Annotated in this window: 48 protein-coding genes and 1 pseudogene (1 of these 49 running past the window's edge); 19 read left to right on the top strand and 30 right to left on the bottom strand. The window is 72.8% G+C overall.

The window, feature by feature from the left end:
- The 8 genes from ACFQRF_RS26180 to ACFQRF_RS26145 all read right to left on the bottom strand — a co-directional run.
- Positions 1-1267, bottom strand: partial view of a type IV secretory system conjugative DNA transfer family protein gene (locus ACFQRF_RS26180; protein ID WP_379873948.1) — the 5' portion only. It extends 575 nt beyond the left edge of the window; the window shows 1267 of its 1842 coding nt (coding positions 1-1267); it begins with the start codon at positions 1265-1267; its stop codon lies beyond the left edge, outside the window.
- Positions 1268-1273: 6 nt separating this feature from the next.
- On the bottom strand, positions 1274-2935 hold the full coding sequence (locus ACFQRF_RS26175) for a hypothetical protein (protein WP_379873946.1): 1662 nt from the start codon (positions 2933-2935) through the stop codon (positions 1274-1276).
- A gap of 10 nt (positions 2936-2945) precedes the next feature.
- Positions 2946-4412 carry an SCO6880 family protein gene (locus tag ACFQRF_RS26170; protein ID WP_379873945.1) on the bottom strand — a complete coding sequence of 489 codons (1467 nt, stop codon included), beginning with the start codon at positions 4410-4412 and terminating at the stop codon, positions 2946-2948.
- Positions 4413-4440: 28 nt separating this feature from the next.
- Entirely contained in the window at positions 4441-6486 is a 2046-nt protein-coding gene (locus tag ACFQRF_RS26165) for a hypothetical protein (protein WP_379873943.1), read from the bottom strand.
- 110 nt (positions 6487-6596) lie between these two features.
- Positions 6597-6992: a hypothetical protein gene (locus ACFQRF_RS26160; protein ID WP_379873942.1), complete on the bottom strand. Its 396-nt coding sequence runs from the start codon at positions 6990-6992 to the stop codon at positions 6597-6599.
- A 78-nt stretch (positions 6993-7070) separates the two neighbouring features.
- Positions 7071-7427, bottom strand: a complete 357-nt coding sequence (locus ACFQRF_RS26155; RefSeq protein ID WP_379873940.1) for a hypothetical protein — start codon at positions 7425-7427, stop codon at positions 7071-7073.
- 58 nt (positions 7428-7485) lie between these two features.
- The gene (locus ACFQRF_RS26150; RefSeq protein WP_379873938.1) at positions 7486-7851 is read right to left on the bottom strand and encodes a hypothetical protein; all 366 of its coding nucleotides are present in this window, start codon (positions 7849-7851) and stop codon (positions 7486-7488) included.
- A gap of 15 nt (positions 7852-7866) precedes the next feature.
- Positions 7867-8529 (bottom strand): hypothetical protein, encoded by a 663-nt coding sequence (locus ACFQRF_RS26145; protein WP_379873936.1) that lies wholly within the window; start codon positions 8527-8529, stop codon positions 7867-7869.
- A gap of 458 nt (positions 8530-8987) precedes the next feature.
- On the opposite strand from ACFQRF_RS26145, the gene ACFQRF_RS26140 reads away from it, so the two are divergent.
- The 7 genes from ACFQRF_RS26140 to ACFQRF_RS26110 all read left to right on the top strand — a co-directional run bounded on the left by ACFQRF_RS26140 (position 8988) and on the right by ACFQRF_RS26110 (position 13878).
- Complete coding sequence (locus ACFQRF_RS26140; RefSeq protein WP_379873934.1) at positions 8988-9614, top strand: hypothetical protein; 627 nt, start codon at positions 8988-8990, stop codon at positions 9612-9614.
- The gene (locus ACFQRF_RS26135) at positions 9611-10867 is read left to right on the top strand and encodes a C40 family peptidase (protein ID WP_379873932.1); all 1257 of its coding nucleotides are present in this window, start codon (positions 9611-9613) and stop codon (positions 10865-10867) included. The genes ACFQRF_RS26140 and ACFQRF_RS26135 overlap by 4 nt, the downstream gene beginning before the upstream one ends.
- A gap of 32 nt (positions 10868-10899) precedes the next feature.
- Positions 10900-11532 (top strand): hypothetical protein, encoded by a 633-nt coding sequence (locus ACFQRF_RS26130; RefSeq protein WP_379873931.1) that lies wholly within the window; start codon positions 10900-10902, stop codon positions 11530-11532.
- Between the two features lies 1 nt (position 11533).
- Positions 11534-12196 (top strand): VldE C-terminal domain-containing protein, encoded by a 663-nt coding sequence (locus tag ACFQRF_RS26125; RefSeq protein ID WP_379873929.1) that lies wholly within the window; start codon positions 11534-11536, stop codon positions 12194-12196.
- 213 nt (positions 12197-12409) lie between these two features.
- On the top strand, positions 12410-12844 hold the full coding sequence (locus tag ACFQRF_RS26120; RefSeq protein WP_379873928.1) for a hypothetical protein: 435 nt from the start codon (positions 12410-12412) through the stop codon (positions 12842-12844).
- A 20-nt stretch (positions 12845-12864) separates the two neighbouring features.
- Entirely contained in the window at positions 12865-13341 is a 477-nt protein-coding gene (locus ACFQRF_RS26115; protein ID WP_379873926.1) for a hypothetical protein, read from the top strand.
- Between the two features lie 36 nt (positions 13342-13377).
- Entirely contained in the window at positions 13378-13878 is a 501-nt protein-coding gene (locus tag ACFQRF_RS26110) for a hypothetical protein (RefSeq protein WP_379873925.1), read from the top strand.
- Between the two features lie 104 nt (positions 13879-13982).
- On the opposite strand, the gene ACFQRF_RS26105 is transcribed toward ACFQRF_RS26110, so the two are convergent.
- The 7 genes from ACFQRF_RS26105 to ACFQRF_RS26075 form a co-directional block, all read right to left on the bottom strand.
- The gene (locus tag ACFQRF_RS26105) at positions 13983-14249 is read right to left on the bottom strand and encodes a Scr1 family TA system antitoxin-like transcriptional regulator (RefSeq protein WP_379873923.1); all 267 of its coding nucleotides are present in this window, start codon (positions 14247-14249) and stop codon (positions 13983-13985) included.
- Positions 14246-17188 (bottom strand): hypothetical protein, encoded by a 2943-nt coding sequence (locus ACFQRF_RS26100; protein ID WP_379873921.1) that lies wholly within the window; start codon positions 17186-17188, stop codon positions 14246-14248. Before ACFQRF_RS26100 ends, ACFQRF_RS26105 begins: the two co-directional genes overlap by 4 nt.
- Before the next feature lie 18 nt (positions 17189-17206).
- Positions 17207-19483, bottom strand: a complete 2277-nt coding sequence (locus ACFQRF_RS26095) for a transglutaminase TgpA family protein (RefSeq protein ID WP_379873920.1) — start codon at positions 19481-19483, stop codon at positions 17207-17209.
- Between the two features lie 913 nt (positions 19484-20396).
- The gene (locus ACFQRF_RS26090) at positions 20397-21533 is read right to left on the bottom strand and encodes a DUF58 domain-containing protein (RefSeq protein ID WP_379873918.1); all 1137 of its coding nucleotides are present in this window, start codon (positions 21531-21533) and stop codon (positions 20397-20399) included.
- A gap of 68 nt (positions 21534-21601) precedes the next feature.
- A complete protein-coding gene (locus tag ACFQRF_RS26085; protein WP_379873970.1) occupies positions 21602-22585 on the bottom strand; it encodes an AAA family ATPase in 984 nt (327 codons plus the stop codon).
- 120 nt (positions 22586-22705) lie between these two features.
- Positions 22706-24895, bottom strand: coding sequence for a fibronectin type III domain-containing protein (locus tag ACFQRF_RS26080; RefSeq protein ID WP_379873917.1), 2190 nt, complete (start codon positions 24893-24895; stop codon positions 22706-22708).
- Positions 24896-25275: 380 nt separating this feature from the next.
- On the bottom strand, positions 25276-26358 hold the full coding sequence (locus tag ACFQRF_RS26075) for a hypothetical protein (RefSeq protein ID WP_379873915.1): 1083 nt from the start codon (positions 26356-26358) through the stop codon (positions 25276-25278).
- Between the two features lie 848 nt (positions 26359-27206).
- On the opposite strand from ACFQRF_RS26075, the gene ACFQRF_RS26070 reads away from it, so the two are divergent.
- Both ACFQRF_RS26070 and ACFQRF_RS26065 read left to right on the top strand, forming a co-directional pair.
- On the top strand, positions 27207-28646 hold the full coding sequence (locus ACFQRF_RS26070) for a dicarboxylate/amino acid:cation symporter (RefSeq protein ID WP_379873914.1): 1440 nt from the start codon (positions 27207-27209) through the stop codon (positions 28644-28646).
- A 227-nt stretch (positions 28647-28873) separates the two neighbouring features.
- Positions 28874-30169: a chemotaxis protein CheA gene (locus tag ACFQRF_RS26065; RefSeq protein WP_379873912.1), complete on the top strand. Its 1296-nt coding sequence runs from the start codon at positions 28874-28876 to the stop codon at positions 30167-30169.
- Positions 30170-30262: 93 nt separating this feature from the next.
- On the opposite strand, the gene ACFQRF_RS26060 is transcribed toward ACFQRF_RS26065, so the two are convergent.
- A complete protein-coding gene (locus ACFQRF_RS26060; protein ID WP_379873911.1) occupies positions 30263-31645 on the bottom strand; it encodes an NAD(P)H-quinone dehydrogenase in 1383 nt (460 codons plus the stop codon).
- 204 nt (positions 31646-31849) lie between these two features.
- Here ACFQRF_RS26060 and ACFQRF_RS26055 point away from each other — a divergent pair, with 204 nt between their 5' ends.
- A complete protein-coding gene (locus ACFQRF_RS26055) occupies positions 31850-32305 on the top strand; it encodes a gamma-glutamylcyclotransferase family protein (protein ID WP_379873909.1) in 456 nt (151 codons plus the stop codon).
- 164 nt (positions 32306-32469) lie between these two features.
- Positions 32470-33300 carry a purine-nucleoside phosphorylase gene (locus ACFQRF_RS26050; protein ID WP_379873907.1) on the top strand — a complete coding sequence of 277 codons (831 nt, stop codon included), beginning with the start codon at positions 32470-32472 and terminating at the stop codon, positions 33298-33300.
- A gap of 545 nt (positions 33301-33845) precedes the next feature.
- On the opposite strand, the gene ACFQRF_RS26045 is transcribed toward ACFQRF_RS26050, so the two are convergent.
- From ACFQRF_RS26045 to ACFQRF_RS26025, 5 genes are all read right to left on the bottom strand, one after another.
- Positions 33846-34439 (bottom strand): PH domain-containing protein, encoded by a 594-nt coding sequence (locus ACFQRF_RS26045; RefSeq protein ID WP_379873906.1) that lies wholly within the window; start codon positions 34437-34439, stop codon positions 33846-33848.
- Positions 34436-35530, bottom strand: a complete 1095-nt coding sequence (locus ACFQRF_RS26040; RefSeq protein ID WP_379873904.1) for an adenosine deaminase — start codon at positions 35528-35530, stop codon at positions 34436-34438. The genes ACFQRF_RS26045 and ACFQRF_RS26040 overlap by 4 nt, the downstream gene beginning before the upstream one ends.
- Before the next feature lie 284 nt (positions 35531-35814).
- Positions 35815-37056 carry a M20 family metallopeptidase gene (locus ACFQRF_RS26035; protein ID WP_379873903.1) on the bottom strand — a complete coding sequence of 414 codons (1242 nt, stop codon included), beginning with the start codon at positions 37054-37056 and terminating at the stop codon, positions 35815-35817.
- Positions 37043-38314, bottom strand: coding sequence for a glutamate--cysteine ligase (locus ACFQRF_RS26030; protein WP_379873901.1), 1272 nt, complete (start codon positions 38312-38314; stop codon positions 37043-37045). The genes ACFQRF_RS26035 and ACFQRF_RS26030 overlap by 14 nt, the downstream gene beginning before the upstream one ends.
- Positions 38315-38735: 421 nt before the next feature.
- A complete protein-coding gene (locus tag ACFQRF_RS26025) occupies positions 38736-39854 on the bottom strand; it encodes a YihY/virulence factor BrkB family protein (RefSeq protein ID WP_379873899.1) in 1119 nt (372 codons plus the stop codon).
- Between the two features lie 231 nt (positions 39855-40085).
- On the opposite strand from ACFQRF_RS26025, the gene galT reads away from it, so the two are divergent.
- The 4 genes from galT to ACFQRF_RS26005 all read left to right on the top strand — a co-directional run bounded on the left by galT (position 40086) and on the right by ACFQRF_RS26005 (position 45038).
- Positions 40086-41225, top strand: coding sequence for a galactose-1-phosphate uridylyltransferase (galT, locus tag ACFQRF_RS26020; RefSeq protein WP_379873897.1), 1140 nt, complete (start codon positions 40086-40088; stop codon positions 41223-41225).
- Positions 41222-42217, top strand: coding sequence for a UDP-glucose 4-epimerase GalE (galE, locus tag ACFQRF_RS26015; protein ID WP_379873896.1), 996 nt, complete (start codon positions 41222-41224; stop codon positions 42215-42217). The genes galT and galE overlap by 4 nt, the downstream gene beginning before the upstream one ends.
- Positions 42217-43485: a galactokinase gene (galK, locus tag ACFQRF_RS26010; RefSeq protein ID WP_379873894.1), complete on the top strand. Its 1269-nt coding sequence runs from the start codon at positions 42217-42219 to the stop codon at positions 43483-43485. The genes galE and galK overlap by 1 nt, the downstream gene beginning before the upstream one ends.
- A gap of 317 nt (positions 43486-43802) precedes the next feature.
- The gene (locus ACFQRF_RS26005; RefSeq protein ID WP_379873893.1) at positions 43803-45038 is read left to right on the top strand and encodes an LCP family protein; all 1236 of its coding nucleotides are present in this window, start codon (positions 43803-43805) and stop codon (positions 45036-45038) included.
- Between the two features lie 523 nt (positions 45039-45561).
- Here the strand turns inward: ACFQRF_RS26005 and ACFQRF_RS26000 are convergent.
- Together ACFQRF_RS26000 and ACFQRF_RS25995 are read right to left on the bottom strand one after the other, a co-directional pair.
- Positions 45562-46779: an NADP-dependent isocitrate dehydrogenase gene (locus ACFQRF_RS26000; protein WP_379873891.1), complete on the bottom strand. Its 1218-nt coding sequence runs from the start codon at positions 46777-46779 to the stop codon at positions 45562-45564.
- Positions 46780-46993: 214 nt separating this feature from the next.
- Positions 46994-47344 carry a DUF3017 domain-containing protein gene (locus ACFQRF_RS25995; protein WP_379873889.1) on the bottom strand — a complete coding sequence of 117 codons (351 nt, stop codon included), beginning with the start codon at positions 47342-47344 and terminating at the stop codon, positions 46994-46996.
- 492 nt (positions 47345-47836) lie between these two features.
- Between ACFQRF_RS25995 and ACFQRF_RS25990 the strand changes: the two genes are divergently transcribed.
- Entirely contained in the window at positions 47837-48442 is a 606-nt protein-coding gene (locus ACFQRF_RS25990; RefSeq protein WP_379873887.1) for an FHA domain-containing protein, read from the top strand.
- A 175-nt stretch (positions 48443-48617) separates the two neighbouring features.
- On the opposite strand, the gene ACFQRF_RS25985 is transcribed toward ACFQRF_RS25990, so the two are convergent.
- The 3 genes from ACFQRF_RS25985 to purN all read right to left on the bottom strand — a co-directional run bounded on the left by ACFQRF_RS25985 (position 48618) and on the right by purN (position 51893).
- Positions 48618-49475: a bifunctional methylenetetrahydrofolate dehydrogenase/methenyltetrahydrofolate cyclohydrolase gene (locus tag ACFQRF_RS25985; RefSeq protein ID WP_379873886.1), complete on the bottom strand. Its 858-nt coding sequence runs from the start codon at positions 49473-49475 to the stop codon at positions 48618-48620.
- A 163-nt stretch (positions 49476-49638) separates the two neighbouring features.
- Positions 49639-51207 (bottom strand): bifunctional phosphoribosylaminoimidazolecarboxamide formyltransferase/IMP cyclohydrolase, encoded by a 1569-nt coding sequence (purH, locus tag ACFQRF_RS25980; RefSeq protein WP_379873884.1) that lies wholly within the window; start codon positions 51205-51207, stop codon positions 49639-49641.
- Positions 51204-51893, bottom strand: coding sequence for a phosphoribosylglycinamide formyltransferase (gene purN / locus ACFQRF_RS25975; protein WP_379873969.1), 690 nt, complete (start codon positions 51891-51893; stop codon positions 51204-51206). The genes purH and purN overlap by 4 nt, the downstream gene beginning before the upstream one ends.
- A gap of 296 nt (positions 51894-52189) precedes the next feature.
- On the opposite strand from purN, the gene ACFQRF_RS25970 reads away from it, so the two are divergent.
- Positions 52190-52606: a DUF4190 domain-containing protein gene (locus ACFQRF_RS25970; protein ID WP_379873882.1), complete on the top strand. Its 417-nt coding sequence runs from the start codon at positions 52190-52192 to the stop codon at positions 52604-52606.
- A gap of 122 nt (positions 52607-52728) precedes the next feature.
- Here ACFQRF_RS25970 and ACFQRF_RS25965 read toward each other — a convergent pair whose 3' ends face one another.
- From ACFQRF_RS25965 to ACFQRF_RS25955, 3 genes are all read right to left on the bottom strand, one after another.
- Positions 52729-53313, bottom strand: a complete 585-nt coding sequence (locus ACFQRF_RS25965) for an HAAS signaling domain-containing protein (protein WP_379873880.1) — start codon at positions 53311-53313, stop codon at positions 52729-52731.
- 1 nt (position 53314) lies between these two features.
- Positions 53315-53653 carry a PadR family transcriptional regulator gene (locus tag ACFQRF_RS25960; RefSeq protein ID WP_379873878.1) on the bottom strand — a complete coding sequence of 113 codons (339 nt, stop codon included), beginning with the start codon at positions 53651-53653 and terminating at the stop codon, positions 53315-53317.
- 222 nt (positions 53654-53875) lie between these two features.
- Positions 53876-55546: a cell division protein PerM gene (locus tag ACFQRF_RS25955; protein ID WP_379873877.1), complete on the bottom strand. Its 1671-nt coding sequence runs from the start codon at positions 55544-55546 to the stop codon at positions 53876-53878.
- A gap of 389 nt (positions 55547-55935) precedes the next feature.
- Here ACFQRF_RS25955 and ACFQRF_RS25950 point away from each other — a divergent pair, with 389 nt between their 5' ends.
- Together ACFQRF_RS25950 and ACFQRF_RS25945 are read left to right on the top strand one after the other, a co-directional pair.
- Positions 55936-56310, top strand: coding sequence for a hypothetical protein (locus ACFQRF_RS25950; protein WP_379873875.1), 375 nt, complete (start codon positions 55936-55938; stop codon positions 56308-56310).
- 162 nt (positions 56311-56472) lie between these two features.
- On the top strand, positions 56473-57411 hold the full coding sequence (locus ACFQRF_RS25945) for a CPBP family intramembrane glutamic endopeptidase (protein ID WP_379873874.1): 939 nt from the start codon (positions 56473-56475) through the stop codon (positions 57409-57411).
- 133 nt (positions 57412-57544) lie between these two features.
- On the opposite strand, the pseudogene ACFQRF_RS25940 reads toward ACFQRF_RS25945, so the two are convergent.
- A pseudogene (locus tag ACFQRF_RS25940) lies at positions 57545-57671 on the bottom strand (succinate--CoA ligase subunit alpha); the annotation flags it as partial.

Genomic DNA, 57671 nt, shown 5'->3' with positions numbered 1-57671 from the left:
CACCGGCGATGAAGATGGCGTCGGTCATGGCCGCGATCAGCGGCGCGGCGGCCGACCGCGACTTGCTCAGCAGGTGCAGCGTCTGCTTGGACTTCACGAACTCCCGCGGGTTGAACTCGTCCAGCTCGCGGCCGTCCTTGGGCGGGCAGACCCACTCCATGATCTCGGGGTCGTCCAGGCAGCGGGCGGCGGTGCGCGCGGTGGTGTAGATGCCGTCGCGGGTCTCGCTGACGATGTTCTGGGTCTCGCGCAGCGCCTCGGCGTAGGCGATGAACCCGTGCTCGAACAGGATGTCCACCGGCCGCGGCTGCTTGGCGTCGTGCAGCCACTCGCCGACGGTCTCCAGCGACTCGCCCTCCAGCGCGGCGGCGAGGATGAGCTGGGAGATCAGCGCCTTGGCGGCCGGCCCCCACATGTCCTTCTTGGAGTCGTCATCGTCGATGGTGAGGACGAAGTGGCCGGCGAGGCGGTGCGCCTCCTCCACCGTCCGCACGGTGCCCAGCGGGTTCCACCAGAACGCCTGCGGCTGGTGGGTGATCCGCTGCGGGTCGAACAGCCACACCCGCTCGCCGGTGCGCAGCTCGCGGATGCGCGCGGTGGCCGCCCACACGTCGCCCTTGTTACTGGTGGCCAGGGCCGGGCCCGGCGCGTCCAGCACGTAGGGGATGGCCAGTCCGGTGGTCTTTCCGGCACGCGGCGCCATGTAGGCGAGGATGGTGTCCTCCCAGGAGGCGAAGAGCCGCGACCCGGTCCGTCCGCGCGGAAGCTTGATGTCGCCGAGGACGAGGCCGACCTCCTCCTGCTGCAGGCTTTTGCCGGTGCGCCCCTTGAGGGTGTGCTTGCGCAGCCGGATGGCCTTCTCCGCCGCCTCCGGGCGGGCCAGCTCCGCCACCCACTTGTTGCCGACGTTGAGCGCCCGCACCGGATCGCCCTCGTCGCCGAAACGTCCGCTGATGAACCGGAAGGCGAATCGCCCCGCGAAGAACAGCCCGGTGCCGAACGCGGCGCAGACCAGCACCACGAGGAAGGTCGGAGTGCCCGGCCACGCCGTGGCGGTGTCGCCGGTGAACAGCGCCAGCGCCCACCGGGCACCGAAGCCGCCGACGTCACCGCCGCTGAGCAGCGCGGCGACCCAGGCCGCCAGCCACACCAGGAAGACGAGGCCGACCAGCGCCCAGATGGCTCCGAGCACCAGCAGCGGCGGCGTGCCGGCGGCCATGGCGCCGCCGCGCGGCTGGTACTTGTTGTTCTTGCTCTGCGAGGACACCGTCGATCACACCCTCCGAATCGCCTGGTCGGTGTCGTACAGCTCGTACTCGTCGCCGGTGAGCGTCATCTGCACCGGGATGCCGAGCCGCTCGGCGCCGGTCTTGATCAGGTACTTGCCGCGCCCGGGGTGGAGGGTCCCGGGCTGCCAGGAGTCCGGCGAGGACCACGACGACACCAGGCCCTGCTCGGGGCCGGTGAGCGGCGTGATCTGGTTGACGCTGGCCAGCTCGCGCGGCGGCAGGCCCGCCAGGACGGTGATCGCGGACCGGTCGACGAACCCGCGCGCCTTGGCGCGGTCCTCCTCGGTCGCCAGCGCCTCCAGGTCGCTGAGCGAGTGCGTGACCATCACCGAGGCCATGCCCTTGCTGCGGTTGAGGCGGGTCAGCGAGTCCGCGTACTCCACCAGGCCCGGCGCGCCGCGCAGGGCGCGCCACAGCTCGTCCATCACGCCGATGTAGGAGCGCCGCCGGATGAGGCCGTTGTCGGAGAGCACCGCCGCGGCGTCGACCATGCCGAACCCGTAGCTCCAGGTGCAGAGCATGGCCGCGGTGAGCAGTTTGTCGCCGGCGGCGCCGACCCGGGAGATGTCCACGCTGACGCCGGGCGCCTCCAGGTCGATCGGGTTGGTGGTGGGGCCGTCGAACACACCGGCCAGCGAGCCGGTGCACAGCAGCCGCAGCGTGAAGACCAGCCCGTCGACCCGCTCGTCGTAGCGGTCGCGGCTGCCGGCACGCGCCAGGGACCGGAGCCGTTCCGGCCCCTCCTCGATGACCTGGAGCACGTCGATGACGGTGGGCTGGCGGGTGGCGCCCAGCCGCTCGTCCAGCAGGTCGATGGCCGCGCCGAGGACGACCTCCTCGGCGTTGGTGATGCGGTCCTCGCGGATCAGCGTGCACAGCGCCATGAGCAGCGAGATGCGGCGGGAGCGCACCTCCCAGCGGAGCTTCTCCCGCTCGGACTCGCTCAGGTGCGACATCGAGACGCCCAGCGGGCCGGCGTCCAGCGGGTTGATCCGGTCCAGCCCGCGGCCGATCCGCACCACCTGGCCGCCCAGGTAGTGGATCAGGTTGGTGTAGTCGGGCTTGGTGTCGCCCAGGATGATGGCCTGGGTGCCGAACGACACCGCGCCGGTGACCATCCGCTTGACCAGCGTGGACTTGCCGGTGCCGGGCTGGCCGAGCACGAAGCAGCCCGGGTTGGTGATCAGTCCCGCGCGCAGCCACGCCAGCGGGTCCAGGCAGACGACCTCGCCCGAGAGCAGGTCGCGGCCGATGGGCGTGCCCACGGCCGGCGGCTTGCTGCTGGTGACGAACGGGAAGAGCCCGCACGCCTGCGCCGTGGTGGCCTGGTACTCCGGGACGTTGGGGATGTTCGCCGACATTCCGCCGCCGACGTGCGGCCACCCCATCAGCGGCGCGACGACCTCGTCCTTGTCGGCGCCGGTGGCGAGGTCCTGGGCCTCGCGCTCGCCGGCGCGGCTGCGCCCGGAGGGCGCCCGGCGGCCCTTCGCCGCGCGCCGGTTCTCCCGCTTCTCGCGCTTGGCGGCCTCGCGCAGTTCCTTCTTCGCCGCCTTGCGCTCCCGCCGGGACATCTTGCCCGGATTGCCCGGCGGAATGGAGGCGTCGGGGCCCCCGGCGAACGGTGCGTCCTTGTTCGTCACGACCACGGCGGAGTTCCTAACTCATGTTCCGCTGGATGAGGTACGGCGGGCAGACGCCGAGCGGCAGGGTGGTCGCGAAGGCGACGTCCTGGCTGCCCCAGGCGCGGCGCAGCCGGATCCGCGAGGTCTCGGCGGCCGACTCGGTGTGGGAGACGGCGCGGTCGAGTTCGTCGGGATCCTCCACCGTCACCGAGGCGTACAGGCTCATCTGCACGAGCCCGGCGCCCATGGTCTCTTCGCGCGCCGCCTGCCGGGCGTAGGCGAGGTCCTGGCTGTCGCGGGCGCTCACCCGGTGCCGGACCCGCAGGGCGAGTTCGCTCTTGTACTGGGCCGCGGAGTTCTGCGTCTCCAGCGCCCGGGCCGCGGACGCGGCCGGCCACGGGCGGAACAGCAGCGTGGTGCGCTTGGTCCAGCGGGTGGGGGCCAGCAATTGCGAGAGCACGGTGCTGGTGACGTGCGTGCGCGGCGCCTGCTGCCAGATCCAGGCCACGCTCATGCCGCTGTCGTGCACGTAGTGGTCGTGCATGGTCTCCGCGCCGACCGGCGTGGCGTCGGACCAGTCCTTGGTGACGACGTCCTTGGCGGCGAGCGCCTGGGAGACCGAGCCCCGGCGCGCCGGGTCGTAGGCGTTGCGCACGATGGTGACGAGCTGCTCGGGCGTGGCCCGGCCGATGACGCTGACCCCGCAACTGCCCAGCCCGCTCTCCACCTGGTTGAGGAAGTTGCCCACCTCGACGGCGGCCTCCAGGCGGTTCTTCGGACTGGTGGGGAACCGGCGCGGGTCGAAGGTGATGGCGACCCGGGTCTCCACCTGGGCGCTCACGGCGGGGGCGAGCGCCACGAGGTCGCCCATGATCTTGCGCGCGGCCTCCGGCGAGTTCGGGTCGATCTCGGCGGACACCTGGTCGCGCAGGGTCGACCCGGGGTCCGGGCTGGACTCCACCGTGACGGTGATCCACTGCACCCACGGCATGTAGCCGAATCCGGCCAGCCAGTTGTGCCAGTTGGCGACCCAGGTGTCCACATCGCCGTCCTCGGCCAGCCAGACCGAGTTGGACGAGACGAGGATGGTGGCGGTCATGTGGCCGAGCCGCCGGTTCCAGGCGATGCCGAACCGGCCGCCGCGGCCGTCCTCCGCCGACAGCAGGGTGACCGGCGCGAGCACCCCGGGCAGCTGGAACGCGCGCGGGTGCTCCACGAGGACGCCGGCCCGGTAGCGGGTGCGGCCGCGGACGGTCGCCCACCACCATTTGATGCGGGTCAGCAGGAAGCTGAGCAGCGAACCGCCCTGGACCGGGATGAGGGCCAGCGCGAAGGCCACGACCAGCGGCGGGACCAGGTAGGCCGCGATCGTCTGGTCGATGAACGCCACGATCATCAACACGACCAGGCTGCCGAGCAGGGTCATCGTCGAAGCGAAGCCCAACCCCATGAGCCCGATGCTGCGTTTGCGGCGCCATCCGCCGTAGGTACGCTGCGACATCTCCTCGTCCTTACTCGATCAGTCCTGGTCAGACCGCGCCGGTGGGCAGGTCGCCGCCCCAGTCGTCGTCGCGCGGGTAGCTCGTCGCCCCCGAGGGGGCCTCCCAGTCGGTGCCCGAGGCGCCGGACGCCACAGGCGGGTCCGCGGCGGGCGCCGGATCGTATCCGGCCCCGGTCGGCTGGTAATAGTCCTCAGCGCCGGTGGGCTGGTGGTGGTCGCCCGCCCCGGAGGGCTGGTAGTAGTCGTCGCCGTATCCCGCCGAGGTGGCTCCCGGACCGGCCGAGGTGTCCGTCCCTCCGGCGCCGGGCGGGACCGCGGTGCTGCCGCCGCCGTCGCCGCCCGATCGCGCACCTCCTCCCGAGGTACCGCCGCCGGACACCGTGGAGGCGCCGCTCGGGGTGGGCACGGACGCGGTGGAGTAGCCCGCGGACGTCCCGCCCCCGGAGGTTCCGCCCCCACCCGGGTAGCCGCCCCCGCCGGACGATCCGCCGCTGCCACCGGCGCCCGCGGCGCCGGTCGCGAGGGGCCCGCCGGAACCACCGCCACCGGCCGCGCCGATGTCGCCGCCGTCACCGGCGCCGGTCGGCATCACGTGGCCGTCACCGCCCGCGCCGGGTCCGCCCGTCGATCCGGGGCCGTCGCCGCCGTCGGCGCCGGTGGGCAGCACGGTGCCGGAGCCGGTGCCACCCGGGCCGTCGCCCGAACCGCCGCCGGAACCACCGCCCGAGCCCCCGGCCACGGCCGCCGAGCCGAGGCTGCTCGCACTGCCCGCGCCTGCCGGCAGGGCCGTCGCGCCGCCGCCCGAGCCCGAGCCGCCCCCGGCGCCCGTTCCGGTGCCGCCCGAACCGCCACCGGCGGTCCCCGTCCCGGAGCCCTGCCCGTTCATGCTCGCGGCCTGGGCCGTCATGCCGTTCGAGGCAACGCCGAACGCGCTCGATCCGCCGCCGCCGCTGCCGCCGCCCGCGCCAGCCGCCAGGGCCGATCCGCCGCCACCGGCACCGACGCCCGCCATCTCCGGGGAGGGAAGCCCGTTGCTGATCGTGGCGGCCCGGGTGGAGGCGTCGCCGCCCATGCCGGACGCCGCACCGTCGTAGGAGGAGGGGGTGGCGCGGTTGCCGTTGTTGCGGTTGCCGCCGTTCCGGTCACCACCACCGCCGCCGCCACCTCCGAGACCGCCGCCCAGCATGCTCCCGCCGATCTTGGCGGACAGCCCGGCGAACATCTTGCTGAGCACGCTCCACAGCAGGGGCAGGGCGCCGGTGGCCATGGTGACGATCGCGACGCCGACGAGGTACTGGAAGACCGCGCCGTCGTTGGCGTCGTTCGCGCTGGAGGTGTCGATGAAGACGATGCCGCCGTCGTTCTCCTCGTAGCCGCTGCCCCGCCCGGCTTGGCCCATGAGGATGAAGCCCAGTGCGTAGATGATGGAAATGACCGGCTTGAACAGGATGGAGCCGGCCATCCAGCCGGTGACCCGGGTGAAGATGCTCGTCCCGGGGCCGGGGATGAGGGCGGCGGCGGCAGCGAGTGGCAGCACCGCGGCGCAGATGTAGATGACGCCCTGGGTGTAGAAGAGCGCGACGATCTGGATGACCAACCCGACGATGACGGCGATGCCCAGCAGCACCCCGACCAGGAAGCCGGCCGCCCCGAACACCTCCTGCAGCGGGTTGGTGTCGCTCAGCAGCTCGCCGAGGTTCCGGAACGTGTCGCCGACCTCGCGGCGGGCCAGGATGTAGTAAGAGAGCCGGTTGCTGAAGTTGACGAGCAGCTGGGTGACGAACAGGCCGACGAAGGTGACGAAGACCAGGGTGAGCAGGGCCTTGACCGTGTCCATCATCGGATCGAGCCTGCGGTACCACAGCAGGCGGACCGCGGCGACGAGCAGCCCGGCCGTGGCCAGGAAGGTCACCAGCGGAAAGATGATCCCGTGGAAGGCGAGGATGCCGGGGTTCTGCTCCAGGTTGCCGGTGACGTCCACGAAGTCGGAGAACCAGAACCTGGTGTACAGGTTCTCCACCAGGTCGGGGATCTTCTCGCTGACATCCTGGCTCATCTGTTCCAGGTCGGCCATGTCTGACAATCCTGAACTAGGAGGGGGTACCGGGGAACATCCCGCGCCCCGCCGTCAGCGGGTCGGGGGAACGCCGTGCTGGGCTGTGCGGAGCGGCTGTGGTCGGGGCGTCAGACATTGAGCGGCGGATCATCATCGTCGTTGTCGGGCTCCGCGGGCCTGATCCACGGGATGTTGACGATCGCACCGCCCCAGTCGTCGCCCCGGCCCTGGTCCCGGCTGAGCAGGATGCCGATCGCCGGCCCGGCGACCAGCAGCAGCACGATGCCGAGCGCGATCCACGGCAGCTCGCCCATACCGCGGGCGGCGATCCACGGGTCGCCGGTGAAGTTGGCCTGGATCATCTTCCCGGCGACGATGAGGACGCCGATGATCGCGATGACCACCCCGACCCCGATGATCCAGCTGAGGATCGTCTGACCGGGGATGGACCAGTCGTACTGGTCGGGATCCGCCGCGAGCAGGACGCCGTTGACGGACCCGGCGGTGAATTCGGCAGACGTCATCGTTCCGGGCTCCTTTCTCCGAACGGACGGTCCGAGGAGGGCCGGGCCGGCCGTGCGATGCCGGCCGGCCCGGAAGGATCAGAGCAGCAGCGTGACGATCGGCACCGCGACGAGCATCAGCGAGATGCCGAGCACGGTCCACACCAGACCACCCACACCCTCGGCGGCCAGGTCCGAGCGGCCGAACTTGCCGACCGCCATCTTCCCGGCGCAGAACAGCACCCCGATGATCCCGATGACCACCACGATGCCGCGGCCCCAGGCGAAGATGGTGTCGATGGGATCGACGGCCCCGGCGGGGATCTGCGGGGACGGGTCCCAACTGTCCCCGTTCTGGAGGTCCATTTCGTTCATGGGGACGCCGAGCAGTGCCATGGCCATCGGGTGTGGCAGCTCGACCTGAAGCTGGGTGGCCAGAGTCAGTAACGAATTCAAGGGGGTCTCCGTCGTCTCTCGGGACAACACCGGGCGACGCGCGCGGTCGCCTTGGCGGTCAGATTTGCTCGCCGCCGCCGGAACCGAGCAGCAGCATGATCACCGGAACGGCGATGAGCATCAGCGAGATGCCGAGCACGGTCCACACCAGACCGCCCACACCCTCGGCGGCCAGGTCCGAGCGGCCGAACTTGCCGACCGCCATCTTCCCGGCGCAGAACAGCACCCCGATGATCCCGATGACCACCACGATGCCCTGGCCCCAGGACAGGATGGTCTGAATCGATTCCTGGCCGGCATTGTCGTCGCTGTTCGGGAGCCGGATGCCCGGATTGAAAGTGTCACCGTCGATATTGGTGGCCGGCAACGGCAGGGCGTAGACCTCCACCTGCAAACGCGTGAATCCACTGAGCAGTAAACTCACGTTCATCTCCTTCAGTTATCCGATGAGTTCGTTCGGAGATCCGGACATGGCGTTCGCGCATGCCGCGTGAATATCCGTCAGTGCCCGTACCGCTTTCTTCGGCAGTTCCACCTTGTCCGCCTCATTCGCGTCGGCGTACCGCAGACCGGCGACGAACGGAAAGCGGACGACCGTGCCGACCCGGTCCTCGATAAGCCTGAGACGCCCGGTGGCCTCTTTCGGTTCCGGCCCGGAGCCATCGGCGATGATGACCAGACAGGCGATGGCGGTGCCGGCCGTGGTGACCCCGGTCACGGCCTCGATGACCCGCGCGGCGGCCGAGGCGCTGTCCCGCGCGACGAGGACGAGCGGTCGGCCGAAGGTCTCGATCCGGCGGAGTTCCGGGGAGTAGCAGCCGAGGTTCCACGGCGTGCCCAGCAGGGCCTGCATGCTGCTGGCCCCGGCGCCGCCATGGCAGCCGAGCAGGACCGCCTGCACGCCCTCATCGGACGGGTCGTTCCCGTGTGCGGCTGCCGCCTCCTCCGCGCTCACGCCGCGGTGGCCGAACACGCGCATCACTGCGACTACCTCCTGGGATGAACTGGGAGTTGTCCTCGTTGAACGGCGATCCACGAACTGGGGGGAAGGAAAGCGCGCGGGACGGATCGAGGCCGGCGAATGGAGACCGTCCGACTCCACACACTGTGCCACCCGGGACCGACAGAACACGGAACCATCATTGACCTGGGAAAACAGTCGATTCGTTCTCCCATGGAAACACCCCGATACCCCCGAAGGCGACAGTGCGCCGGTGAGTATGTTTACACCCTTCACACAATTCCATCAAACGTGATCTGAATCACAACCACTGGAATTCGGAACCCCGGACCCCCAACCATCCTCTAAGGACCCGAACGTCCGCACCAGAGGAGCGACACCGCCTTTCCGGACTCGGCACACTCGCCGCGGAAACCGAAAACGCGATGACCTGCACGGAACCACCGGGCGTCGTTCCCCTGACACGAAAACGAAAGGTCGCCGAGCCCTGCCCCCGCCCTCGGCTCCTGTCACCGAAACCTCGTAGGGTGCGGCGCACGTCGCGGCCCCGGGCCCGGCGACCGGCACACCATGAACGACCGCCCTGACGGAGAGGGACCGTGAACGACTTCGGCGGGAACCGCAAGCAGCTCGTGGTCATGGGCACCCTGCTGCTGCTGGCCGTGCTGCTCCTGGGGTTCATGTTCGTCCAGACCATGGGCGATGACGGCGCACCGGACGCCGCCGGGCCCGCCGAGTCCGGCCGGCAGGAGGAGGCCGGCGGCAGCGGCGGGGACGGCGGCGAGCGATCCGGCGACGGCAGCGGCGGCGAGCCCGGCGATCTGTTCGCCCTGCTGCCCAACACCGAGGACGACCTCCTGGAGGCCGCCCGGACCGCACAGGGCTTCACCGACGCCTACGTCCGGACCGATGAGGACCGGATGGAGCGGCTGGCCGAATTCACCGACGCGGACTTCCTCACCCTGCTCGCCTCCACCGAGGAACGGCACACCGACCTGATGGGCGAACCGCTGCCCGAGGGCGACGCCGACGCGAGCGCCGCCGTCACCGGCATCCGGACGATCGCCGAGGACAGCGCGGTCTTCGTCGTCAGCGGTGAAACCACCCGGGACGGCTCGGCCAGCGGTGAGTACGGCTTCGCGGTGACCGTCGTCAAACAGGACGGCCGCTGGGCGGTGATCGACGTCCAGGACGCCGCCGCCGGTGACGCGGGAGCGTCGGCGTGAGCGTGACCGGCCGCGGCAGCGGCCGCGGCGGCGTCTGGCGGCGGCTGCGCGCCCGGCTGCGCCGTCCGATGGGCCGGGGGGACCTCGGCCGGGCGGGCACCGCGGTCGGCCTGTCCGCGTCGCTGTTCATGGGCTCCACGCTCATGGTGATCAGCGGCGACCAGATATTCGAATACCTCGGGTTCGGTTCCGGCGGCGGCAGCAGTTGCACGATCACGCTCGGCGACTCGCCACGGGGCTACGACCCCATGTCGATCCCCGAGGATCTGCTGCCCATCTACCAGGCCGCCGGAGAGAAGTACGACATTCCGTGGTCGGTGCTGGCCGCCATCGGCCGCCAGGAGACCGAGCACGCCCGGCTGCCCGCCATGATCACGCCGGACTGGCCGTCCGGCCTGGCCTACGGCACCCGCAACCCCTACGGAGCGGCCGGGCCGATGCAGTTCGGCGTGGTCGACCCCGAGACCCGCCAGCCCGGTGGCCCGCTGGGCAGCGCCGGGAACACCTGGGGTGGCCTGCCGGACGAACCCGCGGCCGACCGGACGACCGCGCCGGGCACCGCCGGCGCGAACTTCGGCGTCGATGGCAACGGCGACGGCCGGGTCAACGTGTGGGACCCGCACGACGCGATCTTCTCCACCGCGGTGTTCCTGCGGCACTTCGTCGACAACGGCCAGTCCCTGCGCTGGGCGGTGGGCCGCTACCATGGCTCCGGCATCAACGGCCCCTACGTCGCCGAGGTCTTCCCCAACGCCGAGCGGTACGAGAACGGTGACTACGAGGTCGCCCCGCCGGTGGGCAGCCAGCAGTGCGACACCACCGCCGCGGCCGCCGACGGTCCCGCCGGGGTGGCCATCGAGTTCGCCCGGTCCAAGATCGGCCTGCCCTACATCTGGGGCGGCGTCGGCCCCGCCGGGTACGACTGCTCCGGCCTGCTGATGATGGCCTACCGCGAAGCCGGCATCAACATCCCGCGCACCACGCAGATGATGCAGGCGTGGGACGGCGGCGAGGTGGTGCCGTTCAGCGAGATCCAGCCGGGCGACCTGATCCTCGAAGGCCACGGCGGCGTCGCCTCGCACGTTGCGATGTGGACCGGCGATAACAGGATCATCGAGGCATATGCCACCGGCACCCAGATCACCGAGCACGCCTACGACGACCCGAATTGGCCTCGCCCGCCGCTGATCAAGGTGCTGCGCGTCAGCCACCTGGCACCGTCCGGCTCCGGCTCCGGCTCGACCCAGGTATGACCCCGCGCCCCCGACCCCGAAACGAGTCCGCCATGCATGAATCCTCCTTCTCCGCACGCGGTTGGATCCTGCTCGGCATGCTGGTGCTGACGATCGGCCTGTTCGCGGCCTTTATCCTCACCCGGCCCGACGGCGGCACCCCGCCGGACTCCGAGGCGGCGACGGAGAGCCCCGCGGCCGAGGAGTCCGCCGCACCGGACGACGGCGCACCCGTGGAACTGCCCGAGCAGGCGATGAGCGACCTACTGCCGCTGGAGGAAGCGGACTTCGACGCGGCGCTGGAGGTGGCCGCACGGCACGCGGCCGCCTACGGCACGATCGAGGGCGGCGAGACACCCGCCGCCTACCTGGCGCGGCTCTCGGCGACCGCGACCACCGCGTACGCGGCCACGCTGGAGACGAGCCAGCAGACCACTCCTCGTACCGAGGCGCTGCGCGAGAGCGGCGGCGACTACCAGGGCACGGTCGAGGTGTTGCGGGCCGCCACGATCGGCACCGACAGCGTCACCTTCCACATGACGCTCGGGGCCCGCCCGGCCGGCGCGGGCGGCGGCGCTCAGGAGATCGGCGAGTACTACGTCACGGCGAGCCGCGAGGGTCGCGGGTGGGGCGTCAGCGGCGTGCTGGACGCACGGTCACTCGAGATGGACGAGGGGGCCGCCTGACATGTGGGCACGCCTGCGGGAGCGGCTGCGGCGCCGGAGCCGCGGATCAGGGCGCGACGCCGGTGAGAGCGAAGTCGGCATCGGTTCCGGCCTCGCGGTGGGCGGCGCCGGGGTGTTCGCCCTGGTCGCCACGGTCTTCGCGGCCGACGTCTACGGCGCGGGCTCGGGCGGCGGCGCGGGCTCGATCCGGGCGGGTGAGATCAGCTACCACGCCTCGGAGGTGTCCGCCACGGGGGCGAACTACGACTGCGGCGTGGGCAACGGCCCCACGACCGAACTCACCTGCCTCGGGTACCGGTCGGTGCTCGCCAACTTCCCGGACGTGAACTGGGGCGCGCACTGCACCCGGCCCGGCGATCCGCAGGACCACGGCAAGGGGCAGGCGTGCGACTTCATGACCAACAATCGCGGCGACGCGGGAACGGCCGAGGAGAACGCCAATGGGGACGAGCTGGCGCGCTGGCTGATGACCAACGCGGAGCAGATGGGGATCAAGTACATCATCTGGCGGCAGCGCATCTGGAACCCGACGATCGGCGACGAGCCGTGCCCGGGCGAGTCCACGGTGGGCTCTTCGCCTCCGAGCTGCTGGCGGCCGATGAAGACGCTCGGCAATGACACGGAGGATCACAACGACCACGTTCACGTCTCCTTCACGCACTGAGGCTCACCACGGAAACGGGATCGCCTTGCTCAGCGCGGCCGCCGAGCGGCCGGGCCGGAAACGGTCCCCGGCCGGGAACCCTCCGGCCCGGGGGCGCGTCCGATCCACGATTGGTCCGGCCCGCGTGTTCCGGCCCGGCGGCCACCGAGAAGACGACCCGGTCGAACGTCCGAAGCGCGGCTCAGCCGCCGATCCACCGGAAAGGACGACACCATGCCTGCTGGAGGCAGCACCACGCTCGTGTCGGCGAACAGCGGCCCCGATCTGGACGCCGCGTTCGCCGCCCCGGTCAGCTTCGAGGCCACCCAGGTCAAGCGCGGCGGCGGTGACAGGGGCGGCAACAACCGAGACGGCAACGACAACAACAACGGGAACAACCGCGACAACGACGGCAACGGCAACAACCGGGACCGCGACGGGTTCGGCGTTCCCGGGTTCGGCCGAGGCGGGAACGGGTTCAGCGCCGAGTTCGGCCTGGGCAACATGCTCAGCAGCCTCATGGAGATCCCGAAGAACATCGTGGACAGCGCCAAGGGTGGGGTGCTCGGCTGGGTGATGGAGTCCTTCCAGTCGAGCGGTTCCTCTCTGGAGTCGGGCTACGGTGTCCAGAGCGCCGGCCCCACGGCGGGGCGCCGCTCCCGCCGCTGATCGACCGGCGAGGAGGCGGCATGCCCGGCCCGGACACCCCCGCACCGCTCGGCCCCTCACTGGGCGGCGCGATGTTCGCCGTCGGCCTGTCGACGGCCGACGGCGCGGTCCTGGACGACACCGACGCGCACATCGCGGCGCTGCAGGCCGAGGTGTTCCGGCGGGCGATGCAGGCCGGCATGGTCCGGTCCGAGCTGGCGATGCTCTCCCGGGACGCTCCGGAGCACGGGCCGCTGGCCGATGTGCTGCACCGGCTGGAGAGCAGCGTGTCCTTCCTCGAAGGGCTGATCACGGCGTGCCGGCTGCTACAGCGGTCGGCCGGCGCCCGAAGCGCCCCGGCGCGGCGCACGCGTGGCTCCGCACCGTCAGGGGCGTCGCCGCTGCCCACCGCCGTGACCCGCGTCGCCCGTCACCCGGCGCCCACCACCGTCCGCCCGGACCCGCACCCACCCCGCCCTTCCCCACCCACCCGGCCGGCCCGCCCCTCCGGGACGTGACCCGCCGGACGACAACCGTGACGCAAGGAGAGTGACATGGCTTTCTTCGTCCCCATCCTTATCGCCGGAGCCGCCGCGGTCGGCGGCTTCCTCGCCGACAAGGGCCTGGAAGCCGCCTGGGACGGCGCGTTCGGCGACGACGAGGAGAAGAACGACGAGCAGACCCAGAACAACAGCGAGAACGCCGACGGCCAGGACCAGGGGCAGAACCAGCAAGAAGGCCAGGACAACGGGCTGCCCAACGTCCTCGGCGGCAACTTCATCCAGGCGATCATCGGCATCCTCGGGTCGCTCGTCAGCGGCTTGGGGAACCTCTTCGACGGGTCGGACAACACCGAGGCACAGCAGGCCAATGCCACGCCCGCCCTCCATTCCGGTCAACAGGACAGCCCCTACGGCGTCTCCAGCGCGGTCGGCGCGGTTCACGCACCGGCCGGAGACGGACAGAACACCGTCCAGACCTCCGGCGCGCTCCAGTCCGGCTGGCAGGGTAGCGCCAGCGACCTGACCACTGAGGACATGGCGCTGACGGCGTAGCGTCCGGCGCTCTTCGTGCGCCTGGGCCCTGCGCCCGCGCAGGCGCACGTCACGGCAGAGGCGACCGCCGAGCCGCACGCGCAGGCGTCAGAGCTCCCGCCGTTTCAGGAGAACTGCAGGATGGTGAACCGGCAGCCCGACACCATGTGAGCATCAATGTCGAACGGCGGCACTTGGATGTTGACGTTCGGGCGACGCCCCAGTTCGACTAGATGCCGGATCTGAGCCTCCATGATCTCGCGCCCTCCTGCCCCATGGCGTTGAAGTCGTAGCTGCTCAGGGCTTCGGCTTCGAGTCCGATGAACGGCCCCGGAAGGACATGGCCGACGCCGGGCGACCGCCCGGGCGCGGGACCGGGACGGCGCGGTCACGCCCCCTGGGAGCGGCTGGTGCAGACCTCCTGGCTGGGCGCGACCTCGTCCACGCCGACGATGGCCATCACGGTGAAGCAGTAGTCGACCGACGGGTTGAGCCCGGTGATCTCCACCTGGCTGGAGTACTGCTCCGCGCCGGCCAGCGTCCGTGGAGTGGTGCCCAGCGGGCCGCCCACCACGTAGTACTCCGCCCGCCCCTGGGTGTTGTCCTGCCAGGTGATCCGGACGGTGCTTCCGGCGTCCAGGGAGATCTCCGCGCCCGTCGGAGCCAGTTCGGGGTTCACGCCCGCCTCCGGCGGGATCTCCGTCACGTCCGGCGCGGTGGCAGGCATGCTGGCGTTCGGCGACGGGGCCGGGTCGTCCGCCTGGCGGGAGGCGACGTACAGCGCGACGCCGCCGAGGACGGCGATCACCAGGCTCGCCGTCAGGACCGAGCCGAGGACGAGCCGCCCGATCCCGGACAGCCGGGCGCGCGTCTCGTCGGACATGGACGACGTGCGGCGCGGGGGCGCGGTGGACGGGATGGCCGACGGCTCGGTCCCGGCGGACGCGGCGGCGGCCACGGAGGGGGGCGGGGTGGCGACGGCGGGCTCCGGCCGGGCGGCCTGCCGCACCGCCGGGTCCCCGGGCGCGGCGACGCCCGGCTGGGCGCCGGAGTACCGAGGGTGCACCGGCCCGGTCGGCCACGCCCCGGTACCGGACGCTGCGGCGGCCTCGGAGGTCACCGTCTCGGGCGCGGACTGCGGTGCGGAATGGACGGCCGGCCGGTGGTCGGGCAGGCGGGTCGTGGCAGCGGCACTCTCCGGGGGCGCCGCCGGGCCGCCGGCCCCCGCCCGGGGTGCAGCGGCCGTGTCCGTCTCCGACTCCGTGTCGGCGCTCGCGCCCGACGTGTGCCCGACGCGTCCCGGCTTCGGGGCGCCCTCACCCGCCTGGCCCGGCCGGGCGCCGGGCAGGGAGGAGAACGACGGCTCGGCCGGCTGGCGGTCCGGTGCACCATCGGAGGCCGCCGCCGCGTCCGCTGCCCCCTCGGGCGCAGGTTCCGGTGCGGGATCCAGGCCACGTCGAAGTTCGGACTCTGCCACCTGGTGGTCGGGCGGCCGGGTGGTGGCAGCGGTGTCCTCCGGGGTGCGCGACGTGCCGGCGTCGCCGACCGTCGCGGGCGTCACCGGACGGACGGTGCGGCCGGGCTGTGCCGACGGCTCCGGCGCCGTCTCGGCCCCGGTCTCGGTCTCTTCCTCCGACCAGGGGCGATCCGCCTGATCCGTGTCCGGCTGGATCGGGGCCGCGTCCGCTTCCGAACGCTCCTGCGGCAGCGGACTCGGCCACGTCGCGGCCGGTTCTGCGGCCCACGACACGGCCGGGCCTGCCTCGGGCGCGGCCTCCACTGGAGTGGTGGCGGACGTGTCGTCCGCGACCTCAGGCTCCGGCGCGACCGCCGAGTCCGGCGGCTGCGTGTCCGCGCCTGCCGGCACCGACCGCTCCAGAGTCATCGCGGACCCTGTCCCGGCCGGATCGAACCGTTCCTCCCGCACCGGCTCCACCGGAGCGCCCTCGGCGCTCGGCTCCGACGCGGACGTACGGGACGTCTCCGCACCAGAAGTGGTGGCGGGATCGCGCTCTTCGGCGAACGGCTGGTACTCCGCCGCCGCGCCGTCCGGGAACGACGTGGTCGCGGCATCGGTGGACGCGGGCGTCTCCGGCTCCGCGTCGGCTCCCGCGCCCGGACCGGAGCCCGTGCGTCTCGCCTGCACGTCGTCGTCTCCGGGCCCGACCGGCGGTGCCCACGCCGCGATCGCGTCCGCGGCGGCGGCCGAATCGGCTTCGGTGGTGGCGGTGCCGGACGCGGCGGACTCGTCCGCACCTGACGCCGCGGCCGGTCCCTCGGCTCCAGGAGAGACCTGCGCGTCCTCGAACCGGTACTCCGGGAAGGTCGTCGGCTGGACGCCGGGGTGCTCCGTGCCGTCCGGCGACCCGTCCTGACCGGCGGCGGACGCCTGCTCGCCGGAGACCGGCGCGGCCCACGGGGACTCCGCCACATGCGCGGAAGGCTCGGCGACCGGCGCCGTCTCCGGCTCACCCGCCGGGTCGGCGCGCCGCCCGGACTCGACGGACGGGCCGGTCGCGGCCGGGGGTTCCGTCCCCTGGGGCCGGGCCTCGACAGGCCGGTCAGCGGCGGCGCCCCCGCCCGATCGGGCGACCGTCAGCGCACGGGAGAAGTCCGCCGCGTCACGGTGCCGATCGTGCGGCTCGCCCGCCATGGCCGTGCGCAGGACGGTCGCGAGTCCCGCCGGTACGTCCTCCCGTGGCGTCCGCGGCAGGGTCCCGGCCGCCACGCGCTCGCGATACACCTCCGGCTCCGGCTCCTCATCGGGGCCGTCGACGAACGGCGCGTGCCCGGCGAGCAGCGTCCACAGGGTCGAGGCCAGCCGGTAGACGTCCGAACGCGGCGACACGAGGCCCCCGCGGAACGCCTCCGGGGGCACGTGGGCGTAGCCGCGCCAGTCCACCGTCATCGGCGGGAACGTCTCCCCGGCGCGGGAACCGACGTCCCGGCCGGGCGCGAGTTCGGCGCTCGCGCCGCGGATCAGCAGCGTCTCGGGACGGACGTCGTTGTGCACGAGACCGCCCTCGTGCAGCGACTCCAGTTCCGCGGCGATCGCCAGGCCGACCTCGATGACCTGCTCCACGGGGAGCGGTCCGTGCCGTCCGAGCAGCGCCGCGTAGGAGTCGGGCGGTTCCTCGGCCACCACCGCGTAGGGCCGGGGACGGTCGTCCGCCGGCCGCGGTCCGCCGTCGGCAGGGCGCAGGACGCGCACGAGCACGCGTTCGCCGCCCCGCTCGCCGCGCGCCCGGTAGCGGTCCGCGCCCACGCCTGCGGGAAGCCGCTCGGTGACGCGGTAGCCGGGGACGACCGGCAGATCGTCTTCAGCGGCCATCTCGTGTGCCCTCCAAGGTCATGGCGCCCGCCAGAAGAGCGGACGGGGGTCGAGCCACCACAGCAGCCGGCGCGTCCGAGGCAGGCTCGCCCGCAGCGCCCGCAGGTAGGCGCGCGTCTCGTCCGCCGCGGTCGCCGCCGGGTGCGCCTCGATGGCTCCACCAGGGCCGTACCCGGCCTGGTTCACCGCGCGGTGCAGTGCGCGCAGCCACGGGCCCTCCGTGCGTTCGGGAAGCAGCCCCTCGGCCGTCGCGACCACCTCGGCGACGGTGCGCGTCGGGGGTGTCGCCGCACCGGCGAGGCGGATGCCGTCGCGCAGTTCCCGCCACGCGCCCATCGTCCGGTCGCGCGGCGAGGCGCGGAGGGAGAGGCGCCGCCGTGCCCGTGCCGCCCGCAGGACGGGGACCAGGATCACCGCCGCCACGAGCGCTCCGCCGATGCCCACCGTGGCCGTGATCGTACCGGCCGAACCGGTGTCCTCGGTAGCGGTGGGCGGGTCGGCGGGCTCGTGCGGACGCTCGTCGGCGATGGTGTCGTCCCCGTTCTCCGCTGCGGTATCGGATCCACCCTGATCGGACGGCCGGTCGTCCTGCCCGGTTTCCTCCCGGCCGCCGGGGGTGACGTCGAAAGGCACCCAGCCGACCCCCTGGAAGTACACCTCGCCCCACGCGATGGCGTCGCCGGTGGTGACCTCGAACTCGCGCTGGCCGCTGCGGGCGCCCGGACCGAAGCCCACGACGACCCGGCTCGGCAGGCCCGCCTCGCGCGCCAGCACCGCGAACGCGCTGGCGAACTGCTCGGAGGTGCCGCCCGCGCCGCGTTCGCCCGGCGGCACCAGCATCTGTTCGAGGCGGGCGTAGCCGTGCCCGTTGGGCACGGCGGGGTCGAAGGTGTAGGTGTGCCGCAGGTAGCGGGCCAGGTTGGTCGCTCGCTCGTAGGGCGTGCCGTCACCGGCCGCCTGCGCCGCGATGTCGGAGAGCCGCGCGGGCGGGTCGCCCGGCAGTTGCCGGTACCGGTCGAACGCCCCCTCTTCGGGGACTCCGGCCTGGGCGAGTTCCTCGGGGACCCAGTCCGCGACGTCCCCCGACACCGTGTACCGCCGGCCGGACGCGCCGCCGTCGATCCCCACCACGGTTCCCGACACGCTGTCGTAGCCGATATCGGTGCCTTCGACGGTGCGCGGTACCCCGACGACGGGCAGCCAGGTGCCCGGCAGGTCGGCCACCTCGACGTCGGCGCTCACCAGGGACGCGTGCGGCACCGGCGGATCGGGGGCGGCCAGCGTTCCGGCCGCCGCCTGGTAGCCGCGCTCGGGCAGCCAGGTGCTGCCGGTGAACTCCGCGAGGGCCACCCAGCGCAGCTCGACCCGGCGGTCCGACCGCACGGTGAGGAGCGGTTCGTCGGGGTCGGCCGCCCAGGAGGAGAGGTAACTGAGCGGGTTCAGGGCCTGGTCGGTCCGCATGGGCGCGCTCATCCCGGCCCGCAGATCCACGGGCGCCGGCCGCCAGCCGGAGAGCGCCGCCGGAGCGCCCAGCGTGGCGACCAGCCCGACCGCGACCGCGGCGGTCGCCACGGCGACCAGCCGCCCGCGTGTCCCGGCGCCGCGCGGACCCGCCGCGGTGGCGTCGGTGACCCGGATCCGCGCGGTGCCGACGGCGGCCCTGCCGTTCGCGCCCTCGCCCCGGCCGGCCGACAGCGCGAGCAGGACGACCGCGGCGACCGCCGCGAGTCCGGCCGCCGGGTAGGCCGGCGGACCCGCCACCGGCCCCGCGGTCAGCACCACGGCACCGGCCAGCGGCAGCACCCCGCTCAGCACCGCGACGAGCGCACGCCCCGACCGCCACGCCAGCGTGGCGGCGACGGCGGACAGCCAGGCCGCCAGAACGGGGAGCGCGAGCGTGTCGACGGTGACCGGGAGCGGCACGGCGCCGGTGAGAATCCGTGCGCCCGACCGCAGCAGCGCATCCACCGCGCCGCCCAGCGGCCCCGCCACCGGCCCGGGCCGCCACACCGCGAGCCCGACGATCCCGGCGAGCGCCACCGGCACCCCGGCCACGACCACGGCGAAGGACGGCAACTGCCCGGCGAGCACCCGGGTGACCAGCACGCCCGCGGCGGCCCATCCCGCCACGAGACCGGCCACGAGCAGCGGCTCCACGTAGCCGGGCGCCAGCGCGACGCCGGCCGCGGCGCACAGCACCACCACGGCGACATGCGCCGCCCAATCGCCGGGCCCGGGCCCGGCCGGTTCCGCCGATGGAGCCGCCGTCACGGGGCGCGCCGTCACCTGGACCACGACACGTGCCTCCTCCACTCGACGGCCATTGCTCGCACGAGCGCTCCCGCCCACAGCGGGGAACCGTCGCGGCGGTACCGGCCGGGAATTCGCGCCCGCCGTTGTCCCCCGGGCCGCGGCTCCGCGCGCCCGGCGGCCACGGAAGCACCCGGCGCAGCGGGGCGTACCGCTATCTCGACCACGACACCCGTCTCCTCCCGAGAGTCCCCGTGCGCGGAAACGCTTCGAGCGCCGGCCGGCACGTGCTCAACGGCCCCCGATGGGAATCCGCGTGCCGCCGTACCCGGCCGCCCCGGCCGGTCGGAGCCGCCACACCGGGACGCACCACCACACCGTCCACCACACGCTCCCACTCCACCCCGACGCCCGTCCTGCCACCCGGCCGCTGAGCACACCGGCGCACCGTGTCTCAGGCGGATCCGCCCACGCACCGCGGCGGCTCTCCGGCCACACCGGTCGCCCCATCGCCCCTCTCCGCCGCCGGCCGACAGGCTCCCCCGCCCCTCGCTCCCCACGCCAGTGGAGCCGCTACCGACGGAGACGCCACCTTCGGCGACGCGCCCCGTCACCGACGCCGCGCGCACCATCGCCTCAGCCATCACGCGCTCGCTCCCGCGCACCTTCCCCGGGCGGCGATTCCGCGCGTCGGCCACGCATCGCCGCGCTGAACGCGGCCCGCTCGCGACGCTCCGGTGTGGGCAGTGGCCCGACACGCTCGGCGGTGGACTCGCCGGTCGGCGAGTGGGTCGACGAGTGGATCCCCTCCCTCTCACTCCGCGAGAGACCGATGCCGCCGCCTTCCCCATCCCTGTGTCCGCAAGCTCCGGTGCGACCGGGTCTCCCCGCTCGCCCGGCCGGAGCGGGCCGCGGTGCAGCGCGCCGAGGGCCGGTGGCGTGCCGCCCGTCCCCGCCGTCACCGTGCCCATGGCGCCTCGTTCCACCGGTCGGCGAACTCCGCCGCGTTCTCGCCGTGCACGACCGTCACGCCCGATGCGCTCGCCGGGACCTCGGGGCCCACGATCGCGGCGACCAGGGCCGGGAAGCGGCTCCCCAGCTCGGCGAAGGCCCGCAGGTCGGCCGCCGTCAGGGCGCCGCTGACCAGCACCACCGCGTCGCCGACGGCGCGATCGCGCACCCGGGCGCAGGCGGCCGGCAGGTCGGCGGCGCGGTCCGGACGTGCCTCGGCCAGCAGGTCCAGCAACGGCGGGAGCCCGGCGGAGGTGTCGGCGCCGCGGCCGCTCAGGAGGTGGGCCTCGCACTCCACTCCGGCGCGGACCGCGGTGACCATCACCGAACCCGCGGCGTCGGCCACGGCGTCCAGACCGCCGCGTCCCGCCGGGGTGGCGCGGTCGTCCACGAGGACGGTGAGCCGGGGGTGGGAGGTGTCGGCGTACTCGCGCACGGTCAGCCGTCCCCGCCGCGCGGTGCTCAGCCAGTGCACGTGGCGCGCCTCATCCCCGGGCACGTAGTCGCGCAGCGCATGGAACGTGAGCCCGCTGCCGCGGACGCCATCGAGCGTTCCGTCCGGGTCCGGCGCCGCGCCGACCGGGAGGGTGCGCAGCGCCTGCCAGCGCGGGTGCACCCACACGCGGTCGGTCCCGCCGCGCCTGCGCCGCCAGCGGGCCAGCCCGAGCGGGTCGGCGCCGCCGATCCGCGCCGGTCCCAGTTCGACCACGCCGCGGCGCTCGGCCGTCAGGTCGTAGCCGACCTCCCCGGACTCCCCCACGATCCGGAACGCGGCGCTGCGGGCGCCGTCGGCGTCGGCGATGCGTTCGGTCAGCCGCCCGGGCCGGCGGCGGCGCGTGGTGCCCGAGTCGCCGACGGCGATACGCACCCGCGTCGACGTGCCCGGCCGCAGCCGGGTCGCGGTCACGGTCCGGGTGACGGTGGCCCTGGCCGGCGGCGTCAGCAGCACGAACGCGACGGCGGCGAGCACGGCCAGCACCGCCACGCCGCCGAGCACGGCGAGTTCGGCGTAGCCGAGCAGCGCTCCGGCGGCGAGCAGCACCGCGCCGCCCGCCGCGACGATCCAGCCTCGGGGCGTCGGCATCAGTCCGCCGTCCCGTACCGTGTCACGCGGCGACGGGCGCGGAAGCGCGCCCGGTCACGGCCCGGCATCTACCGCCCACTCCCCACCGTCACGGGCTGCGGGACCGCGGCGCCGTCGAGGAGTTCGGCGAGCAGTTGCCCGCCGGTCCGGCCGCTCACCGCCGCCTCGGGGGTGCGGATCAGCCGGTGCGCCCACACCGGTTCGGCGAGCCGCTTGACGTCCTCGGGGGTGACGTGGTCGCGGTCGTCGCTGATCGCGAGCACCTGGGCGGCCCGCACCAGGGCGGTGGTGGCGCGCGGTGAGAGCCCCACCCGCAGCTCCGGGTGCCGCCGGGTGGCGTGCGCGATGCCCAGCACGTAGTGGAGCACGTCATCGGATACGTGCACCGTGCGCGCCACCCGGGTGAACCCCTCGACCTCCTCGGTGCGGGTCACCGGCTGCAGGTCCTCGGCGGCGAACAGGATCCGTCCCCGCATGATGGCCAGTTCGGCCTCGCTATCGGGGTAGCCGAGCGACAGCCGCATGAGGAAGCGGTCGAGCTGCGCCTCCGGCAGCCGGTAGGTGCCGTCCATCTCCACCGGGTTCTGGGTGGCGACGATGAGGAAGGGCGACGGCAGCGCGTACCGGGCACCGTCGACCGTGACCAGCCGTTCCTCCATGGCCTCCAGCAGCGCCGACTGCGTCTTGGGCGAGGCCCGGTTGATCTCGTCGGCGACCACCACGTTGGCGAACACCGGCCCCAGCCGGAACTCGAACTCCGAGGTGCTCTGGTTGTACACCGGCGCGCCGGTGACGTCGGAGGGCAGCAGGTCGGGGGTGAACTGAATCCGGCGCCACTTGCCCTGGACGCAGGCCGCGATCGCCCGCGCCAGCGTGGTCTTGCCGACACCGGGCACGTCCTCCAGGAGCACGTGCCCCTGAGCGAAGAACGCCACGAGCGCCAGGCGGACGACCTCCGGCTTGCCCAGCACGACCGAGTCGATCGCCGAGGCCATCCGGTTGAAGAGGTCGGCACCGGCCGCCACCTTCCTCGCGGACGGCGCCGCGCCCATGGAGCCGTCGGCGTCATTGCGGCTGGTCGGAGTGGTCACGGTTGTTCCTTTTCGGATCGGGGCCGGCGGACTACGGACGCCGCCGCCGAAGCGCGGCGCCGTCGGGGCCGCCGACGGGGGTCAGTTCGGCGACCGGTGGCACTGGATGTCGCTGGGTTCGCTGTCCTCACTGGTGTTGCCGTCGGCGTCGACGGCTTGGACGGTGAACTGGTAGCAGTTGTCGCCCGCGCGCGGGAACGCCGCGGTCTGGTAGGGGACGCGGTCGACGACCCGCGGCTCGCCGCGGTCCACGGTCACGGGCGCGAACTGCCGCGCGCCCGAGGCACCGGGGGTGACGACGTACCGGACGGCGCCGGGCGAGGCACGCCAGTACACGTGCACGGTGGAGTCCGCCGCGACCTCGAACCACACGTCCTGCGGAGCCGGCACCTCCGGCAGGGTCACCGGCTCGCTGGCCGTGGGCTCGCTGGTGACGCCCGCGCCCGTGCGCGCCGCGACCTCGACGAGGTAGGTCTGTCCCGGGGCGAGGGCGGTGAGCACGATCTCGGGCTCGGTGGTCGTGCGCGTCCCGATCCGCCCGCCGTCGGGGGTCACGGCGGTGACCACGTAGTCCACGTCCTCCCCGCGCGCGTCCACCGGCTCCCACTCCACGGCGAGCGAGCTCGCGGTGCGCGCCTCGGCGGCGACACCGCGCGGTGCCGGAGGCGCCTGCTCCGACGGCCGGACTTCGGGAGAGACGGCGGTCGGCCCGGCGCCGAAGGCGTTGGTGGCCTGCACGTAGAAGCGGTACGCGGTGCCGTTCGCCAGCCCCTCGACCACGGTGCGCCGCTCGGTACCGGGCACGGTCACGCTGCCGCCCGCCCAGCTCACCACGTAGCCGTCGACCACACCGGTCGGCGAGAACGCCTCGTACCACGACACGATGACCGAGCCGTCACCCGCCTGGGCCAGCACCGGAACCGGGGCGCCGGGGGTGTTGCCGCCGGCCGCGCCGCTGGTCCCGGAGCCGCCCGCCGGGACGACCGGCGGCTGCACGGGGGGCGGCGCCCCTCCGCCGGGCTCCGGGGTGGGCGTCGGGGCGGGACCGGGCAGCTCGGTCCCGGGCTGGAGGTCGGGCGCCCGGGGCGCCGTCCCCTCCTGGCCCGGGGCGGGCGTACCGCCTTCGCCCGGGGTGGCCGCGCCGCCGGGGCCGGGCGGCGGCTGGTACTCGTCCACGACCTGGGCCTCGCCGGACGGCCCGACGACCACGGCGTTACCGGATTCGGGGGCGTTGACGAAGAGGTGCCCCTCGCGGACCTCCAGTTCCAGGCGCCCGCCGGCGTCGGGAACGGTGACGACCTCGATCTGCTCGCCGTCGAGGGTGAACGCGCGCACGACCCCGTCGGCGGAGGACGGCAGGTAGACCGCGCCCTGGTAGGGCACCGCCACGGCGTCCTCGTCGGCGGTGCCCTCGGGGATCTCGAAGCTCTGCACTTCGGCGCCCTCGCGCAGGTCCGCGACGGTCAGCACCTCGCCGGGCAGCGTGACGGCGAGCTGTGAGCCGGTGGTGCGGGCGGGGAGGCGTGCGTCGGCGAGGTCCGTCCCGGCGGGGATCTCGACGGCCTCACCGCCCCGGACGCCGATCAGGGTGCCGTCGGTGCGGTTCACGCCGGCCACGCCGTGGTCCAGGACGCTGATGTCGACGTCGTCTTCGGGATCGGCGACCGGCACGGTCTGCCGCACCTCGGCGGTGCCATCGGCGACGGTGATCCCTACGACCGTGCCCTGGGTGGGCGCGCCGAGCCAGAGGACGCCCTCGTCGTCGAACTGGCCGCCGACGAGCGGTCCCGGCAGGTTGAGGGCCTCGCCGGTCGCTTGCAGCGTGCCGGGGTCGATGGCGCGCACCTCGCCGCCCTGCCGGTCGACGACCACGGCGGAGTCACCGGACATCGCCAACCCGAAGTCGCCGCTCTGGTCGGTGTCGAGCTGCCCGGAGAAGCCCATCTGGGTGAGGTCGATCGAGGTCATCCGGCCCGTCTCCAGGTCGTGCAGGATGAGGTACTCGTCGGTCTGCGTCACCTCGACCGGGTGCCCGGCGGACTCCGGGAGGTTGGAGACGGCCTCGACCCCGCCGTCCTGGGTGTTGACCTCGTTGGCTCGGCCGTCCTCGCTGTCCCACAGCCAGACCAGCCCGTCGGAGAGCTGCGCGGCCCGCCCCATGGCGCCGGCGCCGAAGACCGTGCACACCAAGGCCAGCGACAGCACCACGATGGTGCCCGATGAGGCGCCCGACCGGACGCCCCGGATCACGGCGGCTAGGCGCTGTCGCACGGTGTCATGTCTCCTGGTGGTCGAGGGGTGCGCACTCATCGGGCAACACGACGGCGGCCGGATCGGCCTGGCCGGGTGCGTCCACCGCGGGGCGACGTCCGAGGACGGGGCAGAATCATATCCCCGCCGGGAAAAAGGTCCCTTGACGCGACAAACAACACCACGTTAACCGCCGTCCTCCGCCCCCGTCGTTTGTTACCAGTTGTGCGGCACACCACGAAGGCCGGGCCGTGACCGGATCCGGCCAGTTCTCCGGATTCGCCCGCCGGGTCTCCGCCACCGGTCCAGCCCCGGCCCGCGCACGATTCGGACGGCCGCCGCCCGCGCACGGTTCCGCCCGGCCTCGACCATCCGCGTCACGCCGGCGGCGGCGTGCGGCGTCAGGCCGTCGCGTCGATGGCGATGACGCCGACGGCCGCGGAGCCGACCAGGAGCAGGCACGCCCGAACGCCGTCGTCCTCGCCCGCGGCATCGAACGGCAGACCGATCCCGTACGCGAGCGGGCGCGCGCCATCGGAGCCGTCGGCGACCCGCGCGGTGACGGTGGCGACCAGGTCCCGGCCGAGGAACCCCACGAGGCGGTCGCCCGGGAAGCTGGGCTGCGGATCGTCGTCAACGTCGTAGTCTCCGATCTCCCCCATCGCCCACGCCCCGCTCCGGGCCTGCGCCATGTTGTGTTCCTCGAACTCCGCCAGAACGGCGGCCAGCGTCTCCTCGTCCAGGCGGCGCGGCTCGGGCTCGGCGTCCTCGTCGTCCTCCCCCCACCACTCCTCGGCCAGCGACCACTCCCGCAGCTCCGACCGCGGCCACCAGGCGCGGACGGCGGCGTCCGTGGTGTCCACGGCGGCAAGGTCGACGTCGAGCCCGAGCGGTTCGGCCCACGCCCGCATGTCCATCCGGTCGTTGTTCGTCAGCCACACGAACTCGCCGAGCAGGGCCGCGGCGCAGTCGGCGCGGACCGCCAGAGCGGCCTGCCGGTATTCGGCCTCGGTGCGGATGCCGGCCGGCGCGATCTCGCCGTCACGCGCCCGGCGCGGGTCCGGCCAGCGTCCGTCGGGCGGCGGCCCGGACGGCGCGGGCGCGACGGACAGCCGGAGGGTGCGTCCGCCGAGATCGCGGCCGAGCAGGTGCAGCTCACCATCGAGGGGCGAGCCTCCCGGTTCCGCGGCGACGTGGACGCGCACTAGATCCCGGAAGCCCGCGGCCACCTCCCGCGCCAGTGCGGCGGCCAGTTCGCGGGCGGCTTCGTCCAGCGGCTCGGCTCCCGAGCCGAGCACGTCGGCCAGCAGCCGACCGACCTGGTCGGCCACCTCACCGGGCGGAAGCGCGCTGGTCCACGGAGCTTCCGGGTGGTGGACGCCATGGTTCAGCGGCTCGACGGCCACCGGGTGCCGGTGCCCCGCCGACCCCACGAACGTCTCCGGAAACCGGCCGTACTCCGCGACCTCCCCCGGGGCCGGCACCGAGATCCACGGCCGCTCCTTAGGGGATGGCGCGCTTCCCGGGACCGGAATGACCCGGTATGCCGGCAGCCCGGTCCCGGGATGGCCCGGAACCCATCGCTGCAGGAGATGTGCCGCCGTGACCGGTTCGAGTGCCCCCATCGCGTTCCCTTCTCCCGTCCCAGGCCCCGTCGCCGCCTCCCCGGCCCGCCGCGCTGGTCGGCCGACGATCGACCGTGCCGCCTCATCCAACCGCCCGCCTCTGACAGGGACAGGGCTTGCGGTCGCACTCGCTACCTTCACCGCCGACCCGGAAATGCCTACAGCGACCACGCCGACGACTCCGGGCGTTTGGATGGCGCGCCGCCCTGTCCCCTGGGCCGCACTCGCCACCTCACTCCCCTCCACCGCCGACACACAGGGGCTACGCCCAGGGGTGTCGACGCCTCCGGACGCTCGGCGGCTCGCCGCCCTGTGCCACTTCGTCGCGCTCACCACCTCGCTCCCCTCCACCGCCGACACACAGGGGCTTCGGCGATGAACGTCGACGCCTCCGGACGCTCGGCGGCTCGCCGCTCTCGGGCAACGGTTTTCACGCCTCGCCGGTCGGGAACTAGGAATAATCCGATTCCGCCGGATATTGTCACCTTTGTGAAAAATCTCTGGGGCCTGACCCGGCGGCGGCACGTCGACCTGTGCCGGCTCGCCAGCGACGCGTGTCGGCGCGGCTGACCACACCCGCCGCCACACACCGTTTCGCCGCGTCTCACGCCCCATCGGGCGGCCGCGCGGCAGTGCCGCACCTATCGGCATCCGCCGGAGTCGTTGACCGGCCGATTCCGTTCGCACCCTGATCCTGGAGTCACCCCGTGCTAGCCGCCCTACGCCGCATCCCCTTCGCCGTACAGGTACTCGTCGCCCTCGTCCTCGGCGTCGCGCTCGGTGTCGTCGCCCGTCAGATCGGCCCCGTCGGTGACGGCGATCCGAACTGGCTCGCCGTCACGCTCGACACCATCGGCTCGACGTTCGTCACCCTGCTGCGGACCATCGTCCCGCCGCTGATCCTGCTCGCCGTCATCTCCTCCATCGCCAGCCTGCGCAATGTCACCAACGCCGCCCGGCTGGCCGGCCAGACTCTCCTGTGGTTCGCCATCACGGCGCTGATCGCGGTCGCCATCGGCATCGCCCTCGGCCTGACCGTGCGCCCCGGCGTGAACAGCGGGGTGGACGCCGGCACCGCCGCGGAGCCCGGCCAGACCGGATCCTGGCTGGCGTTCCTGGAGAGCATCGTCCCGGCCAACTTCCTCGGGCTGAGCGCCGGCACCTCCGCCGATGACGCCGGCGTCCTGAGCACCTCGCTGGACTTCAACGCGCTGCAGCTCATCGCCATCGCCATCGCCCTCGGCGTCGCCGCCGTCAAGGTGGGCAGCTCCGCCGAGCCGTTCCTGGCGTTCACCCGCTCGGCGCTGGACGTGGTCCTGAAGGTGCTGTGGTGGGTCATCCGCCTCGCGCCGCTCGGCACCGTCGGCCTGCTCGGCAACGCCGTCTACAGCTACGGCTGGACCACGATCGGCGCGCTCGGCAAGTTCACCGCCGCCATCTACGCCGGGCTCGTGATCGTGCTGTTCGTCGTGTATCCGCTGCTGGCCCGGCTCCACGGCCTCTCACCGGTCAAGTTCTTCACGGGCGTGTGGCCGGCCGTGCAGCTGGCATTCGTGTCGCGCTCCTCGATGGGCACGCTGCCGGTCACCCAGCGGGTCGCCGAGACCAACTTCGGTGTGCCGCGCGGGTACGCGTCGTTCGCCGTGCCGTTCGGCGCCACCACGAAGATGGACGGCTGCGCGGCGATCTATCCGGCCATCTCGGCGATCTTCGTCGCCCAGTTCTATGGCCTGTCCCTCGGCCTCACCGACTACCTGCTGATCGTCTTCGTCTCCGTGATCGGTTCCGCCGCGACCGCCGGCACCACCGGTGCGACCGTGATGCTCACGCTGACGCTGTCCACGCTGGGCCTGCCGCTGGACGGCGTCGGGCTGCTGCTCGCGGTCGACCCGATCCTGGACATGGGCCGGACAGCGGTGAACGTCGCCGGCCAGGCGCTCATCCCCGCCGTCGTCGCCAAGCGCGAGAAGATCCTCGACGTCGAGCGCTACCACGCGCGGCGCGGCCTCGACGGCTTCGTGGCCGAGCCGGACACCGCGAACACCGACCCCGAAGACGGCGACGGGCGCGACGGCGCCGTCCCGGAGCCCGCAGGGGCCGCGAGCGACGCCCCGGCCGCCGGCTCCTCGCCCACCGGGACACGCTGACCCCGGCGTCGTTCCCAATGGTGACGGGGCGGGCCGCCGTAAAGGTGGTCCGCCCCCGCGATTTGCTGGGCGGGCGGTCAGTCGCCCAGCTCCCGTCCACCGCCCACGCGAGGGGGCCTACGGCCATCGGCGTCGACACCTCCGGACGCTCGGTGGCTCGCCGCTTTTGGGAACCCTTGGCCGGTGCCGTTCGTCTGAGACAGATGAGGGAGGCGAGAGGAACAGACATGTTGCGCCGCTTGGTAATACCCGCACTGCTCGCCGCAGTGTCCACCGTCGTCCTGGCAGCCGCGCCCGCGGGCGCCGCAGCCGATCCCGACGTCAACGAGGTCGTCCGCGCGCTCGAAAGCGAGCACGTCTACGTCGACCCCGACGCCGACACGCTGTCGTCCACGGACGCCGGCACGCTCACCCAGATCGCCGGAAACTCCGAGACCCCGGTCTACATCGCGGTCTTCCCCGAGGGCACCTTCACCTCGCGCACCGCCGCCGGCTCCTTCGCCGGGCAGGTGCAGTCGGAGATCGGCGACGGCACCTACGTCATCGTGTCCGGGACCGACCTGGCCTCGGACTCCACCGTGCTCAGCGACAGCGCGGTCGACAACGCCGAGGCGGCGGCCCGCGAACAGGGCACGCCGGTGGACGGCCTGAACGCCTACGTCCAGGAGATCAACGACGAGGCCAGCGCCGCCAACGCCTCCGGCGTCTTCGGCGCCGTACTGCTCGGCGTCCTCGCGCTCGCCGTGGTCGGCGGCGGCTTCTTCCTGTACAACTCCAAGAAGAAGCGCGAGGCCAAGGCCGCCCAGGAGCTCGCCGACATCAAGAAGATGGCGGCCGAGGACGTCACCCGGCTCGGTGAGGACGTCGCGCAGCTGGAGATCGACCTGACCAAGGTCGACGAGGAGACCCGCCGCGACTACACGCACGCCATGGACTCCTACGACCGCGCCAAGACGGCGCTGGACTCCATCAAGCGGCCCGAGGAGATCCAGCAGGTCACCACCGCGCTGGAGGACGGCCGCTACTTCATGACCGCCACCCGCGCCCGGCTGGACGGCCGGCCGGTGCCGGAGCGCCGCAAGCCGTGCTTCTTCAACCCGCAGCACGGCCCTTCGCAGCAGGACGTCATGTGGGCGCCGCCCGGCGGCGCGCCGCGCTCGGTTCCGGCCTGTGTCACCTGCTCGCAGGCGGTGCTGACCGGCGCGCACCCCGACGTCCGCATGGTCGAGGTCGACGGCCACCGGCGGCCGTACTACGACGCCGGTCCGGCCTACGCGCCCTACGCCGGCGGCTACTTCGGCATGGACATGATGATGGGCATGTTCACCGGCATGATGATCGGCAACATGATGGGCTCGATGATGGGGGCTTCCATGATGGGCGCCGGCATGGCCGACATGGGCGCCGCCGACGCCGGGGCGGCCGCCGACGTGGGCGGCGGCGATGAGGGCTTCGGCGGATTCGGCGACTTCGGAGGCGGCGGATTCGAGGGCGGCGACTTCGGCGGGTTCGGCGACTTCTAGCCGGACGCTCGACCTTCCTCGGTCACCGTCGTCCAGACAGCAGACGGGGCCCGGCCGTACGGCCGGGCCCCGTTCCCGTGTGCGGGAGTCGGGCTACTCGGGCGACGCCTGCATGAGCGAGCGGGCGGCCTCGGTGACGCTGCCGGACAGGGACGGGTAGACCGAGAAGGTGTGCGCGAGGTCGTCGACCGTCAGGCGCTGCTGTACCGCCACGGACACCGCGAGGATCAGCTCGCTGGCGCGCGGGCCGACGATGACCCCGCCGAGCACGATCCCGGTGTGCTGACGGCAGATCAGTTTCACGAAGCCGTCCTTGGTGCCGTGCATCTTGGCGCGCGGGTTGGTGTCCAGCGGCAGGTTGACCACCCGCGCGTCCACCTTGCCGGACCGTACGTCGGCCTCGCTGCAGCCCACGGCGGCCAGCTCCGGGTTGGTGAACACCGTGGAGGCCACCGTGGACAGCTTCAGCGGCGCCACCGCCTCGCCGAGCGCGTGCCACATGGCGATGCGGCCCTGCATGGCCGCCACGGAGGCGAGCATGTTGACCCCGGTGCAGTCGCCCGCGGCGTACACCCCGGGGGTGGAGGTGCGCGACACCCGGTCGACCTCGACGAATCCGCCCTGGTCCAGCCGGACGCCGATCTCCTCCAGGCCCAGGCCGCTGGTGTTGGGGATCATGCCCACCGTCATGAGGCAGTGCGTGCCCTCGACGGTGCGGCCGTCGGCGAGCCGCACCTGCACGCCGTCGCCGACCCGGGTGACGGACTCGGCGCGGGCGTTGGCGAGCACGTTCATGCCGCGACGGCGGAACACGTTCTCCAGCACCTCGGCGGCGTCCTGGTCCTGGGTGGGCAGCACCCGGTCGCGCGAGGAGATCAGCGTGACGTCGGAGCCGAGCGCCTGGTAGGCGTTGGCGAACTCCGCGCCGGTGACGCCGGAGCCGACGACGATGAGCCGCTCCGGCAGCGTCTCCAGGTCGTAGAGCTGGCGCCAGGTGAGGATTCGCTCGCCGTCGGGCCGCGCCGTGGGCAGTTCGCGCGGGTGCGCCCCGGTGGCGATGAGCACCACGTCGGCGTGCAGCCGTTCCTCGCCGACCGCGACGATGTGCGGGTCGACCAGGCGGGCGGTCCCCGGGATGATCCGGACGCCCTCCTTGACCACCCGCGCCGCGGTGTCGTCGGACTGCGCCCGCGCGAGGCGCTTGACCCGGTCGTTCACCGTTCTCAGGTCGATCCGGACGATGTCCTTGTCCTCGGCCTCGTTCCCCACGTTGATGCCGAGTTTCGCGGCGTCCGTCACGTAGTTCATGCGTACCGATGTGGCGATGAGGGTCTTGGACGGGACGCAGTCGGTCAGCACGCAGGCGCCCCCGATGCCGTCGCGGTCCACCACCGTCACGTCGGCTCCGAGCTGCGCCGCCACCAGCGCGGCCTCGTAGCCTCCGGGTCCGCCACCGATGATCACGACCTTGGTCACGTCTGTTCTCACTCCTTCTGGCGGGCTCGGCCCCCGGCGCGGGACACGCACCGCCTTCCTGGGCGCATCTGCGGGGCAAACCGCCACTCGTCCCCCCGATCTCGCCACGGGAGGCTCTGCTCGCCTGTCGCACTGTCCATTGTCCGTCATGGCGGGTGTCGGTTTTCGCACCGCTCCCCTGATCAAGCACGTAGCATGGCCCGCGTGCCTCTGTACGCCGCATACGGCAGCAACCTCGATCCCGAGATCATGGCCAGGCGCGCGCCGCACTCGCCGCTGTGGAGCACCGGGTGGCTCACCGGCTGGCGGCTCACCTTCGGCGGCGGCGGGAGCGAGTGGGGAGGCGCACTGACCACGCTGGTCGAGGACCCCGCCTCCAGCGTCTTCGTCGCCCTCTACGATGTGCCGGCCTGCGACGAGCCGCTGCTGGACTCCTGGGAGGGCACCGATAACGGGGTCTACTCGCGCATCCGGATCCGGGCGCGCACCCTGCTGGACGGCGACGTCACCGCGTGGGTCTACGTGCTCAACGACTACGAGGGCGGGCTGCCCTCGGCGCTGAGTCTGGGCGCCATCGCCGATGCCGCCGAGAAGGCGGGCGCCCCGGCGAACTATGTCGCGGAGCTGCGGTCGCGACCGTGCGCGTCCGTCGACCTGTGACGCTCCGGCGCGCGGGAGATCACGGCCCGTTCCGCCCGGTGCGCTGATCCACCTCGGGCACGGCACGCCGCACCCGCCACGCGCGCCCGGGCCGCCATTACCAGAAATCAACACGCAGCGTGGCAATCATTCACGCATTGATTACTAAGAGTTACGATCAGAATGTGAGCGAATCCACCCAAGAACGTTATGCCACCGCGATCGCCGAACCCATCGACCTCGCCGTCCGGGCCGCCGACGAGCTACGGACCCGCACCGGCGCCGACTCCTACGACGCCCTGATCGTCCTCGGCTCCGGATGGGCACCCGCCGCCGACGCCCTGGGCGCACCCGACCTGGAGATCGACACCGCCACACTGCCCGGTTTCGTGCCGCCTTCGGCCCCCGGCCACAGCGCGACCGCGCGCGCGGTCTGGGTCGGCGCCAAGCTCGTGCTGCTGATGTGCGGCCGCACCCATCTGTACGACGGCTTCGGCGCCAGACAGGTGGCGCACGCCGTCCGCACGGGGGTCGCCGCGGGCGCCCGCACCGTGCTGCTGACCAGCTCCGCCGGGTCGCTGCGCACCGACTTCGCGCTGGGCCAGCCCATCCTGGTGCACGACCACCTGAACCTGACCGGGCGCTCGCCGCTGCTGGGCCCGGACTTCGTCGACCTGAGCGACGTCTACAGCCGGCGGCTCCGCGAGGTGGCGCTGGAGACCGACCCGTCGCTCGCCGAGGGGATCTACGCGCAGATCGCGGGGCCACAGTTCCCGACACCGTCGGAGCTGCGGATGCTGCGCACCGTGGGGGCCGACCTCGTGGGGATGTCCACCACGCTGGAGGCCATCGCGGCCGTGGAGATGGGGGCCGAGGTGATCGGGCTGGCGCTGGCGGCGTACGACCCGCTGACGCCGACCGGCCGGCTGGTGACGGCCGACGGCGTCCTCGCGATCGCCCACGAACGTGCCCACGACCTCGGCGGGCTCCTGAACAAGATCCTGCTGCGGCTGTGAGGGAAGTCCCGGGGAGAGCCACGCCGCCCCCTTCCGCGCCAGGGGTGCGCGTCCCTCCCCGGGGTGAGGACGGAGACCGCGTGCCGGTCCCGCGACCCGCACTGCGTGGCGAGCAGCGACCCGTCAGTAGCACTGCCGGGGAGGCGCTGGCCCCGGGCACCGGCGGCGCGGTCTCCGCACGGCCCGCGGCGCGTCCCCGCAGACGCGCCTTCGGTGCGGACCGTGTTCCACTTCCCGTACTGCGCGCCATGGGGGTGCCCGGTCGGTCCCCGCGACGTCCCGGCCCCTGCCGCGCGTGGCGATACGCGGCGGCGCGCCCGCTATTCAGTTGACCCGCAGTGCCAATGGGCGCTCGGCGGACGGTGATCCGCGCAGCCACCGCGACCGCCACAGAATCCCTTAGGCATGCCTAACCTAACCATCCCGGGCGGTACGCGGTCAAGCCGTCACCGAAAATCGGCCGCGCGGCCAAGGACGCGTTCGCCAGATTCCGGGCCGTTCCCCGATGGCCGTGATCGGGACGGCGCCCCAGAACCGCCACTCGTCTAGGCGAACAGCAGCACCCCCACCAGCAGGAGCACCGGCGCCCCCAGCGCCACCAGCGCGTCCGGCGACCACAGCACCATGGGTTCGGTGCCCGCGGGCCCGTCCTGCGGACCGGCCGGCACCCGTGCTCTGCGCCGCTCGGCCTCCTGCCGCAGCTGGAGGGCGACGCGTTCGGTGGGCCGCATGTCGCGCGGATCGCGGTCGTCCACCATGGTCACGTCCACCTGGTCGGCGACCCGCCGCAGGTTGTCACGCACACGTGCCCGCTTCGTCTCCCGCAGCGGCCAGGACCGGAACACCCGGTCGCCCGCGTGCACCCGGAGCACGTCGGTGACATCGGCCCAGGTGAAGGCGGCCCACGGCACGAACACCTCGCGCAGCGGGTTCACCACCCGCACGCCCCGCTCGGTGGCCACCACCCGCGGCCGAAGCGCCAGAACGTACACCGCGCCGGCACTGAGAATCAGCACCGCGCCGGCCACCACGGCAGCGTAGCTGCGCCCGCGTACCGCGAGGTCGACCAGGTTCAGCGCCACCACGACGATCCAGATCCAGCCGAGCACGCGCGGGGCCGGCTGGGTGAAGGTGGTCATTCCACGGCCCACTTCAGCCGCGCGAAGCCCGGCTTGATCTGGCCGTTGATGAGCGCGAGCCGCTCGTCGAACGGCAGGAACGCCGACTTCATGGCGTTGACGCTGAACCACTCCAGGTCGTCCCAGTCGTAGCCGAAGGCGTCGACGAGCTTCGCGAACTCGGCGGACAGCGTGGTGCCGCTCTGCAGCCGGTTGTCGGTGTTGACGGTCACCCGGAACCGCAGGTCACGCAGCAGCCCGATGGGGTGCTCCTCGATGGAGGCCGCCGCCCCGGTCTGAATGTTGGAGCTCGGGCACATCTCCAGCGGCACCCGCTTGTCGCGAACGTAGGCGGCCAGCCGGCCGAGCCGGGCCTTGCCGTCGGAGACGTCGATGTCGTCCACGATCCGCACGCCGTGGCCGAGCCGGTCGGCGCCGCACCACTGCAACGCCTCCCAGATGGACGGCAGCCCGAACGCCTCCCCGGCGTGGATGGTGAAGTGGGCGTTCTCGCGGCGCAGGTACTCGAAGGCGTCGAGGTGCCGGGTGGGCGGGTGCCCCGCCTCCGCGCCCGCGATGTCGAAACCCACCACCCCCACATCGCGGTATCGCACGGCGAGTTCGGCGATCTCCTGCGACCGGGCCGCGTGCCGCATGGCGGTGAGCAGCGTCCCCACCCGGATGGACCGGCCCTGCTCGGCGGCCCGCTCCTGGCCGATGCGGAAGCCCTCCAGGACGGCCTCGATGACCTCGTCCAGCAGCAGGCCCGCCTCCAAGTGCTGCTCGGGGGCGAACCGCACCTCGGCGTAGACGATCCCGTCGGCGGCCAGATCTTCGGCGCACTCGGCGGCGACCCGGGTCAGCGCCTCGCGGGTCTGCATCACCCCGACGGTGTGGCTGAACGTCTCCAGGTACCGTTGCAGAGATCCGGAGTCGGCCGCCGCCTCGAACCACGCCCCGAGTTCGGCGGGATCACGGGTGGGCAGCCGCGCGTAGCCGGCGGCATCGGCGAGCTCGACGACGGTGGCCGGCCGCAGCCCGCCGTCGAGGTGGTCGTGCAGCAGCACCTTCGGCGCACGCCGGATCTGGTCCAAGCTCAGCTGGTGGCTCATGATTCTCAGCATGCCACCTGGGACGGGCGCGGAACGCGGTGTCCACAGTCACCTCAGCTCCACCGCGCCCGCGAGGAGGGCCTCCGGCCAAAGGCGGGGCCGCCTCCGCTCACTCGGGGACTCGCCGTACCCACCACCGGTCACGCTCGCCCCCTCGCTCCACTCCACCGGCCCCGCGAGGAGGGCCTCCGGCCAAAGGCGGGGCCGCCTCCGCTCACTCGGGGACTCGCCGCTCCGTCACAAGCCCGCGCCTGGTTTCCCAGGCGCGGGCCACGCGGTTCGCGTCAGGCCAGCGCGGCGTCCTCGACCGGCTCCTCGGTGCGCGGCCGGCGGCCGTCCCATAGCGCGGTCAGGGCCGTGGCCACCATCAACTGCACGCCGACGCCGATGGCGTTCTCGTCGACGTCGAAGGTGCCGCGGTGCAGGTCGAGCATGGGAGAGTCCCAGGCCGGGCCGTGGGTGCCGAGCCGCGCCAGTGCGCCGGGCACCTGCTCCAGGTACCAGGCGAAGTCCTCGCCGCCCAGGCTCTGCGGGGTGGAAGCGATGGACTGCTCGCCGAGCATCTGGGTGCAGGCGTCGCGCAGCATCTGCACGCTGTCGGCCTCGTTGACGGTCGGGGGGACGCCGCGCCGGTAGTTCAGCTCCACGCTGGCCCCGTAGGCGCCCACCACGGAGTCCAGCAGTTCCCTGATCAGGCCGGGGGCGGCGTGCCAGGCGGCGTCGTCCAGGCAGCGCACGGTGCCCTCGGCGACCGCGTCGTCCGGGATGGCGTTGGGGGCGGAGCCCGCCGCCACCCGCCCCCACACCAGGCTGAAGCTGGCGCGCGGATCCACCCGGCGGGACAGCGCCGCGGGCAGTTCGGTGACGACCTTGCCCAGCGCGTAGACGAGGTCGGCGGTCAGGTGCGGACGGGCCGTGTGCCCGCCCGGGCCGGAAAGGCGGACGAGCAACTGGTCACAGGCCGCCGTGATGGGGCCCACCCGCAGCCCCACCTGGCCGGCCTTCAGCCGCGGATCGCAGTGCAGGGCGAAGATGCGGTCCACGCCGTCGAGCCCACCGGCGTTGATGACCTCGCGGGCGCCGCCCGGCAGTTCCTCGGCCGGCTGGAACAGCAGCCGCACCCGGCCGGGCAGCGCCCCCGCGCGGGCCTGCTGGGCGAGGAACACGCCCGTGGCCAGCACCACGGTGGTGTGCACGTCGTGGCCGCACGCGTGCGCAGCCCCCGGCACGGTGGAGCGGTAGGGGACGTCCTTCTCGTCGGTGAGCGGCAGCGCGTCGATGTCGGCGCGCAGCGCCACCATCGGGCCGTCGCCGGATCCGATGTCGCAGATCAGCCCGGTGCCCTGCGGAAGCACCACCGGCTCCAGCCCGGCCGCGCGCAGCCGCTCGGCCACCCGCTGCGTGGTCCGGTGCTCGGCGAACGCGAGTTCGGGGTGCATGTGGAGGTCTCGCCGGAACTCGATGATCTCCCGCTTCCGGCGAGCCAGAAATGCGGTCAGCTGTTCCTGCAGGTCACGCCCCTGCATGCGAGGGCCCCCTCTGTCTCGACGTATGTTCTCGGCCGGTGCCGTCCGCACCCGGTGCGCTGCCGGCCGGCGCCCCGTTGTCATCCGTTGTCGCTTCTCCCCGTGCGGTGCCGGCGGAGGGCGGAACGGGCGCTCCCGCCCGGAACTCCGCCGCCAGCGCGTCCACCACGTCATTGAGCGTGCCGCCCTGGTCGATGATCGCCCGCTGGCGCTCGTAGGAGGCGCCGTGCCGCAGGATCTCGGAGATCACGTCCAGGTCCTCGGCGCAGCCGAGGCGCTTGGCCACCGGCTGCAGCTCGCGAACGAGTTCGTACAGATCATCCCGGAGCGGCACGGTGGTGCCCCGCTCGTCGGTGATGACACGCGCGTCCAGGCCGTACCGGGTCGCCCGCCACTTGTTGTCGTTGACCACCCACGATGGCGGGCTGGGCAACTGGTAGCCGCGATCCAACTGCTGGTCGAACAGGTGGACGAGGCTCTGCGAGAGGGCGGCGGCCATGCCGACCTCGCGCAGAGTCGGGATGCCGTCGAACATCCGGATCTCGACGGTGCCGAAGTCCGGATGCGGGCGGACGTCCCACCACACTTCCTTGATGCTGGAGATCGTGCCGGCGCGCAGCAGGGTGTCCATGTACTCCTCGAAGGACGCCCAGTCCTTCAGGTGCGGCGGCGGCCCCGCGGTCGGCAGCGCCCCGAAGACCACCGAGCGGCTGGACGCGAGCCCGGTGTCGCGGCCGATCCAGTACGGGCTGGAGGCGGTCAGGGCGAGGAAGTGCGGAAGATAGTTGGCGAGCGCGTTGACGATGGGGATCGCCTTCTCGCGGGCGCGGATCCCGACGTGCACGTGGACGCCGAAGGTGAGGATGCGCTGGCCCAGCCACTGCATCTGGTCGACGAGCTCGCCGTAGCGCTGCACCGGCGACAGGCTCTGGTCGCGCCAGTCGTCCATGGGGTGGGTGCCCGCGCACATGAGCTCGGCCCCGCGCGGCGTCATGACCTCGCGCATCCGCCGGATGTTCTCGGCGAGATCGGTCTTGGCCTCCTCGACCGTCTCACAGACGCCCGTGACGACCTCGACGGTGCACTGCATCAGCTCGTGCCGCAGCGGGGGCCGGTCGGAGGTCTCGCTGAGATCGGGCAGATCGGCGAGCACCTGCTGGGCCTCCTGCCGCAGGTGGCGGGACCCGACGTCGACGAGCTGGAGTTCCCACTCCACCCCGAGGGTGGCGTGGTCGGACGCGTTGAATTCGATGGCCACGATCAACCTCCGCGCTGTCTACCGGTCGGTGGGCACACCGACATGTGACGCACACTAGGCCAGACATCGGGATCGATGTCAGGGCGTCCCATGACCGGTTGCACTCCTTGACGATTGACGCGTGGCGTGATCCGCCGCCTTCAACGGCACCGGTTGGCGGCCGGTGACGAGAACAGAGAATTTCAGATGTGTCGGCGGACGCGCCGGGAAACCCGTCAGCATGATCCGAAATGACCACGCCGCCCCATCGCAACGGGTCATCCGCCCCAGGAGTCCCCGCCCGAACATGACTAGCCGGCCGCCGTTGGCCGACCGCACCACCGGGTGGTAAACGAGACACCTTCGACCTACGCTACCCAACCATGACCGAATCCGTCTCGGTCTCGGCCGCCCGTGATCCTGAAATCGCAGGTCGGCCGGGTCAGCGCGCGCGGACCCGGCTCGCGCGCCGGCGCAGCAACCATCCGGCCGCCGCCGCGCCGGCCGCCGCTCCCACCGCCGCACCGGCGATCCGTTGCGCCGCCGGGGAGAGCCGCCGTCCACGCTCCGGCCGGGTCGTCCCCGGCCGCGCGGGGCCGGCCGTGGGCGGCGCCACGGCGGGCGGCTCGGCCGCCAGCGCCGCCGTCCCCTGGTACGGCGGCGGCACGGGTAGCCAGGTGGCCGACCAGCACGCCGCGAACAGCAGGAACCGCAGGACGATGTTGATCCACACCAGCAGCCCGGCGAGCACGGCGAAGGACGCGTACACCGGGTTGGACAGCGTCCCGCCGATCAGCAGCGCTCCGGCGGCCTTGAGCGCCTCGAACCCCACCGCCGCCAGCAGGGCGCCCCGCCACTGCGCCGCAAGGGCGCCTCCCGCGCCCGAGAGCCGTGCGAACAGCACCAGGAAGATCAGCAGGTCCATTCCCACCGCGACGACCACGGCGAGCGTCCGCAGCGCGAGCTGGGCGAACAGCGATCCGTCGGCCCCGAACCACGACAGCAACCAGCCGGTGGCGGCCTGGACGACCCCGGTCAGCGCGACCGAGGCCAGCAGTGCCGCGCCGAGCCCGGCCATGAGCACCGCGTCCAGCAGCCGCGTCTTGACCGGATTGCCCGCCGAGGTGTCGCGCAGCCAGATGGTCCGCAGCGCCGTGCGCAGCGCGGACACCGCTCCGAGCCCCGAGTAGAGCAGCCCGGCCAGGCCCAGCACGCCCGCGCCGGTCCGGGCGCGCTCGATGGCCTGCAGTGGCAGGCGTTCGGCCAGACCCGGGAGCTGTTCGGCGACGGCCCGCTCCAGGTATCCGCGGACCTCGACATTGAACTCGGCGAGGTAGCCGAGCGCCGCGAAGGCCAGCGCCAGCAGCGGGAAGAAGGAAAGGAACGCGTAGTAGGTCACCGAGGCGGCCAGCACGTCGCCGCCCCGGTCGGCGTACCGCTCGACCGCGCGGACCACGTGGTCGAGGACGGGCCGGTTCCGGCGCAGCGACCAGTACGCCTCGGTCGCCGCGTCGCGGTACTCCCGCACGCGCGCCCTGATCCCCCGATCCCGTACCGCCACCCGCGCTCCATGGTCGCTCCGCCGCCGGTGCCGACCGACGTTAGCGCGCGGGCCCGCCGCGCCGAAGCGGACGCGCGGCGCCCGCCGGGAACCGGCCGCCGTGCCGCGGGCGCCCGTCACGGCGGCGAACACCACTCCCCTCCCTCCTCCATTGACCGCGAACGATCGAATATGATCGGATTTGTCCGACCGACGACCTTCCAACGGCGGGAAAACGTGCAGAACTCTCAGGTGTGGCGATCCTCCGGTCGACTCGCCGACGGCCGCCAGATCATCTACTACGACGAAACCCCCGCCACCGGCCGCGCCGCGGTCCAGGACCGCCGCCCCCTCCCACCGATCGCCGCCATGTCGCAGCTGCGCCGCGATCCGCTCCTGGACGACTGGGTCGTCCTCGCCGCGCACCGTCAGGACCGCACCTTCCTGCCCCCGCCCGACCAGTGCCCCCTGGATCCCACCCACGGCGACCGGCTCACCGAGATCCCCGCCGCCGACTACGACGTCGTCGTCTTCGAGAACCGGTTCCCCTCCCTGGCCACTCCCGCCGGCCCGGCGCCCGAACCGCCGACGGACCCGGCGCTCGACGCGCGCACGGGAGCCGGCCGCTGCGAACTCGTCTGCTTCACCGCCGACCACACCGCCTCGTTCGCCGACCTCACGCCCCGGCGGGCCCGCACCGTCATCGAGGCGTGGGCCGACCGCACCGCCGAGCTGAACGCGCTGCCCGAGGTCGCCAACGTCTACGCGTTCGAGAACCGCGGCGAGGAGATCGGCGTCACGCTGCACCATCCGCACGGGCAGATCTACGGTTATCCGTTCGCCCCGCCGCGCATCCGCCGGATGGTCGCCGCCGCACGCGCACACCGCGAGCGCACCGGTGGCAACCTGTTCGATGACGTCGTGGCCGCCGAGCGCGCCGCGGGCCGGCGCGTGGTGATCGAGACCAGCCACTGGATCGGGTTCGTGCCCGCCGCGGCCCGCTGGCCGTACGAGGTGCGGCTGTTCCCGCGCCGCCGGGTGCCCGGCCTGCACCGACTGGACGACGCCCAGCGCGACGACCTCGCCGCCGTCTACCTGGCGCTGCTGCGCGCCTTCGACCGCCTCTTCCCCACCCCCGCGCCCTACATCGCCGCCTGGCACCAGGCGCCGGTCGACGCGGCGGGCGTCCCGGACCCCGACTTCGGCCTGCACCTACAGTTGTTCACGTTGCGCCGCGCGGCCGGCAAGCTGAAGTACCTCGCCGGCTCGGAGTCGGGCATGGAGGCATGGATCAACGACGTCGCCCCCGAGGACGCCGCCGGCCGGCTGCGCGCGGTGCTGGACCCCGTCCCCGCGGGCGCGACCGACCACACGGAACAGGGAGCGCTGTGAAAGTTCTGGTCACCGGCGGCGCCGGCTACGTCGGCAGCGTGGTGGCGGCCCAGCTGGTCGCGGCCGGGCACGAGGTGGTGGTCCTGGACGACCTGTCCACCGGCCACCGCGACGCGGTCCCGCCCGGGTGCACGTTCGTCGAGGGGGACGTGCGAGACCGCGCGGCCGAGGTGCTGGCCGATGGTGTGGCGGCGGTGCTGCACTTCGCCGCCAAGTCGATCGTGCCGGAGTCCGTCGCCCACCCCGAGCTGTACTGGGGCGGCAACGTGGGCGTCTCCCTCGCGCTGCTGGAGGCCATGCGCTCCACCGGCGTGCGCCGCATCGTCTTCTCCTCCACCGCCGCCGTCTACGGCGAACCGGAGCGGGTGCCGATCCGCGAGGACGCGCCGGTGCGCCCCACGAACCCGTACGGCGCGACGAAGGCGGCCATCGACGCCGCCCTCACCGAGCACGCGCGCATGCACGGCATCGGCGCCGTGAGCCTGCGCTACTTCAATGTCGCCGGCGCGCAGGACGGCCGCGGCGAGCGGCACGCCACCGAGACGCACCTGGTTCCCCTCGTCCTGCAGGTCGCGCTGGGCGGCCGGGAGTCGGTGTCCCTCTTCGGGACCGACTACCCGACCCCCGACGGCACGTGCGTGCGCGACTACATCCACGTCGCCGACCTCGCCGAGGCGCACCTGCTCGCGCTGGACCACTGCGTCCCCGGCCGGCACCGGATCTACAACCTCGGCAACGGGGCCGGGTTCTCCGTGCGCCAGGTCGTCGAGGTCTGCCGTGCGGTCACCGGGCATCCGATCCCCGTCGTGCCGGCCGATCGCCGCCCGGGCGATCCCGCCGCCCTGGTCGCCTCCGGCGAGCGCGCCCGTGCGGAACTGGGCTGGCGGCCGCGCAGGTCCGAGCTGGCCACCATCATCGCCGACGCCTGGGCGTTCCACTCGGGCGGCCCCCGCGCCGAAGCGGCGGCCGCGCGCCCGGCCGGGGGCCGGTGATGGCCGGCGGCATCCGGCGCTGGCTCACCCGCAGCCGCCCGGCCCCCACTCCCGTACGGCCCGATGGCGACCGGTGGCCGGTCAGCGACCTCGTGGACCCCGACGATCTGGCCGCCGCGTTCGCCGCCGACTACGGAACCGCCCCGGCAGGCGTCTGGCGCGCCCCCGGACGGGTCAACCTCATGGGCGAGCACACCGACTACAACGACGGCCTGGTGCTGCCCATGGCCGTGCCCTGGGGCGTCTCCCTGGCACTGGCCGCCACCGACGACGGCGTGATCGAGATCCGCAGCGCGCAGCGGCCCGGAGAGTCCGTCCGGTTCAGCACCGCCGACCTGGACCGCGACCGCCGGCGCGACACCGGGTGGAGCGACTACGTGGCCGGGGTCTTCTGGGCCCTGCGCGAGTCCGGTCACCTCACCGGCGACACCGTCGGTGCGCGGATCCGGCTCGACTCCGACCTTCCGGTCGGCGCCGCGCTCTCCTCCTCGGCGGCGCTGGAGTGCGCCACCCTGCTCGCGGTGGCCGACGCCTTCGGCCTCGCCGAGCTTGCCGCGGACCGCCCCGCCATGGCGCGCCTCGCCCGCCGCGCCGAGAACGAGTTCGTGGGCGCCCCCACCGGCATCCTCGACCAGAGCGCGTCGCTACGCTGCCGCGCCGACCACGCCCTGTTCCTGGACTGCCGCACCGAAGGCGCGCGCAACGTCCCACTGCCGCTGGGCGAGGCCGGACTGCGGTTGCTGGTCATCGACACCCGGGTGCAGCACCGGCACGCCGACACGGGCAGCGGTTACGCCGCCCGGCGCGCCGAGTGCGACCGCGCCGCGCGGCTCCTGGGCGTGGCGGCGCTGCGCGACGTCGAGGACCTTTCGGCGGCGCTGGCCGAACTGCCCGATCCCGTGCTGCGCCGGCGGGTGCGGCACGTGGTGACCGAGATCCACCGCGTGAACGCCGCGGTCGGGCTGATGCGGGCCGGCGCACTGCCCGAGCTGGGCGCCCTCTTCACCGCCTCCCACCTGTCCATGCGCGACCACTTCGAGATCTCCTGCCCCGAACTGGACGTCGCGGTGGAGTCCGCGGTCGCCTCGGGCGCGCGCGGTGCCCGGATGACCGGGGGCGGATTCGGCGGCAGCGCCATCGCGCTCGTGGCGGAGGACCGCCTGGACGCGGTCCGGAACGGCGTCACCGAGGCATTCGCCGCCCGCGGCCACGCGACTCCGGCCCTGCGGGTCGCCACCCCGTCCGCCGGAGCGCATCGGGTGCGGTGACGGGGCGGGCCGTGCTCCCAGTGCCGTCCGGGTCCTCCGGGCGCCTTGATGGGCGGCGGCCCGCCCGCCGCCCATCAAGGCGCCCGCCGGTGCGCCCGAAGGTGAATGTGGCGGATCGCAAGGTTAGGTCCGCCGCGATGGGGGCACCTACCCGCCGCGGATGAGGCAACGGCGTGCCAAGAACGGTGCGGAACGGTGCCCCGGGCACACGCCCTTCACGACTCCGTCGCTTCCGGACTGAACCGAACTACGATATGCCGAGTCCAACCCGACGAGACACCACACCGACCCGACCCAACGGACGGACGAACACTGCGATGGGCGACAGGCCAGACGGGGCGCCGGGAGCCGCGGCTTCCGACGACCACGACCGCACAGCCGTGTTCCGGCGCCAACCCGGCGGCGGGATGCCTGAGGAGATCGAGAAGCTGTACCGGCCGCGCAGGTCCGAACAGCGGGCCGGCACCGCCCCCCGGCCGACCCGCCGGATGCCTCCGGTCGACGACCTCGACCTCGACGAACCACGCCCGGCCCGCAGCGGCGGTGGCCGGGGCGGACGCGTCTACGACGGGACCGGGCGGTCCCGCCGGGAGCGCGAGCACCGGCGCAGGCGGCGGCGCACCGTCCTCGTCACACTGCTGGTGGTCCTGCTCCTGGTGCCCACCCTCTTCTACTTCTGGGCCGACTCCCGGCTGCAGCGCGTGGCCGCCCTGCCCGACTACGAAGGACGCCCGGCGGACCAGCCCGGCACCACCTACATGATCGTCGGCTCCGACAGCCGTGAGGGGCTGACCGACGACGACATGCAGAACCTGCGCACCGGCGACGCCGAGGGCAAGCGGACCGACACCATCATGGTGCTGTACGTCCCGCGCGATGGGCGGCCGTCCATCATCAGCGTCCCGCGCGACTCTCACGTCGACATCCCCGAGATCGGCGAGAACAAGATCAACGCCGCGTTCTCCGAGGATCTCGGCGGCGGGCCGTCCACGCTGGTGCGGACCTTCGAGCAGGAGAGCGGCGTGCGCATCGACCACTACGTCGAGATCGGGTTCGCGGGCTTCGTGGACATCGTCGACGCGGTCGGTGGCGTGGAGATGTGCCCCGAGGAGCCGATGGAGGACCCCAAGGCGGGCCTGGACATCGAGGCTGGCTGCCAGGAGATGGACGGCGCCACCGCGCTCGGCTACGTGCGGACCCGTGCTTCGATCCGCGCCGACCTGGACCGCATCCAGCGGCAGCGGGAGTTCTTCAGCGCGCTGATCAGCAAGGCCACCGACACCAGCACGCTCATCAACCCGTTCCGGTCGGTGCCGCTGGTGATGGAAGGAACCTCGACGTTCGACGTCGACGAGGGCGACCACCTGTCCGACCTCGCCTCCATGGCCCTGGCCATGCGCGAGAACCCGGCGACCACCACGATCCCGGTCGGCTCGACCCCCACCCACCCGACCCTCGGTTCGGTGGTCGAGTGGGACGAGGCCCTGTCCACCGAGATGTTCACCGCCATGCAGAACGGCGAGGAGATCCCGGAGTCGGCACTGCAGGACTAAGCGGCGAGCCGTCGAGCGCCCGGAGCCGCCGACGCCAATGCCGAAGGCCGATCCGCGTCGGCGGCGAAGGAAAGCGAGACGGCGAGCGCGACCGGAAACACTGAGCGGCGAGACGGCGAGCGCGACCCAAGGGCACGGGCGGCGAGCCGTCGAGCGCCCGGAGCCGTCAACGCCAATGCCGAAGGCCGATCCGCGTCGGCGGCGAAGGGAAGCGAGACGGCGAGCGCCCCCCAAGGAGCACGACCGGCGAGCACGGATGACACGAGGAGGGCCCGCCCACCTGATCAGACAGGTGGCGGGCCCTCTGTGACGTTGCGGTCCGCGTGCCTACCCCCCAGCGGCCGCGCGGCCGGCAACGTCGGCGATCCGAGGTGATCGCGTCGCCACCGACGTTAGCCGCCGCCGGGTAAAGGGCGTCCAGGGATCGCCCCTCGCGCAGGTCAATTCCGCAGGTGAATCCCGCAGGCGGGCCCGGCGGCCCCGGGCCACCGGGGCCGCATCGGGATCGCCGGGCGGGCGCGGGTCAGGCCAGGCGCTTCTGCAGGTTCTCGTCCAGGGCGGCGAGGAACTCCTCGGTGGTGAGGAAGCCCTGGTCGCCGCCGACGAGCAGCGCGAGGTCCTTGGTCATCTGGCCGCCCTCGACGGTCTTGATGACGACGTCCTCCAGGGTGGTGGCGAACTCGATCACCGCCGGGGTGTTGTCGAGCTTGCCGCGGTGCTCCAGGCCCCGGGTCCAGGCGAAGATGGACGCGATCGGGTTGGTGGAGGTCGGCTTGCCCTGCTGGTGCTGGCGGTAGTGCCGGGTGACGGTGCCGTGCGCGGCCTCGGCCTCGACGGTGCGGCCGTCGGCGGTGCGCAGCACGGAGGTCATCAGCCCCAGCGACCCGAAGCCCTGCGCGACCGTGTCGGACTGCACGTCGCCGTCGTAGTTCTTGCAGGCCCAGACGTAGCCGCCCTCCCACTTCAGCGCCGCCGCGACCATGTCGTCGATCAGGCGGTGCTCGTAGGTCAGGCCGGCGGCCTCGAAGCGCTCCTTGAACTCGGTCTCGTAGATCTCGGCGAACACGTCCTTGAACATGCCGTCGTAGGCCTTGAGGATGGTGTTCTTGGTGGACATGTAGACCGGGTAGTTCCGGTCCAGACCGTAGTTGAGGCTGGCCCGCGCGAAGTCCTCGATGGACTTGCGGTAGTTGTACATGCCGAGCGCGACACCGCCGCCCTCGGGGAAGTTCGCCACCTCCAGCTCGATCGGCTCGCCGCCGTCCTCGGGGGTGTAGCTGATCGTGACGGTACCGGGGCCGGGGACCTTGAAGTCGCTGGCCTTGTACTGGTCGCCATGGGCGTGGCGGCCGATGATGATCGGCTTGGTCCAGCCGGGCACCAGGCGGGGCACGTTGGAGCAGATGATCGGCTCACGGAACACCACGCCGCCCAGGATGTTGCGGATGGTCCCGTTGGGCGAGCGCCACATCTTCTTCAGGCCGAACTCCTCGACCCGCGCCTCGTCCGGGGTGATCGTGGCGCACTTGACGCCGACACCGTGCTCCTTGATGGCGTTGGCGGCGTCGATCGTGATCTGGTCGTCGGTGCGGTCCCGCTCCTCGATGCCGAGGTCGTAGTACTTCAGGTCGACGTCGAGGTACGGCAGGATCAGCCGCTCCTTGATGAACGACCAGATGATGCGGGTCATCTCGTCGCCGTCGAGCTCGACTACGGGGTTCTCAACCTTGATCTTGGCCATGGTGGTGTGGCTGTCCCTTCGTTTCGGCTAGCCATCATGTGGCTGGAGGCGGGAGCGCGGGACCCGGCGGTCCGCCGGCCCACCGCGTCGTGCCTCATGAGCTCGCCGCAAGATCCCTGGTCGTCCCGGCTGCGGCGGGGTGCCGGGCCCGGACGAACGGGGCCTTCGGTGAAACACGTCGGTATCTCGACATCAAGCTTATTAGAGGGCGCGATCACAGCTGTGGGGCCACCCATGCCAACACGATGAGCAGCACGGCGAGCGTGACCAGCGTGGTGACGTCGATCCACCGGCGCCGCACCGCGAGCATGCCGACGCGCTCCGGCGGCAGGAAGGCGCGGAAGACGGCCCCCAGCAGCAGGGCGCCGGCGATCAGCGCCGGGCCGCGTTTGAAGTAGGCGGCGGCCACCACGACGATGCCGGCCGCCATGGTGGCGAGCACCAGAAAGTAGGGAACCTGGGACAGCCAGCCGGGGTCCTCACCCGGCGGGTCCTGCCGCTCCGGTTCCTCCTCGGGCGCGTGTGGGTCGGGTGCTACCGCTGCCTCCACCGTTTTCTGGCTCACCGTAAACCTCACGCTAGCGCACAACCGATTGCGGAACAGGCCGAGGGGGCGACGCGCCCTGTGGCGCGGTCCGGCCACACCCGATTATGCCGGGACCGAAACCCCGGTGTGCGCGCGAGCATCGAGGCGTACGCGGCCGGCCGACTACCCCTTGTAACTGGACAGGTGCGGGCACATCTCACCGGCGCCGGGCGGGCCGTCCGCCGGAGGGTGTCGAATCGGTCACACGTACATCACCGACTCGGCGGGCCGTATCTCCCTGAACATGGATATGTCCCGCTTGCCCCTCGCCCTTACCCGCGAGTAAGCGCGTAGAACCGGCGTACGCCGGGTAACCAGTCATGAGATGAGTGCCACGGTGAGCGAGGACAGCCCCCAATGAACCCCACTCGACCAGCAACCCCCACGCGGCCTACGCCGGGTCAGGCACACCCTGTCACGCCCCGTCGCAAACACCCTCATCGGTCGCGCCCGAGTTTGGGAGGAGCAACCGTGGACGGGCCCTATATACGGGTCGAGGAGAGCGGTGACATCCAGCCCCTCAGCAGCGAGGTCACCACGGTCGGACGCGGGCAGGGCGTCGACATCCGGCTGACCGACCCCAGTGTTTCGCAACTGCACGCCGAACTGATCCGGCGTGGACCCTACGTGTACGTCGTCGACCTCGGCCTGTCACGCAACGGCACCCGCGTCAACGGCCGGCCCATCGCCCGCAGGGTCCTGGAGGAGGGCGACGTCGTCAGCTTCGGCGCCGCCCGCTGCAAGATCGGCGGCCTCCCGCACGAAGAGCTCAACCCCGATGTGGAACTGCGCCGCGGCGCCGCGCCGGAGCTGACCCGGCGCGAGCTCGACGTGCTGACGTCGCTGTGCCGGCCCGCGCTCTCCGACGAGGCGTTCGTCTCGCCGGCCACCGCGCGCGAAATCGCCGAGGACCTCGTGGTCACCGAGGCCGCGGTCAAACAGCACCTGCTCCGCCTCTACCAGAAGTTCCGGATCCCGGAGGGCCCGAACCGCCGCACCCGCCTGGCCAACGAGGTCGTGGCCCTCGGCCTGGTGCGGCCGATGCCCGTGCTGGACCGGGAACGCAAAGCGAGCTAGCGAGCCGCCGAGCGTCCGAAGCCGTCGACATCCCCACGCGCAGCCCCCACGATGTCGGCGGCGGAGGGAAGCGAGGGGGCGAGCGCGACGAGTCGACACGGCAAGGGGCTTCACCACCGGGGCCCCTCAGCCTTCCGCGGCGCCGCGCGCCCCGGCTCCCCTCCGGTGTCGCCGGCTACCGGCCGGCAGCGGCACGCTCGGCCGCTTCCACCACGTTGACCAGCAGCATGGCGCGCGTCATCGGCCCGACACCGCCCGGGTTCGGCGAGAAGTGACCCGCCACCTCACGGACGTCCAGCGCGACGTCGCCGACCAGCCCCGCCTCGGTCCGGGTCACCCCGACGTCCAGGACGGCCGCGCCCGGCCGCACCATGTCGGCGGTGATCAGCCCGGGGACGCCGGCCCCCGCCACCACGATGTCGGCGCGGCGGGTGTGCTCGGCGAGGTCGCGGGTGCCCGTGTGGCACAGCGTGACGGTCGCGTTCTCGGTGCGCCGGGTCAGCAGCAGCCCGAGCGGCCGGCCCACGGTCACCCCGCGGCCCACCACCACCACCTCGGCGCCCTTGAGGGGAACGTCGTAGCGGTTCAGCAGCTCCACGATGCCGCGCGGCGTGCACGGCAGCGGACCGTCCTGCATCAGCACCAGCCGCCCCAGGTTGGCCGGCTGCAGCCCGTCGGCGTCCTTGTCGGGGGCGATGCGCGCCAGCACCCGCCCCTCGTCCAGGCCCTTGGGCAGCGGCAGCTGGACGATGTAGCCGGTGCACGCCGGGTCGGCGTTCAGCTCGTCGACGACCGCCTCGACCTCGGCCTGGGTCGCCGTGGCCGGCAGGTCCCGCCGGATGCTGTGGATTCCCACCTCCGCGCAGTCGCGGTGCTTCCCCGCGACGTAGGAGTGGCTGCCGGGGTCGTCGCCCACCAGCACCGTGCCCAGCCCGGGAGTCACCCCCCGGGCCTTCAGCGCGGTCACCCGCTCCTTGAGCTCCGCCCGGATCGCCGCGGCGGTGGCCTTGCCATCGAGAATCTGTGCACTCACGGGCACCATTGTTCCATCCGGCCCGCCGCCGGGACCGGCGGAACCGGCTGATCGGCCGCCGGCCGGCGCGGCTCCCGCGGGCCCGCGGCACGTCCGGGCGACACGCCGCCGGGACCGTCAGGGACACCGACCCGCGAAGCGGGCCGGACGGAACCGGTGCCGATCAGTGGAAGAAGTGCCGCGTCCCGGTGAAGTACAGCGTGATCCCGGCACGCTCGGCGGCCGCGATCACCTCCTCGTCGCGGACCGAGCCGCCCGGCTGCACCACGGCCCGCACCCCGGCCTCCGTGAGCACCTCCAGGCCGTCGGCGAACGGGAAGAAGGCGTCGCTCGCCGCCACCGATCCGCGCACCCGGTCACCCGCCCGGGCGACCGCCAGGCGCGCGGAGTCCACCCGGTTCACCTGCCCCATGCCGACCCCCACCGTGGCACGGTCGCCGGCCAGCAGGATCGCGTTGGACTTGACCGCACGCACCGCCCGCCACGCGAACGCGAGGTCGGCGAGCGTGGCCGCGTCCGCGGCCGTCCCGGCGCGCAGCTCCCACGACGCCGGATCGTCGCCCGGCGCGTCGATCGCGTCGGACGTCTGCAGCAGCACGCCGCCGCTGATCGCACGCGACTCCGGCCGCGCGGCGCGGTCCGGCGGCACCACCTGGAGCAGCCGGATGTTCTTCTTGCGGGTCAGCACGTCGACCGCGGCCGGCTCGAAGCCGGGCGCCACCACGACCTCGGTGAAGATCTCGGCGACCTGCTCGGCCATGGCCGCGGTCACCGGCCGGTTGGTGGCGATCACACCGCCGTACGCGGAGACCGGGTCACAGGCGTGCGCCTTGCGGTGCGCCTCGGCGATGTCCGCGCCCAGTGCGATGCCGCACGGGTTGGCGTGCTTGATGATGGCCACGCACGGATCGGCGAAGTCGTAGGCGGCGCGCAGGGCGGCGTCGCCGTCCACGTAGTTGTTGTACGACATCTCCTTGCCGTGCAGCTGCTCGGCTCCGGCCAGCCCCGCGCCCGAGGCCGCCTCGTCGAGGTACAGCGCGGCCCGCTGGTGCGGGTTCTCGCCGTACCGCAGCGTCGTCGCGCGCCGGTGTGCGGCGGCGGTGAAGTCCGGCCAGCCGGTCTCCCGGGCGACGTCGTCAGGGGCGTAGGCGGCGGCGAACCAGGACGCCACGGCGGCGTCGTAACTCGCGGTGTGCGCGTACGCCTGCGCGGCGAGCCGCCTGCGCTGCTCCAGCGTGAACCCGCCGACGCGGATCGACTCCAGCACCTCGTCGTAGCGGGAGGGGTCCACCACGACCGCGACACTGGCGTGGTTCTTCGCCGCCGCGCGCACCATGGCCGGGCCGCCGATGTCGATCTTCTCGATGCACTCCTCGGGCGAGGCCCCCGAGGCGACCGTCTCCCGGAACGGGTACAGGTTGACCACGAGGAGGTCGAACGGCTCGATGCCGAGTTCGGCCAGCGTGGTCCGGTGCTCCGCTTTGGCCTGGTCCGCGAGCAGCCCCGCGTGCACCTTCGGGTGCAGCGTCTTGACCCTGCCCTCCAGGCACTCCGGGAATCCCGTGACCTCCTCGACCGGTGTCACCGGGACCTCGATCGCGGCGAGACGGGCCGCGGTCGAACCGGTGGAGACGATCTCCACCCCGGCCTCCGCCAGACCCAGGGCCAGCTCCTCCAGGCCGGTCTTGTCATAGACGCTGATCAACGCACGCCGAATGGCCTGCTGGCTCACCGGTTCTCCTCTGTTCCGTCTCCGGGGTAGTCCGTTCCGCGGCCGCGGGGACCGCCCGCGGAACCCGCGCCGCTCTCCGTGCCGGCGGCGCCCCACCTCACCCGCCGATTCTCCAGGGTCCACCCCTCACGCGCGAGGCGACCCACGACGTCGACCAGCATCGCGCGTTCGACCCGCTTGATGCGCTCGTGCAGGCTCGCCACGTCGTCGTCGGGCTCCACGCGGACCACGACCTGCTCGATGACCGGTCCGGTGTCGACCCCCTCGTCGACGAAGTGCACCGTCGCGCCGGTGACCCGCACGCCGTAGGCGAGCGCGTCGCGCACGGCGTGCGCGCCCGGGAACGCCGGCAGCAGCGCCGGGTGGATGTTGATGACCGGATAGGCGTTCAGCACCTCCGGGCCGAGGATGCGCATGAAGCCCGCCGAGACCACCAGGTCCGGCCGGTGCTCCGCGAGCCGCTCTGCGAGCGCGGCGTTCCACCGCGCCCGGTCGGAGTAGGCGGAGAACGGCGTGACGAAGGTCGGCACCCCCGCCTCGGCCGCGCGTTCGATGCCCTGGGTGCCCTCCCGGTCCGCCCCGACCGCGACGACGGTGGCACCGTAGTCCGGGTCGGCCGCCGCGTCGAGCAGGGCGGCCATGTTGCTGCCCGTGCCCGAGATGAGGACGACTACTCGCGCCGACAGTGTGCTTCCTCCTCGTGGGAAAGGCGGTGCGGGGACGCGGTTCCCCGGTCTCGGGGCGCGGTCCCGGCCCGCGCGGCGTCCGGGCCGTGCGTCGGGGCCCGGGGCGGTCCGCTCGCACACGACAGGAACAGGGGCGGCTGGACGGCCACCTGCGCGACCAGCCTATCCCGCCCGCGCGGGCGGTTCTGGTGGCGGGGCCTGGCCGCGGCCGGGGGCCGCCGCCGCGTGACGTGAACCATCGGACCTGCGGGTAGCGTCTATCAGAGAGACGAACCTCCCCGCAGTAAGGAGCCCCTGTGACCAACGAGCCGCCCACGCCGGACGCCGAAGGGCGAGAGCCCACCGTGGAACGAGGCGGCCTGTGGGGGCTGTTCTTCTCGACCGCCGGGCTGCTGCTGCCGCCCTTCGGCCTGCTGCTGTCGGTCTTCGGCATCACCCAGGGCCACCGGGCGCGCCGCGCGGCCAAGGCCAGCAACGGGCTGGCTCCCGGGGCGCTGCTCAGCGTGATCGTCGGCTGGATCGGCGTGCTGTTCTCGGTGTTCGCCATCGCCGGGTACGCCATGTTCTGGAGCGAGTACACCACCTGGCGGGACTGCTCGGCCGCGGCGCACACCGTGGCCACGCAGACGAACTGCGACAACGGCCTGCGCGAGAGCCTGGCCGAACGCACCGGTCTTCCGCCGGAGAGCATTCCGTCGCCGAGCGGGATGTAGCCGCCGTTCCTGCCGGGCGGACGCCGAGGCCGCACCGATGGACCGGTGGGGCCTCGGCCGCTGTGGCGCCCCGGACGCCATGGCCGCGGTCACCGAGCGCGCCCCCGGCGCCCGGGACGCGGTCAGGTGCGCGCCCGCGCCGCGGCGAGGAGCAGGTGGACGAACACCGCCACCAGGGCGACCGCCGCGAGCACGAGCAGTACCGGCAGCACCGGGCCGAACAGCGGGGTGGACCAGCCGTCCAGGAGCGGGACCAGCGCCGCACCCACAGGGATCGCCATCGTGACGGGCCAGGTCACGGTACCGATGACCTTCTGCGCACGCGTCCACCGCGGGCCGTTCCACAGCATCACCACGCCCACGATCCACCCCAGGACCGGCACGACGAAACCGCCCGCGAACAGGATGAACACGGTGGCGATGTCGTAGAAGCGGTCGCCCGAGGAGCGTGGCCGGGTCTCGACGCGAGCCGCCGCGGCGACGTCCTCGGGGGTGCCCAGTTCATCCAGCGCCGTGCGCACACCGGCCTCGTCGGCCCCGGCCGTCGTCTCGGTGATGTGCGCCTGGACGTTGTCCAGCAGTTCGTTGCGCGTGCCGGCCGGCAGGTCGGAGGAGGCGCGGCGCAGGCGCTGCAGGTAGCGCCGGACGAGAGGGGGGTCGGTCTCGGCCATCCGGTTGCTCCTCGGCGTGTCGAGTCGGGTGCTCATCTCAGTCCTCCATGAAGGTGTCGACGGCCGCACTGAACTGCTTCCACTCGCCACGGAACCTCTCCAGTGCGGCCCGCCCCTTGTCGGTGAGCGAGTAGTAGCGGCGCGGTGGCCCCGAGGGGGACTCCTTCCACACGGTGGCGACCATCCCGTCGGAGCGCAGGCGAGACAGCAAGGGGTAGATCGTTCCCTGCCCGGCGGCCAGCGCCTGGTGGGCCGCGAGCTCCCGCACGAGTTCGACCGCGTAGCGCTCCCGCCTGCTGAGCAGCGCCATCACGCAGTAGCCCACCGTGCCGCGCCGTAGCTGACTCATGGTCTTGGGCGGGGAATCCGTGCTCATGCCGTACATAGTACCTTGCACAACAAGGTACCTGGCAAGTGGCGAGCGCCGGAGCGGTCATGGCACGGCCCCTCCCGCTCACCGTGCACGGGAGCCCCGGCCGAGGCGTGGCCGGTTCCAGCGGCGCCGGACCATGGCGGCGGCCGACCGGGCGCGGCCGACGTTCCGCCGCCCGGCCGCCACGGCGCCCGCCGCACCGTGGCGGCGGCGCGCCGTGGGCGGTCAGCCGTTGCCGCCGGTCTCCGGTCCGGGCTCCCGGCGGCTGAGGAAGGTGATGGACGCGCCGTCGTCGAAGCGCAACCGTTTCAGCCGCGTGGTCCGTGCCGGCGCCGCCGGACGGTCCGGCGCGTCCACCGCGGCGGCTCCCCCGCCCTCCGACGCCGTCTCCCCACTATCGCCGCCGTCGGCATCGGCCCGGCCGGCCGTGTCGCCCGCGTCGGCCTCGTAGCTGATGCCGAACAGTTCGCCGGTCTCCTCCTCGTCCTCCTCCGGGCGCCGACGCGGCCACCAGGCGGTGACGGACGGCGCCCATCGGCGCCGCTCCCTGCGGGCGCCGTCCGGGAGCCGCGACTCCGGGGCCGGTCCCGGACCGTCGTGCCGGTCGCCGGGCCGGGCCGCCTCGGCGGCTTCGGAGGCCGCCCGCGCCGTCCGGCCCTTCGTCGCCGTCCGGGCCAGCCGCCGGGGCAGCCCCGCCGGTGTCCGCCCCTTCCCCGCCGGTCGCGGGCGGCGGGCCCGCGCCGACGTGGAGCGGTACACGGGCATGGCCGGCGGGCGGAACGACAGCCAGTTGGCCACCCACGCCACGATCGCGGCGGAGACGCCCACCTCCAGCGCCACGATCACGCCCACCTGCCAGGCCGACGGCCCGACCTCCGCGAGCCGCTCGGCGCCGATGGACCCGCCCGCCAGGAACGACAGCCCGGCGCAGGTCAGGCCGGTCGTCACGCCGCACACCAGCCCCCACAACGGTGCCGCCTCGCTGACCACCGTCGGAGCGCTGCGCAGCGTGAGCGCGCCTCCGACGCCCCCCGCGACGAACGGCGCGGTCAGCGCCACCAAAGAGGCGACCGGCGCCGCCCCGCTCCCGGGCAGCGCGGCGAGCATCGGCAGCTCCGGCAACGGCCCCAGGGCCACCCCGGTGGGCGCCACGATGGTGTCCGCGCCCACCGTGAATCCGGGCCCGACCGCGTAGGACATTCCGAAGATGACGGCGTTGGGCAGGTACAGCAGCTGGATGATGACCAGCAGCGTGCCACCGACCGGGCCGGGCGCAAGCTCGCGCGTGACGGCGACCACCTCCGGCATGCTCAGCAGCAGCGCGGCCAGGAACAGCAGCCCTCCGGCGGCCAGCAGCGTGCTGGTGGCGCTGAGCGTGCCCACGAGCAGCGAACGCGGCCGGGCCGGCATGATGCCCAGCAGGCGGCCCCACGGAATCTCCTTGTCGCGCAGCAACTGGCGGAGCACCCCCAGCCCACCCGCGACGAACGCCAGCAGGAATCCCGAGGCCAGCGCCTGCACCATGCTGGGCCGCACCACCTCCGTCTGCCCGACCAGCGCGAGCGTCCCGGAGATCGCCGCGTACGGCCCGGCCAGCGCCAGCGCGGCCTGGAACACGTGCCGGAGCCGCGGCAGCCGGCAACTGCGCGCCAGCCAGCATCCGGAGCGGTAGAGCAGCAGGCCGGGCAGCACGAGCAGGCCGATCGGCAGCAGGTTGACCTGCCCGCCCGGAATGCCGAACCCGGCGTGGTGACCGACCAGCCACGCCTGAACCGCCACCCGGAACACATCGCCGATGTCCTCACCGAAGGTGGCGTGCGGCGCGGCGACCCAGCCGATCAGCGTCAGGGTGACCAGCGTGCTCAGCCCGATGCCCGCCGCCGACGCCGCGGCCATCCCGCCCGCCGTGTACAGCGGCCGGGTATCGGCGCCCGGTGGGACCGACGGCCGGGAGGCGGGGCGACCGCGTCCCGAACCCGGCGCACGGCGACCGCCGTCACGGGACTTACCACGGCGTACGGGAGAACCTGCTGGCGCGCTCACCGTTCCATGCTCCCAGCCGGGCCACATGAGACGAGGGAACCGGCCGGGCGTGTTGTCCGGGGGAATCGCGGTGATTTGTGGTACTGGACGGCTGACCGGCGGATGCGCCGCGGACCGACCACGGGTTCCCGGTATCCGGCCATCAGGAAAGCGGCACCCGACCACCGCCCGAAACCGTCCGCGGGCTTGTCTACCGTGTTCCCGCCGACCAACTCACGGCTGAACCAGGCGGAGGTGAGCGCATGTCCTCGGACACCGACGACGAGCCGTACTTCAGTGACGATCTCCACGAAGAGGAAGGATGGGTGTCGATCTGGCTGAACACCGGGTTCGACGAGGAGAACGACACGATCGGCTGGTTCGACCACGACCACTCCGAGGCGGGCGGTGCCGGCCCCGAGCCGATCCGCGACCTCCTGACCGGGTTCTCCGACTGGGAGTCCTGGATCGACGCCGCCGAGCGGCACGGCCGGCACCGGGCACGCTACGTGTGGATGCCGCACGACCACGTGTACACGGTGCCTCCCGGCCGGATGGCCGCGTCAGCGAACCCCGAACCGGACGACCCCGACTTCCCCGCCTACTTCCTCGGCTCCTTCCGCTACCACCCCGGGTGAGCGACCATCCAGGGGCCCCACCCTCGTGCCCGGTCCGGTCTGGACACGGCTTCCGGGTAGCCCAGCCCTACCTTCCATGGGCCCACTGGGCGTAGTGATCCGAACGAGCCGTTCATGGTGCACTCCTCCAGGCAGAAATCCGACGACCCTGGAGAACCACCAGTGGCCACGCCGCGACAGCACCGAACCGCCGCACGCGTTCCGCCTGCGGCAACACCGCCTCGGCGCGAACGCGTCGCCGAACTCGTCCGCCGCCATCCGCTGGCCTGCTACCTCTTCTTATGCTTCACGCTCACCTGGCTGGCCTGGACGCCGTACGTGCTGTCCGACAACGGCATGGGACTGCTGAGCTTCGGCTTTCCCGAAGTCCTGGGCAGCCCGCAGACCCTCGGTATGTTGCCCGGCGCCTATCTCGGGCCGCTCTTCTCCGCCTATCTGGTGATCACCATCGCCGAGGGCGAACCCGGCCTTCGGACGTGGGCGCGCCGGTTGTTCCGCTGGCGGATCGGCTGGTGCTGGTTTCTGCTGATCCTGCTCGGCGTTCCGGCCGCGCAGGTGCTCGGCACGTTTTTCCTACCGCAGGCATGGGAGACCGTTCAGCTTCCCAGTATCAGCGCGCTGCTGGTCTACCTCCCGTTCCTCGCGGTCCAGGTCGCCTTTACCGGCGTCGCCGAGGAACCCGGCTGGCGTGACTTCGCCCTACCCCGCTTGCAACATCGCCACGGCCCGCTGGCCGGAACGCTCATCCTCGGGCTGCTGTGGGGAGCCTGGCACCTGCCGCTCTTCCTGACCGAATGGGCGGGATGGCCGCACGTGGACCCCGTCCAGATCATCGAATTCCTCGTGACGTCCGTCGTGATCGGCATCCCCATGACCTGGGTGTTCAACCGGACCGGGGAGAGCCTGCCGGCCGTGATGCTGCTCCATGCGGGCATCAACAACGCCACCTCCGTCCTGTGGCTGCCGATGTTTCCCGAACTCGACGTCCACCGCGACGCGCAGCACGCGCTACTGATCACATCCGCGGTAATTTCCATCGCGCTGATCGCCGCCACCCGAGGCCGCCTCGGCTATCAACCGCCAACGAATCGCCATGTGTGAACCCAGAGCCGTCAGTGGCGGCCGGCATCGGGCGGTCTCCGGCCAGGGTGGGTGAGAAGGCGACGCCCGCCGCGTCAGGTCGACGCGGCGGGCGTTCGTCAGCCGGATGGGCCCGTTGGGTGAGCCCAGTTGCTCAGAAGAGTTGGCGGGCCAGAGCGGCGGTCTCCGACGGGGTCTTACCCACCCGCACCCCCGCAGCCTCCAACGCCACCTTCTTCGCCGCGGCCGTACCCGAAGACCCCGACACGATCGCCCCCGCA

It is taken from the genome of Marinactinospora rubrisoli, assembly GCF_042664915.1.
Classification (GTDB): domain Bacteria; phylum Actinomycetota; class Actinomycetes; order Streptosporangiales; family Streptosporangiaceae; genus Marinitenerispora; species Marinitenerispora rubrisoli.
This window is presented reverse-complemented; position numbering and strand designations above follow the sequence as displayed.

Coding starts and splice junctions, on each gene's coding strand:
- ACFQRF_RS26170 (WP_379873945.1), bottom strand. CDS start 4,412: ATGTCGCAGCGTACCTACGGCGGATGGCGCCGCAAACGCAGCATCGGG.
- ACFQRF_RS26165 (WP_379873943.1), bottom strand. CDS start 6,486: ATGGCCGACCTGGAACAGATGAGCCAGGATGTCAGCGAGAAGATCCCC.
- ACFQRF_RS26160 (WP_379873942.1), bottom strand. CDS start 6,992: ATGACGTCTGCCGAATTCACCGCCGGGTCCGTCAACGGCGTCCTGCTC.
- ACFQRF_RS26130 (WP_379873931.1), top strand. CDS start 10,900: ATGCATGAATCCTCCTTCTCCGCACGCGGTTGGATCCTGCTCGGCATG.
- ACFQRF_RS26125 (WP_379873929.1), top strand. CDS start 11,534: ATGTGGGCACGCCTGCGGGAGCGGCTGCGGCGCCGGAGCCGCGGATCA.
- ACFQRF_RS26120 (WP_379873928.1), top strand. CDS start 12,410: ATGCCTGCTGGAGGCAGCACCACGCTCGTGTCGGCGAACAGCGGCCCC.
- ACFQRF_RS26115 (WP_379873926.1), top strand. CDS start 12,865: ATGCCCGGCCCGGACACCCCCGCACCGCTCGGCCCCTCACTGGGCGGC.
- ACFQRF_RS26110 (WP_379873925.1), top strand. CDS start 13,378: ATGGCTTTCTTCGTCCCCATCCTTATCGCCGGAGCCGCCGCGGTCGGC.
- ACFQRF_RS26100 (WP_379873921.1), bottom strand. CDS start 17,188: ATGGCCGCTGAAGACGATCTGCCGGTCGTCCCCGGCTACCGCGTCACC.
- ACFQRF_RS26090 (WP_379873918.1), bottom strand. CDS start 21,533: ATGCCGACGCCCCGAGGCTGGATCGTCGCGGCGGGCGGCGCGGTGCTG.
- ACFQRF_RS26085 (WP_379873970.1), bottom strand. CDS start 22,585: ATGGGCGCGGCGCCGTCCGCGAGGAAGGTGGCGGCCGGTGCCGACCTC.
- ACFQRF_RS26065 (WP_379873912.1), top strand. CDS start 28,874: ATGTTGCGCCGCTTGGTAATACCCGCACTGCTCGCCGCAGTGTCCACC.
- ACFQRF_RS26045 (WP_379873906.1), bottom strand. CDS start 34,439: ATGACCACCTTCACCCAGCCGGCCCCGCGCGTGCTCGGCTGGATCTGG.
- ACFQRF_RS26040 (WP_379873904.1), bottom strand. CDS start 35,530: ATGAGCCACCAGCTGAGCTTGGACCAGATCCGGCGTGCGCCGAAGGTG.
- ACFQRF_RS26035 (WP_379873903.1), bottom strand. CDS start 37,056: ATGCAGGGGCGTGACCTGCAGGAACAGCTGACCGCATTTCTGGCTCGC.
- galK (WP_379873894.1), top strand. CDS start 42,217: ATGGCCGGCGGCATCCGGCGCTGGCTCACCCGCAGCCGCCCGGCCCCC.
- ACFQRF_RS26005 (WP_379873893.1), top strand. CDS start 43,803: ATGGGCGACAGGCCAGACGGGGCGCCGGGAGCCGCGGCTTCCGACGAC.
- ACFQRF_RS26000 (WP_379873891.1), bottom strand. CDS start 46,779: ATGGCCAAGATCAAGGTTGAGAACCCCGTAGTCGAGCTCGACGGCGAC.
- ACFQRF_RS25965 (WP_379873880.1), bottom strand. CDS start 53,313: ATGAGCACCCGACTCGACACGCCGAGGAGCAACCGGATGGCCGAGACC.
- ACFQRF_RS25960 (WP_379873878.1), bottom strand. CDS start 53,653: ATGAGCACGGATTCCCCGCCCAAGACCATGAGTCAGCTACGGCGCGGC.
- ACFQRF_RS25955 (WP_379873877.1), bottom strand. CDS start 55,546: ATGGCCGCGGCGTCGGCGGCGGGCATCGGGCTGAGCACGCTGGTCACC.
- ACFQRF_RS25950 (WP_379873875.1), top strand. CDS start 55,936: ATGTCCTCGGACACCGACGACGAGCCGTACTTCAGTGACGATCTCCAC.